At 39.8% G+C, this 57,671-nt stretch carries 56 protein-coding genes (1 of these 56 only partly in view); 35 read left to right on the top strand and 21 right to left on the bottom strand.

The window, feature by feature from the left end:
- The 4 genes from AB657_RS16165 to AB657_RS16150 form a co-directional block, all read left to right on the top strand.
- Positions 1–859: the 3' portion of a hypothetical protein gene (locus AB657_RS16165; RefSeq protein WP_047247448.1), read on the top strand. 62 nt of this gene lie to the left of the window's left edge; the window shows 859 of its 921 coding nt (coding positions 63–921); its start codon lies beyond the left edge, outside the window; it ends in the stop codon at positions 857–859.
- A gap of 154 nt (positions 860–1,013) precedes the next feature.
- The gene (locus AB657_RS16160; RefSeq protein ID WP_047247447.1) at positions 1,014–1,415 is read left to right on the top strand and encodes an ACT domain-containing protein; all 402 of its coding nucleotides are present in this window, start codon (positions 1,014–1,016) and stop codon (positions 1,413–1,415) included.
- 95 nt (positions 1,416–1,510) lie between these two features.
- Positions 1,511–1,837 carry a DMT family transporter gene (locus AB657_RS16155; protein WP_047247446.1) on the top strand — a complete coding sequence of 109 codons (327 nt, stop codon included), beginning with the start codon at positions 1,511–1,513 and terminating at the stop codon, positions 1,835–1,837.
- A gap of 332 nt (positions 1,838–2,169) precedes the next feature.
- On the top strand, positions 2,170–2,631 hold the full coding sequence (locus tag AB657_RS16150) for a PepSY-like domain-containing protein (RefSeq protein ID WP_052958730.1): 462 nt from the start codon (positions 2,170–2,172) through the stop codon (positions 2,629–2,631).
- A gap of 125 nt (positions 2,632–2,756) precedes the next feature.
- Here AB657_RS16150 and AB657_RS16145 read toward each other — a convergent pair whose 3' ends face one another.
- The gene (locus AB657_RS16145) at positions 2,757–4,265 is read right to left on the bottom strand and encodes a succinate CoA transferase (RefSeq protein WP_047247445.1); all 1,509 of its coding nucleotides are present in this window, start codon (positions 4,263–4,265) and stop codon (positions 2,757–2,759) included.
- 183 nt (positions 4,266–4,448) lie between these two features.
- Here AB657_RS16145 and AB657_RS16140 point away from each other — a divergent pair, with 183 nt between their 5' ends.
- On the top strand, positions 4,449–5,255 hold the full coding sequence (locus AB657_RS16140; RefSeq protein WP_047247444.1) for an AraC family transcriptional regulator: 807 nt from the start codon (positions 4,449–4,451) through the stop codon (positions 5,253–5,255).
- Positions 5,256–5,307: 52 nt separating this feature from the next.
- Here the strand turns inward: AB657_RS16140 and AB657_RS16135 are convergent, their stop codons facing one another.
- A complete protein-coding gene (locus AB657_RS16135; RefSeq protein ID WP_047247443.1) occupies positions 5,308–5,850 on the bottom strand; it encodes a sigma-70 family RNA polymerase sigma factor in 543 nt (180 codons plus the stop codon).
- A gap of 730 nt (positions 5,851–6,580) precedes the next feature.
- Here AB657_RS16135 and AB657_RS16125 point away from each other — a divergent pair.
- The 4 genes from AB657_RS16125 (at position 6,581) to AB657_RS16110 (ending at position 14,566) form a co-directional block, all read left to right on the top strand.
- Entirely contained in the window at positions 6,581–8,164 is a 1,584-nt protein-coding gene (locus tag AB657_RS16125) for an amidohydrolase family protein (protein WP_047247441.1), read from the top strand.
- Between the two features lie 106 nt (positions 8,165–8,270).
- Positions 8,271–9,410 carry a FecR family protein gene (locus tag AB657_RS16120; protein WP_052958729.1) on the top strand — a complete coding sequence of 380 codons (1,140 nt, stop codon included), beginning with the start codon at positions 8,271–8,273 and terminating at the stop codon, positions 9,408–9,410.
- A gap of 145 nt (positions 9,411–9,555) precedes the next feature.
- Positions 9,556–13,128 (top strand): SusC/RagA family TonB-linked outer membrane protein, encoded by a 3,573-nt coding sequence (locus AB657_RS16115; RefSeq protein ID WP_047247440.1) that lies wholly within the window; start codon positions 9,556–9,558, stop codon positions 13,126–13,128.
- 19 nt (positions 13,129–13,147) lie between these two features.
- On the top strand, positions 13,148–14,566 hold the full coding sequence (locus tag AB657_RS16110) for a SusD/RagB family nutrient-binding outer membrane lipoprotein (RefSeq protein ID WP_047247439.1): 1,419 nt from the start codon (positions 13,148–13,150) through the stop codon (positions 14,564–14,566).
- Between the two features lie 99 nt (positions 14,567–14,665).
- Here AB657_RS16110 and AB657_RS16105 read toward each other — a convergent pair whose 3' ends face one another.
- Positions 14,666–14,884, bottom strand: coding sequence for a hypothetical protein (locus AB657_RS16105; protein ID WP_157491781.1), 219 nt, complete (start codon positions 14,882–14,884; stop codon positions 14,666–14,668).
- A 62-nt stretch (positions 14,885–14,946) separates the two neighbouring features.
- Here AB657_RS16105 and AB657_RS16100 point away from each other — a divergent pair, with 62 nt between their 5' ends.
- The 4 genes from AB657_RS16100 (at position 14,947) to AB657_RS16085 (ending at position 21,027) form a co-directional block, all read left to right on the top strand.
- Positions 14,947–16,449: a S10 family peptidase gene (locus AB657_RS16100; RefSeq protein ID WP_047247437.1), complete on the top strand. Its 1,503-nt coding sequence runs from the start codon at positions 14,947–14,949 to the stop codon at positions 16,447–16,449.
- A 70-nt stretch (positions 16,450–16,519) separates the two neighbouring features.
- Complete coding sequence (locus AB657_RS16095; RefSeq protein WP_047248045.1) at positions 16,520–18,025, top strand: S10 family peptidase; 1,506 nt, start codon at positions 16,520–16,522, stop codon at positions 18,023–18,025.
- A 102-nt stretch (positions 18,026–18,127) separates the two neighbouring features.
- Positions 18,128–19,723 (top strand): amidohydrolase family protein, encoded by a 1,596-nt coding sequence (locus tag AB657_RS16090; protein ID WP_047247436.1) that lies wholly within the window; start codon positions 18,128–18,130, stop codon positions 19,721–19,723.
- A gap of 110 nt (positions 19,724–19,833) precedes the next feature.
- Positions 19,834–21,027 (top strand): proline dehydrogenase family protein, encoded by a 1,194-nt coding sequence (locus AB657_RS16085; protein WP_047247435.1) that lies wholly within the window; start codon positions 19,834–19,836, stop codon positions 21,025–21,027.
- 117 nt (positions 21,028–21,144) lie between these two features.
- Here AB657_RS16085 and AB657_RS16080 read toward each other — a convergent pair whose 3' ends face one another.
- The 6 genes from AB657_RS16080 to AB657_RS16050 form a co-directional block, all read right to left on the bottom strand.
- A complete protein-coding gene (locus AB657_RS16080) occupies positions 21,145–21,912 on the bottom strand; it encodes a sigma-70 RNA polymerase sigma factor region 4 domain-containing protein (RefSeq protein WP_047247434.1) in 768 nt (255 codons plus the stop codon).
- Between the two features lie 125 nt (positions 21,913–22,037).
- Complete coding sequence (upp, locus tag AB657_RS16075; protein ID WP_047247433.1) at positions 22,038–22,691, bottom strand: uracil phosphoribosyltransferase; 654 nt, start codon at positions 22,689–22,691, stop codon at positions 22,038–22,040.
- Between the two features lie 149 nt (positions 22,692–22,840).
- Complete coding sequence (locus AB657_RS16070; RefSeq protein ID WP_047247432.1) at positions 22,841–25,495, bottom strand: carboxypeptidase-like regulatory domain-containing protein; 2,655 nt, start codon at positions 25,493–25,495, stop codon at positions 22,841–22,843.
- Positions 25,496–25,515: 20 nt separating this feature from the next.
- Positions 25,516–26,220, bottom strand: a complete 705-nt coding sequence (locus AB657_RS17755; protein WP_084696446.1) for a GLPGLI family protein — start codon at positions 26,218–26,220, stop codon at positions 25,516–25,518.
- A gap of 547 nt (positions 26,221–26,767) precedes the next feature.
- Positions 26,768–27,409 (bottom strand): WG repeat-containing protein, encoded by a 642-nt coding sequence (locus tag AB657_RS16055; RefSeq protein WP_047247430.1) that lies wholly within the window; start codon positions 27,407–27,409, stop codon positions 26,768–26,770.
- Between the two features lie 87 nt (positions 27,410–27,496).
- Positions 27,497–27,898: a hypothetical protein gene (locus AB657_RS16050; protein ID WP_047247429.1), complete on the bottom strand. Its 402-nt coding sequence runs from the start codon at positions 27,896–27,898 to the stop codon at positions 27,497–27,499.
- Positions 27,899–27,989: 91 nt separating this feature from the next.
- Between AB657_RS16050 and AB657_RS16045 the strand changes: the two genes are divergently transcribed.
- The 5 genes from AB657_RS16045 (at position 27,990) to AB657_RS16025 (ending at position 32,881) form a co-directional block, all read left to right on the top strand.
- Entirely contained in the window at positions 27,990–29,177 is a 1,188-nt protein-coding gene (locus AB657_RS16045; RefSeq protein ID WP_047247428.1) for a PAS domain-containing sensor histidine kinase, read from the top strand.
- Entirely contained in the window at positions 29,149–30,195 is a 1,047-nt protein-coding gene (locus tag AB657_RS16040) for a response regulator (protein WP_047247427.1), read from the top strand. The genes AB657_RS16045 and AB657_RS16040 overlap by 29 nt, the downstream gene beginning before the upstream one ends.
- Before the next feature lie 104 nt (positions 30,196–30,299).
- A complete protein-coding gene (locus tag AB657_RS16035) occupies positions 30,300–31,145 on the top strand; it encodes a universal stress protein (RefSeq protein WP_047247426.1) in 846 nt (281 codons plus the stop codon).
- A gap of 19 nt (positions 31,146–31,164) precedes the next feature.
- Positions 31,165–32,013 carry a universal stress protein gene (locus tag AB657_RS16030; protein WP_047247425.1) on the top strand — a complete coding sequence of 283 codons (849 nt, stop codon included), beginning with the start codon at positions 31,165–31,167 and terminating at the stop codon, positions 32,011–32,013.
- Positions 32,014–32,041: 28 nt separating this feature from the next.
- Positions 32,042–32,881, top strand: coding sequence for a universal stress protein (locus tag AB657_RS16025; protein WP_047247424.1), 840 nt, complete (start codon positions 32,042–32,044; stop codon positions 32,879–32,881).
- A 32-nt stretch (positions 32,882–32,913) separates the two neighbouring features.
- Here AB657_RS16025 and trxA read toward each other — a convergent pair whose 3' ends face one another.
- Positions 32,914–33,213, bottom strand: a complete 300-nt coding sequence (gene trxA / locus AB657_RS16020) for a thioredoxin (RefSeq protein ID WP_047247423.1) — start codon at positions 33,211–33,213, stop codon at positions 32,914–32,916.
- Positions 33,214–33,326: 113 nt separating this feature from the next.
- Here trxA and AB657_RS16015 point away from each other — a divergent pair, with 113 nt between their 5' ends.
- The 8 genes from AB657_RS16015 to AB657_RS15980 all read left to right on the top strand — a co-directional run bounded on the left by AB657_RS16015 (position 33,327) and on the right by AB657_RS15980 (position 40,299).
- A complete protein-coding gene (locus AB657_RS16015) occupies positions 33,327–34,163 on the top strand; it encodes a universal stress protein (protein ID WP_047247422.1) in 837 nt (278 codons plus the stop codon).
- A 3-nt stretch (positions 34,164–34,166) separates the two neighbouring features.
- Positions 34,167–35,021, top strand: coding sequence for a universal stress protein (locus tag AB657_RS16010; protein WP_047247421.1), 855 nt, complete (start codon positions 34,167–34,169; stop codon positions 35,019–35,021).
- Between the two features lie 62 nt (positions 35,022–35,083).
- Positions 35,084–35,923, top strand: coding sequence for a universal stress protein (locus AB657_RS16005; RefSeq protein ID WP_047247420.1), 840 nt, complete (start codon positions 35,084–35,086; stop codon positions 35,921–35,923).
- Positions 35,924–35,948: 25 nt separating this feature from the next.
- A complete protein-coding gene (locus AB657_RS16000) occupies positions 35,949–36,359 on the top strand; it encodes a hypothetical protein (RefSeq protein WP_047247419.1) in 411 nt (136 codons plus the stop codon).
- Positions 36,360–36,432: 73 nt separating this feature from the next.
- Positions 36,433–37,338, top strand: a complete 906-nt coding sequence (locus tag AB657_RS15995; RefSeq protein WP_047247418.1) for a mechanosensitive ion channel family protein — start codon at positions 36,433–36,435, stop codon at positions 37,336–37,338.
- Positions 37,335–38,177 (top strand): ATP cone domain-containing protein, encoded by an 843-nt coding sequence (locus AB657_RS15990; RefSeq protein ID WP_047247417.1) that lies wholly within the window; start codon positions 37,335–37,337, stop codon positions 38,175–38,177. The genes AB657_RS15995 and AB657_RS15990 overlap by 4 nt, the downstream gene beginning before the upstream one ends.
- A gap of 4 nt (positions 38,178–38,181) precedes the next feature.
- Positions 38,182–39,552, top strand: coding sequence for an MBL fold metallo-hydrolase RNA specificity domain-containing protein (locus tag AB657_RS15985; RefSeq protein WP_047247416.1), 1,371 nt, complete (start codon positions 38,182–38,184; stop codon positions 39,550–39,552).
- A gap of 108 nt (positions 39,553–39,660) precedes the next feature.
- Complete coding sequence (locus AB657_RS15980; RefSeq protein ID WP_047247415.1) at positions 39,661–40,299, top strand: hypothetical protein; 639 nt, start codon at positions 39,661–39,663, stop codon at positions 40,297–40,299.
- Between the two features lie 18 nt (positions 40,300–40,317).
- Here AB657_RS15980 and cls (AB657_RS15975) read toward each other — a convergent pair whose 3' ends face one another.
- From cls (AB657_RS15975) to AB657_RS15970, 3 genes are all read right to left on the bottom strand, one after another.
- Positions 40,318–41,724 carry a cardiolipin synthase gene (cls, locus tag AB657_RS15975; RefSeq protein WP_047247414.1) on the bottom strand — a complete coding sequence of 469 codons (1,407 nt, stop codon included), beginning with the start codon at positions 41,722–41,724 and terminating at the stop codon, positions 40,318–40,320.
- Positions 41,725–41,926: 202 nt separating this feature from the next.
- Positions 41,927–42,064 carry a hypothetical protein gene (locus AB657_RS18105; RefSeq protein ID WP_198146912.1) on the bottom strand — a complete coding sequence of 46 codons (138 nt, stop codon included), beginning with the start codon at positions 42,062–42,064 and terminating at the stop codon, positions 41,927–41,929.
- A 44-nt stretch (positions 42,065–42,108) separates the two neighbouring features.
- Positions 42,109–43,470 (bottom strand): NAD-dependent succinate-semialdehyde dehydrogenase, encoded by a 1,362-nt coding sequence (locus AB657_RS15970; protein ID WP_047247413.1) that lies wholly within the window; start codon positions 43,468–43,470, stop codon positions 42,109–42,111.
- A gap of 204 nt (positions 43,471–43,674) precedes the next feature.
- Here AB657_RS15970 and AB657_RS15965 point away from each other — a divergent pair, with 204 nt between their 5' ends.
- The 3 genes from AB657_RS15965 to AB657_RS15955 are packed head-to-tail and all read left to right on the top strand — an operon-like array spanning position 43,675 to position 44,559.
- Positions 43,675–44,007 (top strand): YtxH domain-containing protein, encoded by a 333-nt coding sequence (locus tag AB657_RS15965; RefSeq protein WP_047247412.1) that lies wholly within the window; start codon positions 43,675–43,677, stop codon positions 44,005–44,007.
- Positions 44,008–44,355 carry a hypothetical protein gene (locus AB657_RS15960; RefSeq protein WP_047247411.1) on the top strand — a complete coding sequence of 116 codons (348 nt, stop codon included), beginning with the start codon at positions 44,008–44,010 and terminating at the stop codon, positions 44,353–44,355.
- A gap of 3 nt (positions 44,356–44,358) precedes the next feature.
- Positions 44,359–44,559, top strand: coding sequence for a hypothetical protein (locus tag AB657_RS15955; RefSeq protein ID WP_047247410.1), 201 nt, complete (start codon positions 44,359–44,361; stop codon positions 44,557–44,559).
- A 13-nt stretch (positions 44,560–44,572) separates the two neighbouring features.
- Here AB657_RS15955 and AB657_RS15950 read toward each other — a convergent pair whose 3' ends face one another.
- Entirely contained in the window at positions 44,573–45,619 is a 1,047-nt protein-coding gene (locus AB657_RS15950) for a helix-turn-helix transcriptional regulator (RefSeq protein WP_047247409.1), read from the bottom strand.
- A gap of 199 nt (positions 45,620–45,818) precedes the next feature.
- The gene (locus tag AB657_RS15945) at positions 45,819–46,295 is read right to left on the bottom strand and encodes a Dps family protein (protein WP_047247408.1); all 477 of its coding nucleotides are present in this window, start codon (positions 46,293–46,295) and stop codon (positions 45,819–45,821) included.
- 399 nt (positions 46,296–46,694) lie between these two features.
- On the opposite strand from AB657_RS15945, the gene AB657_RS15940 reads away from it, so the two are divergent.
- A complete protein-coding gene (locus AB657_RS15940) occupies positions 46,695–47,144 on the top strand; it encodes a ferritin-like domain-containing protein (protein WP_047247407.1) in 450 nt (149 codons plus the stop codon).
- 35 nt (positions 47,145–47,179) lie between these two features.
- Here AB657_RS15940 and AB657_RS15935 read toward each other — a convergent pair whose 3' ends face one another.
- Positions 47,180–48,211: a helix-turn-helix transcriptional regulator gene (locus tag AB657_RS15935; protein WP_157491778.1), complete on the bottom strand. Its 1,032-nt coding sequence runs from the start codon at positions 48,209–48,211 to the stop codon at positions 47,180–47,182.
- Positions 48,212–48,433: 222 nt separating this feature from the next.
- Here AB657_RS15935 and AB657_RS15930 point away from each other — a divergent pair, with 222 nt between their 5' ends.
- The 4 genes from AB657_RS15930 (at position 48,434) to cls (AB657_RS15915) (ending at position 51,204) form a co-directional block, all read left to right on the top strand.
- Entirely contained in the window at positions 48,434–49,126 is a 693-nt protein-coding gene (locus AB657_RS15930; RefSeq protein WP_157491776.1) for an SOS response-associated peptidase family protein, read from the top strand.
- 147 nt (positions 49,127–49,273) lie between these two features.
- Entirely contained in the window at positions 49,274–49,435 is a 162-nt protein-coding gene (locus tag AB657_RS17895; RefSeq protein WP_084696445.1) for a DUF1328 domain-containing protein, read from the top strand.
- Between the two features lie 48 nt (positions 49,436–49,483).
- Positions 49,484–49,669, top strand: coding sequence for a hypothetical protein (locus tag AB657_RS15920; RefSeq protein WP_047247404.1), 186 nt, complete (start codon positions 49,484–49,486; stop codon positions 49,667–49,669).
- A 110-nt stretch (positions 49,670–49,779) separates the two neighbouring features.
- A complete protein-coding gene (gene cls, locus AB657_RS15915) occupies positions 49,780–51,204 on the top strand; it encodes a cardiolipin synthase (protein ID WP_047247403.1) in 1,425 nt (474 codons plus the stop codon).
- Between the two features lie 57 nt (positions 51,205–51,261).
- On the opposite strand, the gene AB657_RS15910 is transcribed toward cls (AB657_RS15915), so the two are convergent.
- The 5 genes from AB657_RS15910 to hisC form a co-directional block, all read right to left on the bottom strand.
- Positions 51,262–52,140, bottom strand: a complete 879-nt coding sequence (locus tag AB657_RS15910; RefSeq protein WP_047247402.1) for a flavin reductase family protein — start codon at positions 52,138–52,140, stop codon at positions 51,262–51,264.
- A 6-nt stretch (positions 52,141–52,146) separates the two neighbouring features.
- Positions 52,147–53,373, bottom strand: coding sequence for a fumarylacetoacetase (fahA, locus tag AB657_RS15905; protein ID WP_047248042.1), 1,227 nt, complete (start codon positions 53,371–53,373; stop codon positions 52,147–52,149).
- Positions 53,374–53,401: 28 nt separating this feature from the next.
- On the bottom strand, positions 53,402–54,562 hold the full coding sequence (locus tag AB657_RS15900; RefSeq protein ID WP_047247401.1) for a homogentisate 1,2-dioxygenase: 1,161 nt from the start codon (positions 54,560–54,562) through the stop codon (positions 53,402–53,404).
- Positions 54,563–54,635: 73 nt separating this feature from the next.
- Positions 54,636–55,766 carry a 4-hydroxyphenylpyruvate dioxygenase gene (gene hppD / locus AB657_RS15895; protein WP_047247400.1) on the bottom strand — a complete coding sequence of 377 codons (1,131 nt, stop codon included), beginning with the start codon at positions 55,764–55,766 and terminating at the stop codon, positions 54,636–54,638.
- Positions 55,767–55,819: 53 nt separating this feature from the next.
- A complete protein-coding gene (hisC, locus tag AB657_RS15890) occupies positions 55,820–56,926 on the bottom strand; it encodes a histidinol-phosphate transaminase (protein WP_047247399.1) in 1,107 nt (368 codons plus the stop codon).
- 121 nt (positions 56,927–57,047) lie between these two features.
- Between hisC and AB657_RS15885 the strand changes: the two genes are divergently transcribed.
- Entirely contained in the window at positions 57,048–57,506 is a 459-nt protein-coding gene (locus AB657_RS15885; protein ID WP_047247398.1) for a MarR family winged helix-turn-helix transcriptional regulator, read from the top strand.
- The last annotated feature ends 165 nt before the right edge of the window (positions 57,507–57,671 follow it).

Genomic DNA, 57,671 nt, shown 5'->3' with positions numbered 1-57,671 from the left:
AAAAGAACAAACGGAGCACTCACCGATATCGGATTCCGTAGAGATAAGAAATACGGATTATGAATTGGTGAAACCGGACACGAACACCGAGGGGGTTTTGGTGCTTTTTGGTGGCTACCCAGAAGATGCGGAAGATATAAAACGAGAGTTCAATATACTAGAGGTGGCAAAGCAAAAAAATATTGGGGTCCTATTTATGAACTACAATCAAAAATTATGGCTTCAAGAAGATGAAAAACAACAACTTGCGGCACAGCTACAAAAAATTTTCAAGGACCATAAACTGCCTAGCGCCAATGTTTATTTTGGTGGTTTTTCCAGTGGTGGAAATGTAGCTTTATTAATTAGTGATTACCTGACCAAAAAACAGAGTTCCCTCATACCAAAAGGAGTGTTTATAGTAGACTCCCCTATTGACCTTATAGCCCTGTACAAAAGTTCGGAGAAGAATATTGCCCGTAATTTTTCTGAGGTATCGGTTCAAGAAAGTACTTGGTTGCTAAAGACCTTGGGCAATCAATTCGGAAATCCGGAGAACACCCTTTTAGAATACCAGAAATATGCGGTATATACTTCGCGAACAGAGACTATCAATAACATAAAAAATTTAAAAAACACCAAACTCAGATTGTACACAGAGCCCGATACCCTTTGGTGGAAAGAGAACAGAAGGGCCGATTACGACCAAATGAACGCCTATTACCTAAAACGGTTATCAACGACCCTTAAAAAATCGGGGTTTGATCATGTAACATACATACCCACAAAAAATAAAGGCTATAGAGCGGACGGCACAAGGCACCCACATAGTTGGGCCATTGTAGACACCAAGGAGCTGATACATTGGATCTTGGAATAAAAATTTAGCTATCTGCCAATGGTTCGGTACGTAAAAAAAATCCTTCTATGTTGATTGCAGCTTTTATTCGCCCACATTTTAAAACAATGGACAGATGCCATACATTTGATTACTGATATTTTTAGCTTGCATATTTTTTTAAAATGAAATTTTTATGGCCGGAGAAACAAACTTGTCCGAACTAATAAAAAAAATGACACCAAAACTCAATGATGGGGAATATGTATTCTCTACCGTAAAAGATATTAGTGTTATCGACAGAAAGGATACCGTTTGCGAATTCAAGGAAAAAGAAGGAACAACCGTGGTTATACAGAAAGAAAAAGCGGACCAACTAAATTTGAGGTATGACTATATTGCATCTTGGATCACCCTTACAATTCATTCATCTCTAGATGCAGTGGGTTTAACCGCCATATTTTCCAATGAATTGGCAAAATACAATATAAGCTGTAATGTAATCGCCGGATATTACCATGATCATATATTCCTTGATAAAAATGATGCCGAGAAAGCCATCAAAGCTTTGACAAAACTCTCTAAAAATTATAAATAGGATCAATTTACTATACATGTACCTAGGTATATGTGGTCGATTGCCAATGGCCATTGCCACACAATGTAATTTAACCTCCTCTAAAGAATAATTATATGAATTGGATACTACTGATCATCGCCGGACTTTTTGAAGTTGCCTTTGCCGCTTGTCTTGGAAAGGCCAAAGAAGCTACAGGTGCCGAAGCCACCTATTGGTACATAGGATTCTTAATCTGTTTAGCGGCCAGTATGTCTCTTTTAATCAAAGCAACGCAAGAACTTCCTATCGGAACCGCTTATGCCGTTTGGACAGGCATAGGTGCCATAGGAACCGTATTGGTCGGTATCTTTTTTTTCAAGGAGCCAGCCACCTTTTGGCGACTGTTCTTTATCACCACTTTAATTGCCTCTGTCATAGGATTAAAAATGGTCTCGCATTAAACCATCGGGTAAAAAAACACCCCCACCTTGCACTTGTACATATGCCCGGGTCCACTCATATACAACCCACTGACCAATAGTATTTAAAAAGAAATCTGGCGCCATTCTATTTATTAAAAATAAAGATCGGCACACTACTTTTAAAGTACAACACCTCTGGTTTCAAGAACAATTTCCTCCCCTTTGTAATTCCAAAATCTTTCCAGTTTTGGCTTCTATGTTTGTACTGTAATTAAAAAAAACAAGTTATGAAGACATAAACGATTCTATCTACATAATCGAACAAGCAAAAAAAATCTAAGAAAAATGAAAATTTAATTCTATAAACAACAATGAAAAAGACACTTAAAATCCCCGTAATCGCAATGGCATCGTTCTTAACCGTTTTTACCTCTTGTAACGACGATGACGACAACTCTAACGACATCTATTTAAGTGAAACTGAAATCCCTGAAACCATTCAGTCTTACATCACCGATCATTTTGGGGAAAATATGATCCTTAATGCCGAGAAAGAAACAGAAAACAACGAGGTAACCTATGAAATCTATTTAACGGACAATACCAATTTAGAGTTTAACAGCGATTTGGATATTGTGGATATAGACGGTACCTCAAAACTTCCAGATTCGGTTATACCGGAGGCGATACTCGACTATACCGCTACCAACTATCCGGACAATTATATTACCGATTGGGAGTTGGAACTAGACCACCAACAAGTGGAGCTGGACAATAATGTGGAACTGGAATTTGATATGAACGGAGATTTTATTCGTATCGACAACGATTAATTCATCGTTGTTATTTGAGTGCGGATCAGTGCAACCAAAAATAGCTAGGTGATTACCTAGCTATTTTTGGTTATATACATTTAAAAAAACATTTCTACCTATGATGAAGGTAGGGTCGCTAATGATCAAGCATGATCATTGGCATATTCCTGCATCTTCATAGTCCCTTGACTCTTGAACTGTGTATGCCAGCTAAAGGCTTTTTGAAGTATGTGCGGAGTATGCCCGCCCTGTTCGTAAGCTTCTTCGAAATATTTTGTTAGTCGCCCTTTATACTCTGGGTGTACGCAGTTTTCAATAATTACACGGGCCCTTTCTATAGGCGCCAATCCCCTAATATCGGCCAACCCTTGTTCGGTAACCAATATATCTACATCGTGCTCGGTATGATCGGTATGCGAAACCATGGGAACAATATGAGAGATCTTACCGCCTTTGGACATCGAAGGGCAGGCAAAAATGCTCAAGTAGCCGTTTCTTGCGAAATCGCCCGAACCACCAATACCGTTCATCATTTTGGTACCGGTGATATGGGTAGAGTTCACGTTTCCGTATATATCGAACTCAATAGCGGTATTTATGCCAATAACTCCCAAGCGGCTGATGACCTCGGCAGCGTTGCTAATATTTTGGGGTCGTAATACGAGCTTGTCCTTATACTTTTCAAAATTACCGAATACCCTACGGGAACATTCCTCGGTCACGGTGATGGAGGATGCCGAGGCGAACACCAATTTCCCCGAATCGAAAAGCTCAAAGGTACTGTCTTGAAGCACTTCGGAATACATGGTAAGGTTGTGGAACCTACTCTTTGTAAAACCCGATAAAATGGCATTGGCCGTTTTTCCGATACCTGCCTGTAAAGGTAGTAACGATTCCGTTAACCTACCCTCGTCCACCTCTTTTTCAAGAAACCGAAGAATATGGTTCGAAATGGCCGTGGTCTTCTCATCCGGTGCGGCAATGACGGCCGGACTATCGGGAACCTCGGTAAAAACAATGGCCGCTACCTTTTCTGGATCTATTTTTATATAGGGCACGCCAATTCTTGTACTAGGATCAAGTATGGGTATAACCTCTCTATGGGGTTGCTTTTTTAGAAATTTTACATCGTGCAACCCGGCAAGGGTTTCTGGAAAGGTGTTGTTGATCTCTATAATGATCTTATCGGCCTTCTCGGTAAAGATCGGGGAGTTACCGACAGAGGTGGTGGGTATAATATACCCTTCCTCTGTAACCGCCACCGCCTCTATAATGGCCACATCTATTTTAAAGGTATCTATACTCTGTAACATATCGGCGGTTTGCCCTAAATGTTGGTCTACATATAGCACTTCATGATTATTGATGCTCTTTCGTAAGGTGGGATCGGCCTGAAAAGGCATTCTTTTATATAGCGCCCCGTTTTTTGCCAAATCGGCATCGGTATCGTACCCCAAGGAAGCACCACTTAAAACCGTTACTTTCAAATCTTCGTAAAGTGCCCTTTCTGCTACTTGTGGCAAAACGGTCTTGCTATCACCCGCTTTTGTAAAACCACTGACTCCCAACACATCACGGTTTTTAATAAGTAAGGCCGCCTTTTCAGGTGTTTGAACCTTGTCTTTGTAAGGCGCATATTTAATTCTGTCCATCTTCTTAATGTATATTTTATAATTTTTGGTTAGAAAAATTCTCTATTTGATCATTATTTTTCCTCTGGTTGCCGTTTTATCAAAAACGAGCCTGTAATTTATAGAAGATATTTAATGTCTATTTATTTAAATAAGACAATGTTTTATTAATTTAGTGCATTACCGCCATCATCACGATCATTCATGGACAGTAAGTATTATTTAACCGAGGTAGACAAGAATCCAAACAGTATTTTTTGTTACCATAATTTAATGGGAGAAACGTTCATTGAACCCCACAGCCATGATAAAGGACAGTTTTTATATACCGAAGGGGGCGTGGTGCACGTAAAGACTTCCAGTAGAATGTACTATTTACCGGCAAGGCATTACATGTGGATTCCGCCCGGCGTAGAACATGCCATTTACCCCAGCTCGCCGCGTGTTATCATGAGAAACCTATATTTTCCCATGTCAGCTACGACCACCGGATTTTATAAAAAGGAGGGCATCTACCCGATCAACAACCTATTGATGGAGCTATTGCTATTTACCAAAACATGGAACGGCGATATTACCAAGGCAAAAAAAAGTAAATATGCCATTGTCTATGCCTTTAAGGAACTGCTAAAGCAAACGGTCTCAAAATCTTTACACATAGAGCTGCCCCATGCCACCGATAAGAGATTGATCAATATTATAAACTACATTACCGAACATCTGAACCAAGAACATCTTTTACCGAAATTGGCTTCTAATTTTAGCATGACGGACAAGTCGCTATACCGTCTTTTTAAAAAAGACCTGGGCATGTCTTTCATCAAATATTACACCCAATTGCGCATTTTTAAATCGTTGGAGTATTTGACCAATTCTGACCATACCATTTCTGAAATAGCGAATATGGTGGGCTATAGCAGCCTGCCCACCTTTAGCAATACCTTCACAAAAATTATGGGAAAACGCCCTTCGGAGTACAGAACATCGAACGAAATCTACTTAGACCCTTAACTTTTGGAGTCCATTACAACTATGCATTAACATAAAGAAGGGGCATTATGCCTTAGATCATGGAAGAGGACATTAAGAAAACATAGAATATATCTTTATCCTTCACATTAGACCTTAAAAAAGCATACGACCTTTTCATCTGGGTCTTTACCGTATTTATAGAAATACCGTTGGTTTCGGCTATTTCGGCATAGCTTTGCCCATGTACTACAGAAGAAATAAAAATCTCTTTTCTACTTGGGGGCAGCTGGTTCAACAGCTCCAACACCCTTTCATAACTATTGGGCCTGTCCAATGTTTTTTGCACTTCATATTCTTGTTTGCTCAGATTTTGAAGTAACGACTTCTCTTTTATTCTTCTTTTGACAGCAACTAAACTTAAGTTCTTTACCGCCTTAACGGCGTATGCCTGAAAAGAAACATTAACGGTAAGGGTTTTTCTTTTGGTCCAGTAAGAAATAAAGAATTCTTGCACTACATCCCTTGCCTCATCTTTATCCTTTAAAATAGAGAAAGCCACCAAACACAATAAGGCATAATGCTCTTTGAACAATTTCTCTATTTCGACATGCACTGGGGGGAAGTGGTCTTTCATAGCTTCACATAAACGTTTTATTAATAGATCGATGAGATATTAATACCCGGTAAGAAACATTTGAAACCATGAACAAACCCTTTTTGAAAAAAAATTTCAAATCGTGTTTAACGGAACCGGCAAATACATTGCTACCATAGCTTCTTATAGGAGTAAATGATTCTTTTACACCACAAAGAAAAGTTTGATTAGAACAGGTAGTATAATCGGTATCTACACGATCAAGGTTCTCTTTATTTACATAAATGAAACTTTTGTCAATGCTAGTATTACCAAGCCAAAACCTTTTCTGTTCTGTCTGTTCAGGTAATGTTACTCGTGCGTTTATAAAATTTCCCTGAACCGACATTGAATAATATATTATGTTTTGATGAATTAAATGTAATAAATGTTTATTTAATGTAAAAACTTTAAAAAATTGTCACCCTAATCTGCATTTTCCACAACTATTAATTGAGAACATCTCTTTTTTGATTCAAAAAATTAAGATTTTGACAAATTACAGTACACGTTGACATTCCGGTTTTTGATTTCCTAAGAAATGATATTGCCCAAAACCAGTGTCGACAAGTGTTAAAATGCCCTTTATTACAAATGGGCAAAAGAGTTCTCAAAAGAAATTTCATCTAAAAAAAACTATGATCTAAAAAACTATCGTAGTCCTGTTCAGTCAATTGTAAATGCCTATTGAAAACAATTTTTTAACCAACACATTTAAAACCAAAATTTTATGAAACGATTCTTATTCACCACTTTTCTGATTATTCCGATCCTGGTCACCGCACAAATGATCGGTGGTCCGGACAGAAAGCCCGGTGAGGGCGAAGGACCCTATGACCGACTTATTATACGAGGGGTTACTATGATCGATGGAACCGGAGGACCACCAAGGGGACCTGTAGATATTGTAGTGGAAAAAAACAAAATTGTCGATGTCATATCGGTCGGTGTACCAAAAGTAGCCATCGATGAATCAAAGCGACCCAAATTAGGTACAGGGAACACCAAAGAGATCGATGCCACCGGAAAATATATTATGCCGGGTATTGTAGACCTTCATGTACATACAGGTGGCGTACCAAAAGCACCGGAAGCAGAATACACCTACAAACTTTGGCTGGCCCATGGTATTACCACCGTACGGGGAGTACCTACGGGAGAGTTGGACTGGTCTTTGAACGAACGTGAAAGAAGTGCCAAAAATAAAATTGTGGCTCCCAGAATTGTTTCGTTTCACAGACCGGGCAAAGGCAAGGAGTGGGCAAACCGAAAAATACTAACGCCCGAAGATGCCAGGGAATGGGTAAGGTATGCCAAGAAAAAAGGTATAGACGGCCTAAAGTTAAATTCGCACCGACCAGAAATAATGAAAGCTTTGTTGGACGAGGCCAATAGTTTAGGTATGGGAAGCACGGCACACCTGTCTCAAAACGGTGTGGCACAGATGAACGCCTTGGATGCGGCCAGACTTGGTTTAACAAGTATGACCCATTTTTATGGACTGTTCGAATCTATGTATGAAAACAATGACGTACAGCCTTGGCCTATAGACATTAACTATGGCGACGAGCAGCACAGATTTGGACAAGTGGCCAGACAGTGGAACCTTGTAAAACCGGGTGGAGAAAAATGGAATGCACTTTTGGACGAGTTTATAGAAATGGATTTCTACATTAACCCTACCATGACCATCTACTCTGCCGGAAGAGATGTAATGGCCGCACGTAATGCCGACTGGCACAAGACCTACACATTGCCCACTCAAATGGATTTCTATACACCAAATAGATCTAGCCATGGTGCCTACTGGTTCGACTGGACCACGGAAGATGAAATAGCATGGAAAAAATATTACCAGGTTTGGATGCAATTCTTGAACGAATATAAAAATAGAGGCGGTAAGGTTACCGTAGGATCGGACTCCGGTTTTATATATCAACTATACGGTTTTGGAACCATCTTAGAACTAGAAATGTTACAAGAGGCCGGTTTTCACCCGTTGGAAGTAATACGCTCTGCAACCATGAACGGGGCCGAGGAAATTTTCAAACCCTTGAAAAAACCTATCGAATTTGGTGTTATTCGTCCCGGATTGTTGGCCGATATGGTCATCATTGATGAAAATCCGTTACAAAACTTAAAAGTACTTTACGGTACAGGTGCGGTAAGGGTCAATGACGAAACAGGAAAACCTGAGCGTGTAGGCGGTGTTAAATACACCATAAAAGATGGTATTATATATGACGCAAAGCAACTCTTAAAAGACGTTGAAGCCATGGTCATAAAACAAAAAAAGGAACGCGGAGAGCAATAAACAACACAACTGATTTTCCATAACGGAATTTTTTTCAAAAAAAGCCATCTTTTTTGTCACCCTAAATTTATGTTTTAACAACATATAAATAAGAACACTATCATTTATGTCTTCAAAATCACGATTAAAAGCTGCATTCGAAACTATTATGGCCTCCGGTACCCTTGATTCGGATACGCTCAGTAATTTAACCGAAGAAGAAAGACGAATTGTTCAAAAGCTATATGACGAGGGCTTGGCAAAGACATCCCATGAATATATCGACGGTATAAACGTGGATGACGAATGGGAAATGCTTTCCAAAGAATTGGCCAGACCCGAAAAAAAGGTGGTTCCGTTATGGAAATCAGTTTTAAAATATGCGGCCGTCTTCATTGCACTTTTGGGAATTGCCTTTATCTATAAGACCGTATACAACTCAGATACCGATCTTCAGATCACCGAGGATATGATCGTATTAAAATTGGGCGATGACAACGTACAGATCATTGATCTATCGAAAAAACAGCAGATCTTGAACAAATCGGGAGAACTTATAGCGGAACAGGACGGCGACAAAATCAAATATCTGGCAAGTGCCGATATTGATGGCTTAAGTTTCAATGAGCTGAATATACCCAACGGAAAAATGTTCGAAATAGAACTATCCGACGGTACACAGGTGCATATAAATTCGGGGTCTAAAATAAAATACCCCGTAAAGTTTTTGGAAGGCCAAAAACGGGAGGTCTTTATAGAAGGCGAAGCCTATTTCAAAGTAACAAAGGATAAAAAACATCCTTTTGTGGTACGCACCGATTCTGTGAGTGTAGAAGTATTGGGTACCGAGTTCAATATTTCTTCTTATCCAGAAGATTCAGAGATCAAAACTGTTTTGATAGAAGGCTCCGTAAATATGGCAAATACCTTTGTGCCCAACGACAATATTATCCTTAAACCAGGAAATAAAGGATCTTGGCACAAGACCGAACACCTTACAACACTCGAAGAGGTAGATGTAAACATCTATACCGGTTGGATGAGGGGCGAATTATATTTTGACAATACCAGGTTTGAGGATATGACCAAGAAATTGGAGCGCAAATACAACGTGCGCATTACCAACAAAAACCCAATCTTGGCCCAAAAGATACTGACCGCAAAATTTAGTGCACAAATAGAAAGTATTGAAGATGTATTGACTTCTATTAGGGAAATATATCCGTTTGATTATAAAATAACCAATAACCAAATATTAATTTTTTAGAAAACCAAACCAAACGCCAATGAACTAGACTCTCCATGACTTTTATGGCTGAAAAACAAAAATCGGGAAATGTTGCCGCATTCCCCGATCAGTCAATTGTGAATTAAACATTGTACCAACAACTATTTAAATCCAACACAAAACTATGAAAAAATATAGAAGCGGTGTCTCACCGTTCCGGATATTGCCAAAAATTAATCTAAAAATGAAACTTACGATTCTTTTCTTGATTGTTTCATTATTAAAGATCCAGGCCAATAATTATACGCAAGGTGACAAATTCACCTTAGATTTAGAGAAAGCCAGTTTCGAAAAGGTTTTTGAAGAAATCGAAGCTATTTCAGAATATCGGTTCTTATTTGAAAGCAATGAAATTGAGCTCGATAGAAAAATTACGCTAAAGGTCAAAAATAAGAAAATAACGGAAGTACTGGATTTTCTTTTTAAGGACACTTACATTAAATACCGGATTAAAGGAAGGCAGGTAATTCTTATCAACGCCGAAATAAAGCCATTTCTACAAAACCCCAAAGCTTCTTTAGACACCGAAAAAGAATCGGGAACAACAGTGCAACAGCAAGTAAGCGGTGTTGTATACGATGGTCAAGGCCAACCCCTGCCCGGGGCCAACATATTGGAAAAAGGGACTACCAACGGATCCCAAACAGATTTTGACGGTAATTTTACCATCTTGGTGGCGGGTAACGCCACTTTGGTTGTGTCCTATATCGGTTTTAAGACCATAGAAGTACCTGTAAACAACCAAAGTACCGTAAACATTACACTTGAAGAGGACTCCGCACAATTGGACGAGGTAGTGGTTACCGCCTTAGGTATCTCTAGGGAAAAAAAATCATTGGGTTACGCTACCCAAGAAATTGACGGGGAAGATGTGAACAGAACGCCCACCGATAACGTGGCCAATGCACTCTCCGGTAAGATCGCCGGTGTTCAGATCAAGAACAATACCAACCTTGGGGGATCTACCAATGTGGTGATCAGGGGTAGCACATCGTTAACGGGAAACAACCAAGCATTGTTCGTAGTGGACGGGGTTCCGGTAAGTAACTCCAACTTTAACACCTCTGACCAGCAAAATGGTACCGGGGGTTTTGATTACGGAAATATGGCCTCTGACATTAACCCGAACGATATTAAATCCATTAACGTACTTAAAGGCGCCGCAGCCACGGCACTTTACGGGTCAAGGGCCACGAACGGTGCGGTTATTATTACGACCAAATCCGGTTCTGGGGCCCAAAAAAAACCCACCGTTACCATTAACTCCAATATTACTGTTGGATGGATAGATGAATCTACATGGCCAGAATTTCAATATGAGTACGGTACCGGTTACGGAGCTGTATATGGCTCTGGTGGCGATAGTTTTTTTGTAGATACCGATGTTGATGGCGACGGGGTTCTTGATCTTGTGACACCCGCTACTGCCTATGGCTCTTATGGTGCACAGTTCGACTCTAGTTTAATGGTATACCAATGGGATTCTTTTTACGAAGGTTCGCCTACTTATTTACAACCTACCCCTTGGGAAGCTCCCAAGGACAAACTGATTTCTTTCTTTGAAACACCCATAACAACAACCAATAGTGTTGCCGTTGCCGGTGGCGGGGAAAAGGCTACCTACAGGATCGCATATACCAGATTTAACCAAGATGGTATAATGCCAAACAGTAACCTTACCAGAGACAATATCTCTATCAATACCACTTTTGATATTACAGATAAATTATCGGTTTCCGGTAGTGCCAATTATGTTTTGACCGATGCACTTGGAAGAAACAGAACCGGTAACGAAACAGGTGCCAATGCACAGAACGTAATCTCGTCCATGAGAAAGTACTGGGCCATGAACGTAGGTGTTCAAGAATTAAAGGAAGCCTATTTTAGTACGGGCAATAACGTTGACCCTTTTATGGGTGGTACCATAGACAACCCTTATTGGGTAGTTTACGAGAACTATCAAAACGATTCTAGAAGTAGAATTTTCGGAAACGTTTCCGCAAAATATAAGTTCACCGATTGGTTGAATATTGAAGGAAGAGTATCATTGGACACTTATTCCTTTATACAGGAAGAAAGAAATAACAAAGGTACTGCCGGTGCGGTAGGTAGATATTCTAGAAGAAATATCAACTATAGCGAGGAGAATTATGATCTTATGTTGAATTTTAATAAGTACGTTACCGATAAATTAAATATTAGTGGTGTACTTGGTACCAATATTAGAAGAACAGATCTAAGCTCTATATATGCAGAAACCAATGGTGGTTTGGTATTGGAAGGATTATATTCACTTTCCAATTCGTATAGCCAACCAGCGGCACCTATTGAAAATGTCGAAAAAGTAGGTGTTGATGGTTTTTATGGACTGGCATCTTTCGGTTATGACAACCTAATTTATTTGGACGTAACGGGCAGATTCGACCATTCTTCTACATTACCTTCGGAAAACAGCACCTATTTCTACCCATCTATCTCATCAAGTTTTGTTTTTTCCAATATTATAGACAAAAGCTGGTTGAGCTTTGGTAAGTTTCGTTTAAACTATGCCGAAGTAGGAAGCTCTGCACCGGCCAATAGCTTGGTGGATGTTTTAGACAAACCAACACCTTTTGGATCTGTAGCCCTATATGGTACCAATGCGACCAAAAACAACCAAGACCTGGTTCCAGAAAAAACCGTGAGTATTGAGACAGGTTTGGAAATGAGATTTTTAAACAGTCGTGTGGGCATGGACCTATCGTTGTACAAGACCAACTCTAAAGACCAGATTATACCCGTAGCCGTTTCCACAGCGACAGGTTACAGTTCAAAATATGTAAATGCCGGGGAAATAGAGAACAAGGGTATAGAAATCGCACTTGACGGAAATATTATTCCGACAGGGGATTTTCAATGGAAAGCCAATGTTAACTGGGCCAAAAACCAAAGTACCGTTCTTTCTCTTTTCGAAGGTGGAAGCAACTTACAATTGGGTTCTGTCTCTGGGGTCAGTATCAATGCAACGGTGGGCGAACCATACGGAACCATTCAGGGAACCGATTTTTTATATGTGGACGGTAAACCGGTCGTTAACCAAACAACGGGCGCTTACGAACGTACTACTACCTCTAATAATGTAATCGGGAACATTACACCTGATTGGACCGCAGGTATTACCAACTCTTTAAAATACAAAAATCTGGACCTTAGCTTTTTAATAGACATTCAAAGTGGTGGTGATGTATATTCAAATGACATATCTACAGGTAACAGATCTGGTCTTTACAGTTGGTCTGTGGGAACTAACGATTTGGGCAACCCCATCCGTAATTCACTTGAGAATGGCGGTGGTATTATCTTGGACGGTGTTGCCCCCGACGGCTCAAAAAATACCGTCAGAACGGCAATGGATACCTATAGGAACGCAACGGGAAGCGTAATGGCGCCAAAAGCCTATTTCATTTACGATGCCTCTTATGTGAAACTTAGAGAAGTGGCATTGAACTACAATTTTCCTAAAATGAAATTTATGGAAAAACTGGACATTCAATCCTTTAGACTCGGTATTGTCGGCTCCAACCTATGGATCATTCATAAAAACCTACCATTTGCAGATCCTGAAGCCGGGTTAAGTTCCGGAAACCTTCAAGGTTCTCAGAACGGGGTATTGCCAACGGTAAAAAACATTGGGGTAAACCTTCAAGTTCAATTCTAAACCAATAAAAAATTAGAAAATGAAAAACTATTATATCATATTTTTGACAGCCCTGTTTTTCTCATGCTCTGGAGATTTGGAAGACATGAACGTGGACGTAAAAAATGCAACTTCAGCACCTGCGGAAGCATTTTTCAATACAGCTTTAAAAAACATGTCCGACCTAGAAAGCGGCATCACTTATGGAGCTGATGGCAACCCTTTTAATACAACAAGACTTTTGGTACAACAAATTTCGTCGGTCACCTATAATGAGGGTACTACCTATTATTCGAATTTTGATTGGAGCAATGTCTACATGGGGGTTCTTATAAACTTGGCCAAAAGTGCCGAAGTAGTCAATGAGGAAATAGCATCGGAATCTAGCAACGCCGCCGTTGGCCAAAACAAACTGGCGATCATTGAGCTGATGAACGTGTACGCCTATTCTAAACTGGTGGAATCTTTTGGGGATATTCCGTACACCCAAGCTTTGGATGTAGATAATATTTCACCAGCGTACGACGATGCAGAAACTATTTATATTGATTTATTGGCCCGACTAAGTACCGCTGTTGGCAATTTAGATGAATCGGCCGCCGGTTGGTCAGACGATATTATGTACGACGGCAACATTAGTGGATGGAAAATGTTCGGTAGGTCTTTGCAATTGCAAATGGGTATGCGCATAGCGGACAGCAATCCACAATTGGCCTCCGACACCATAGACGAAGCAGTTTCTGGCGTATTTACTTCAAATGCCGACAACGCAGAAATCGAACATCTAGGTTCACAGCCCAATACCAATGAATTATGGACAGACCTTGCCGTAGGTAACAGAAGGGATTTTGTTGGCGCCAAACCTTTTATAGATTACATGAACGATTTGGACGACCCAAGATTAAATGTATACTTTCAATCTGTAGATGGCGAATTTATCGGGGCTCCTTCAGGGCTCGTAGTTGCCTATGACGACTACTCCATTTTCGGAACTCTTTTCTACGAACCTACAACGCCGGTGCTGTTCTTAGATTATGCGACCGTAGAGTTTCTTTTGGCCGAGGCGGCCGAACGTGAATTGGGAGGCGTAACAGATGCCGAAACACATTACAACAATGCGATCAAAGCTTCTTTTGAATACTACAATGTTGAAGGTGCGGATGAGTACCTCTTACAACCGGACGTTGCGTACGATACGGCTCCTGGTGAATGGAAACAAAAAATAGGCATGCAAAAGTGGGTAGCTCTTTTTAACCAAGGATTAGAGGCATGGACAGAATACAGACGTTTAGACTACCCTAGTCTTTCTGCCCCACCAGATTCATATGTAGATACAGTTCCTGTTCGTTTGATATACCCTATCTCAGAACAAACCCTGAACCGTGCAAATTATGAGGCCGCGGCCGCGGCTATAGGTGGCGACCTACTCACCACCAAACTGTTCTGGGACATATATTGATCAATGAAGGCAAAATTGAATTTTTAAATAAGGTTAACCGTAACAATACCCATAATAAAAGTTTTTAGTGTTCATAATTAAATTTAAGTATTGTTTAAGTTAGCCTGTGAGCGAGTGAGGCAAAAGATCGATTGTAGAAATAACCACCCTATGATCGTCTTTTGCTCCTCCTTCACGATCAAAAAGAATTAAGTTCCCATTTACCGAATAATACATAGTACTATGCACAATCAATGAAACCTCTTTAAACTTCCAAACCGACCAACCAAAAATTATGTCCCTAAAATCCAAGCATATGGATACCATTAAATCTTTCAACAACCAACATTGAGATGTCTTGGCAACAAGTAGTTCTCTGAGTAACTAAAAAGAACAACGAAATGAAAAAAATTTACCGACTACTGTTCATCTTAAGCGTAGTTTCCACGCCTATTGCAGCACAACAGCTCAACACGAACATGGATTCTGTAGTAACTACCTATGGCCAAGTGACCATTAAGGGCGCCCCTATAAAATATAAGGCAATGGCAGGCAAACAACCTGTCTGGGACGAGAAGGGCAATATTATTGCGGGCCTTTACTTTACATATTACGAAAGAACCAATATCAAGGATAGATCCAGACGCCCTTTATTTATATCGTTCAACGGTGGCCCCGGAGCCGCATCGGTCTGGATGCATCTTGGCTATACCGGACCATATAGGGTCAAGGTAGACGACGAAGGTTATCCGGTACAGCCTTATGGTGTGGAAGAAAACCCGCACTCTATACTGGACGTGGCCGATATTGTTTATGTAGAACCTGTAAATACCGGTTTTTCAAGACCTGTAGATACTATGGATCAAAAAGAGGTCGCCAAAAGATTTTTTGGTGTCAATGCCGATATAAAATACCTCGCTAGCTGGATCAATACTTTTGTGACCAGACAAAACAGATGGGAATCGCCTAAATACCTTATTGGCGAGAGTTATGGAACCCCTCGGGTCTCCGGGTTGTCCTTAGAACTTCAAAATGCCCATTGGATGTACCTTAACGGGGTAGTATTGGTATCGCCAACCGGATTGGGAATAGAGCGTGGCACCGCCGTAGAGGCAGCCAATCTGTTACCCTACTATGCCGCAACGGCATGGCATCATAAAAAATTATCGCCAGGCCTACAATCAAAAGACCTACCAGAACTGTTGTCGGAAGTGGAGGATTATACCGTTAACGAACTTATTGCCATTATGGCCAAAGGAGGTTTTCTACCTGCGGCAGAAAAAGAAAAAGCGGCTACTCAAATCTCTAAATACACTGGACTATCAAAAAAAGTGGTCTTGGAACATAACTTAAGAATCCCAAAGAATTTTTTCTGGAAAGAACTTTTACGTGATGAAAGTTTTACCATAGGCAGGCTAGATTCCAGGTATCTGGGAATAGACAAAATGGATGCCGGTGACCGTCCGGATTATGCCGCCGAATACAAATCATGGCAACATAGCTTTACACCTGCCGGCAACTATTATTTTAAAAATCACCTAAATTACAATACGGACCTTGAGTACTATATAGCTGGGCATACACGACCTTGGGACCGCAGCAACAATACTACCGGTGAGGATCTTCGCCAGGCCATGGCACAAAATCCCTATTTGCACGTTTTTGTACAATCTGGCTACTACGATGGGGCTACCGATTATTTTAACGCCCAGTACAACCTATGGCAAATGGATCCTAGTGGAAAACTAAAGGATCGCATGAGCTGGAAAGGTTACCGTAGCGGCCATATGATGTACCTAAGAACAGAAGACTTGGAATCTTCCAATGAGCACATTCGTGAATTCATAAAGCAATCGACCCCAAAAGAGGGACAACCTGCACTATACCCAAGAAAAACAAATTAACGAATGTTTAGTAGACCTATAAATGGCCAAAAGAAAGTCCGCAGTTAAAAAGAACATTAAAACCAGTGAGATGAATAAATTATTGACAATTACGATAGTATGCCTGCTATTTGCTTTGCCCTTACAGGCACAGCAACTGAACACCAATATGGATTCTACGGTAACTACCAATGGGCAGGTCACCATAAAGGGGAATTTGATAAAATACACTGCAACGACCGGAAAACAACCCGTTTGGGACGAAAAAGGGAAAATTATAGCAGGTCTCTATTTTACATACTATCAAAGATCGGGTATTAGTGACAAAGCTAAAAGACCCCTTATTATATCCTTTAACGGGGGGCCGGGGTCGGCATCGGTCTGGATGCACATCGCTTACACGGGTCCAAAAATCTTAAAGATAGACGATGAAGGTTACCCCATACAACCGTATGGTATTAAAGACAACCCCTATTCTATTCTGGATGTGGCCGATATTGTATACGTAAATCCTGTTAACACAGGCTATTCAAGAGCCGTCAGTACCATGGACCCCAAAGAGGTTTCTAAAAGGTTCTTCGGGGTAAACCCGGATATAAAATACCTTGCGAGTTGGGTAAACACCTTTGTAACAAGGCAAAACCGTTGGGAATCGCCAAAATACCTCATCGGAGAAAGTTATGGTACACCCCGTGTTTCAGGACTATCGTTAGAATTACAGAACAGACACTGGATGTACCTTAACGGGGTAATCTTGGTATCGCCGACCGGATTGGGAATAGAGCGTGGTACGGCTGTGGAAGCTGCCAACTACCTACCCTATTATGCGGCGGCCGCATGGCACCACAAGAAACTGCCCGCCGATCTGCAGGCCAAAGACCTAACCGATATTTTACCCGAAATAGAAGCCTATACCGTAAACGAATTGATTCCGATCATGGCCAAGGGAGGTTTTTTACCCGAAGCCGAAAAAAATAAAGCGGCTGCCCGTATAGCAAAATATACCGGCTTGTCAGAGAAGGTTATTCTAGAGCACAACCTAAGAATACCTAAAAGATTTTTTTGGAAAGAGCTGTTACGCGACGAAGGTTTTCATATCGGAAGGCTAGATTCCAGATATTTGGGAATAGATAGAATGGATGCCGGTGAACGCCCCGATTACTCTGCAGAACTTACCTCATGGTTACACTCGTTTACCCCAGCCATCAACTACTACATTAAAAAGCATTTAAATTATGATACCGACTTAAAATATAACATGTTCGGACCAGTACACCCATGGGACCGCAGTGGCAACACTACCGGCGAAGACCTACGCCAGGCCATGGCACAAAACCCTTATCTTCATGTAATGGTGCAAGCAGGGTATTTTGATGGGGGAACCGATTATTTTAACTCCAAATACAATCTGTGGCAAATGGATCCCAGCGGAAAATTACGTGAACGTATGAGCTGGCATGGTTACCGCAGCGGACATATGATGTATTTACGAAACGAGGATCTAGAAACCTCTAATGAACACATCAGGGAATTTATAAAGTTATCGACCCCAAAGGAGGGACAACCTGCTCAATATCATCGAAATTCGAAAAAATAATTTCTAAATAAACGATCGACCATTATTTAATAATGAACTTCTATGTTTATTTTCATTGGACAGAAGTCGAATAAAACAACATAACCAAAATCTAAATTTAGTATGAAAAACCTAAAAAATCGATTCGCATTAGTTATCTGCTTTTTATTAGTAGTGAGCGCTCATGCCCAAATTGCAAAAGCTCCTGACCGCCAAGAGGGCGAAGGACCGTGGTCTCAATTGATCATTAGGGGCGCTACTTTGATCAACGGTACCTTGGCCCCTCCTATTGGCCCTGTGGACATTGTGGTGGAAAAAAACAAGATCGTAGAGGTAAAGACCGTGGGTTACCCCGGGGTTCCGATCAAAGAATCTAGGCGGCCAAAACTAAAACCGGGCGGTAAAGAGCTGAATGCAGAGGGGCTCTATATACTACCGGGGTTTGTAGACTCGCACGCACATATAGGAGGTAAATCGCAAGGTACACCTGCAGAATACGTGTTTAAATTATGGATGGGACATGGTATTACTACCATCGTAGATCCAAGTAGCGGTAATGGCATTGATTGGGTTCTTGATGCCAAAAAGAAAAGTGCCCAAAACAAAATAACGGCACCCAGAATAAAGGCCTACACCGCTTTTGGACAAAATAGCAAAGAACCTATTGCTACGGAAGAACAGGCTAGGGAATGGGTGCGCAACAATGCCAAAATAGGTGCCGACGGAATCAAGTTTTTTGGTGCCTCCCCTACGGTAATGGCAGCTGCATTGGACGAAAACAAAAAACTGGGCCTCCGTTCCAAAATGCACCACGCACAACTTTATGTAGGCAGCTGGAATGTATTGAACAGTGCCAGGGCCGGACTTACTTCTATGGAGCATTGGTATGGTTTGCCAGAAGCGCTTTTTGATGACAAAACGGTACAGAACTATTCTTTGGATTACAACTACCAAAATGAACAAGATCGTTTTGGCGAGGCAGGTCAGTTATGGAAACAGGCAGCAGCACCTTACAGCGAGAAATGGAACAGTGTAATGAACGAGCTTCTGGAGCTAGATTTTACCCTATCGCCCACCTTTGTGATCTATGAGGCAAATCGTGATCTGCAACGGGCCCGTAGAGCGGAGTTCCACGAAGAATACACCTTACCTTCCCTATGGGAATTTTATGCACCCAGCAGAGAATCGCATGGTTCTTATTGGCACGATTGGGGAACCGAAAAAGAAATTGAATGGAAAGAAAATTATAAGCTTTGGATGACCTTCGTAAACGAATATAAGAATCGCGGAGGAAGGGTCACCGTAGGTACCGATGCCGGTTTTATCTATGAACTATATGGTTTTGCCTATCCCCGTGAAATGGAACTGTTAAGAGAGGCTGGTTTCCATCCGTTAGAGGTAATCAAGGCCGCTACCCTGAACGGAGCTGAAGCTTTGGGTATGGACGATAAAATAGGTTCTGTGGAAGTAGGCAAACTGGCCGATTTCGTAATCGTAGAGGAAAATCCTTTAGAGAACTTTCAGACCTTGTATGGAACAGGCGCCGTAAGACTAACTGAAGACAACAAAGTAGTGCGTGCAGGTGGTGTTAAATACACTGTAAAAGACGGTATTATCTATGACGCAAAAAAACTCTTGGAAGATGTTAAGGAAATGGTCCGAAAAGAAAAGGCTAAAACCAACTATAAAATAACCCAACCGGGAACGGACAAATACTAAAGCCCTACGATAGTGGGCCTGCACTTGGCCCACTATTTTAAAGGAGCATACCTCCATTCTGAATGGAATAAAAAAACCATGAAAAAGAAAACAAAGAAAGATTTATTGCCATGCATAATGTGATAAATTTTGAAAACACGGAAAATGCCTTTCACTATAAATCGGACCGAAAATTAAGAAAGGCAGCATTTATTTACACTATTATTAGTAAGGCTTGGCTGGTTAAATTGGCCAAGCCTACTACTAATTTTCTGTTACGTATCGGTTTTCCGATAGATCCCTTCTTAAAACATACCGTTTTTGAGCAGTTTTGTGGAGGTGAAACCATATCGAGTTGCCAGACAACCGTAAACGATTTATACAAAACAGGCAAGGTTCATTCCATACTGGATTACTCGGTAGAGGGCAAAACGGACGAAGCTTTTTTTGACCATACATTGCAAACCATGTTAGAAGTCTGTAAGCATGCCATGGATTCAAAGGCTATCCCTTTTTTGGTTTTTAAGCCCACTGGATTGGGCCGATCGGAAATTTTCGAAAAAATATCGGCCAACGAAACCATGACTACAGAAGAAATAGAAGAATGGCATAGAATTACACAAAGATTCGACACACTTTGTAGTAGGGTAGCTACCACCGACCACCTTAAGATCATGATAGACGCCGAAGAGTCGTGGTTACAGAATGCCGTTGACCTTCTGGTTGAAAAAATGATGCTTAAACACAACGTTGAAAGAACGGTGATATACACTACCGTTCAAATGTACCGTTGGGACCGGTTGAAATACCTACAGCATTTACACGCCTTTGGAAATGACAACAATATTAGAATAGGCATTAAATTGGTAAGGGGCGCCTATATGGAAAAGGAGAGGGAACGCGCCAGAATAAAAGGTTATAAAAGCCCGATCTGTTCCGATAAACGGGTTACCGATCTTAACTTTGACGATGGAATTTCTTTTGCTATGGACCACTTGGAAGTATTTGATATTTTTATAGGAACCCATAACGAGATCAGTTGTAGGATACTTATCAAAAAGTTAATGGAACGGGGCTTAAAGAATGATGACCCACGCATATGGTTCGGACAACTATATGGTATGAGCGACCATATTAGCTATAACCTATCTGCCAACGGATATAATACTTCTAAATACGTACCTTTTGGCACTTTAAAAGAGGTTATACCCTACCTGTTCAGAAGAGCGGAGGAAAACACCTCGGTAGGTACCCAAACCTCAAGGGAGCTGTCTTTGATCAAAAAAGAAATCAAGAGAAGAAAAAAAGTAGCTGTCGCCCAATAAGTGACAGTAATGGAAATTTTATTGGTGCAATGCAATGTTACCATAAATGATAAAAGGCACTACCCTTCTGGGGTAACTGCCTTTTATCTCCATCTAAAAACAATCTTTTGTAAGACCTTAGTTACTATCTATCAGAAATCTTTTATTAAAACTATCCTTTAATATTTTTCTGGCCCTTTTTAAAAGTTCCGATACCTCATCACTGGACACCTTTTTAATATGGGCTATTTCTTCGGTGGTAAAACCTTGATCGTTGTACAACTGAAAAACAGTTCTCATGGGCAATGCCATTTTATGCAACACAAAGTTGATATGACGGTCTATACGTTCTTTGTTCAGCGTTTTATCCAGTTTTTCTGCCAGTTCTTTTTCCTCATGGGTTACGAACACATGATCTAAGGTGTAATTATTCTTAGAATAAGATATGTCGTCCAACTCATCGATCATCATAAGATCACCATCGCCATCGGTACTAAAATCCTCTTCCATAGCGTCCCATTCAGGTTTGGAATACTTGTCTATATTATCAAAAAAGACACTATCGAACTGTTCTTCGGTCAAACTATCGTCCAACAATTCATCCACCTTTTTATATAAAAACGGAACCAGTTCTTTTTCGTTCTCTATTTCGTCTATATGATCGTACAATTCTATGAATAGCTGGTCCGTAAAATCTCCGGGAGAAAACATATCGCTATTCAATTCTCCCCTTACTACGGCCGCTTTTAACCTAGAGGCAACATATTTCTTTACTTCGGGCAGTATTTCCAACAACGCCTTATTAAAATCCTCACGGTTATCCTGCTTCTTATAGGTCACCAATTTCCCATAGGCCTGTGCCACCAAGACCCGAAAACCTCCTTTATCTAATACCTCTTCTTTCATGATGCGTATTATTTAGTATTGTGTTCATAAAAGTGCGAACTTCTTTAAAGAAAGAAAATGATATATGTCAGTCAAAGAATTAAAACCCTTGACTTCCGTATTCAGGAAATACAAAAAGCACCAAACTACATCTTGATTCCGAAAGCCAAATCACCGGCGTCTCCCAACCCTGGTAATATATAGCCCCTTGCATTTATATCTGGATCAACCGCCGCGATCCATAAATGCGTATTTTCGGGAAACACTTTTTTAATATAATCGACTCCTATTACCGAACCTATTACCGCAACTATGTGTATCTGAGCCGGGGTGCCATAAGGCTCTAAAGCCTTTAGCACATTTTCCATGGTTTTGCCCGTGGCCAACATTGGATCAGAGAGCACCAAAACCTTACCTTCTAACGAGGGGGTCGCAAAGTACTTGACGATCACCTCAAAATCGTCCTCATTGTTTTTATGCTCGCGATAGGCGGAGACAAACCCGTTCTCTACCTTGTCAAAATAATTAAGAAGGCCCTGATGTAAGGGTAGGCCCGCCCTTAAAATGGAACACAGCACCAAGTTTTCTTGCGGTAAGGCCATTACCTTTTCTCCCAAGGGCGTCTGCACCGTTGTATCCGAATATTGCAAGGTCTTGCTCATTTCATACCCTAATACTTCACCTATTCTTTCGATATTTCGGCGAAACCTCATGGCATCTTTCTGGACATGTACATCTCGCATTTCTGAAACAAACCTGTTTAAAAGCGAATTGTCTTTTCCTATATTATGAATGGTCATTACTTAAAAATTTTGCTTTTAAGTTACGGTTTTCATGAAAATAACCTTGTTGCAACGGCGAGAATAAAACTACAAAATAGTTCTCCCCAAAAACACCTTTGTATTGGCCCCTCTGTTATTTTACCAAGAAGCCATCACAATAGATCCGCTTACAGCTTATAATTTAAATTTACCATTACGATTCTGGGAAAAACACGTCTTCTGTGTTCCATAAAATAGAGGGAGTTATACTGATTTGAAGTTTGACTAATATTGTTGCCCAAGTTATAAGCCTCTACACCTATTTCGAAAGGGGAATCTTCTTTATGATAAAACACCTTGGCCCCTATCAAATTAAAATATGAACTGTTGGATTGGCTCTTATTGCTATAAAAATTTTGAAAAAATGACATCTCAAATTTCCAATCTACATAATCATAAGATGCCGAAAAATCCACATCGGTCGTAAAAGTCCTATTCTCAAAATATGGATTCGAATATTTATAAAAAGAGTTGTTCATTGTAAGTTCTATGTTTGGAGATTCTTCAAATTCTGTCCGAAACCTAAGATCAGTATTCACGTTTACAGAATTATTGAACGTTTGTTCCCCGTTAAAAATAGAAATGCCATTCTTATAAAAATAGGTATTGTACAAAGACACCCCCCAGTACTTTCTTTTGTAGCTGCCATTTACGGACACATCGTAAGAATCTGTACTATTATCCAGTTGGTAAGAAGACACTCCAACAGCAATACCGTCCGATGTTATATTTTGGATAATAGGTTCTTTATGTTTTCTATATCCGAGCTTTGTATACAAACTAAAGCCATAGGCCTTTGTCGCGGAAAATGACAACAAGGCCCTTTCTGTTGTTGTCTGCATCAAATAAGGATTTCCTTCTGTAATTAAATTGAAATCGGTAATCGTATTTCCGGAAAGTCTGGAGTTAAGGCGTGGATTTGAAACGGACATGTTATAGGAGAGTTCCAAACTTTTTTTCTCATCAAAATTCCATTCGATCTTTCCCACGGGAAGTATATTGTTCTCATAGTACGTATTCTCATAAAGTGCGTGGCGATCTTTCCAAAACACATTCTGAAAAACCACGCCAAAATCGACAATAACGGGTTTGCCTATATACCATTTATGGGTCACCGAAGTATTCAATTCATTCAGAAGACTACCAAAATCGTTTGAAAACCTACTAATGAAGGTATATTGTGGTTGCCCCGTATCTTGAACGGCAAAATTATCGAGGCTGCTCTTTTGTAATTTGGCATTAAAGCCAAAAGTAATAATGTTAGTTCTAAAAGGTCTATAATGATGTTTTAAATCCAAGTCAAGGTTAGTATATTTTCTTTCTCCTTCATCTATCACTTTATAGGTATCCACCTCCGATAATGGTATGGATTCCGAAAAAATATCATAGGCACTGTTCCACCTATTTGTATAAAATTCCCTATTGTCATAAAAGCTCAACTTGGCAGAGGATACGTTTTTTCCCGAAAACCATTTATCAACATTGGCATTCATTAAAAACCGTTCTCCTTGTTGGGTATTTTGTACGGTATAGTGCCTTGTATCTTCCGCATTGTCAGATATATTTATCCCATCCGATTCAAGATCACTTTTATCAAAGGCAACATCCAATTTTACAACGGTATACAAATCCGGGGTGTATTTGTATTTCATCTTTCCATAATAGATCTTATTGTTGCCCGTAAGATTTTTTATCCTGTTCTCTATATCTTGTGAGGGTTGGTACGTATAATTGTACATATCCTCGTTTAACGTCCTATCGGACATACCTAGCGCAAATGCCCTAAACTCGTGTATATCATTGGGGTTGTACTGAAAGTTATACCCACCAAAATAATGGTTGTTATCATAATAATCGGTGTTCTGCAAAAACTTCCCTATCGGCGAATCATACACATCTATAATACCCTGTATATCTTTCTCGCCATCTATAGCCAGGTAATCGGATAAAGTAAAAGACCTAGTTGGCGTATTGTTCATATCACCAATAAGATTGTGCACCACGGTAGGGGAGTATTTAAAGATACTTGGATGAAACCGATATCTATCCTTATATCCGACACCGGCTTCTATATCCCCAAAAAGAAAGTTTTCTTTCCCTTCTTTTAGCTTTATGTTCATGACAAGTTCGTCCGAATTTTCAAACTCTTTCAAAAAAGGGGTTTCGTTGTAGTCCTCTATCATTTGAACTTCGCTCACGACATCTGCCGGAATGTTTTTGGTGGCCATTTTAGGCTGTCCCGTAAAAAATGTCCTGTCCTCTACCATCACCGCTCCTACTTTTTTGTTCTTAAAGAAAACGTCCCCTTCCTTATTTACATAGATTCCGGGAAGTTTTTTTAAGACCGCTCCAAGTTTTCTTTCTTTTCCGTTAACAAAGGCATCTACTTGATAAGAAGTCGTATCTTTTTTAACCTTTATAGGGGGTGTATAATTGACTACCACTTCTTGCAACTCGTTCAAAGCTTCTTTCAGCACATAGTCCCGGGTTGTGTTGTTCTGTATAAATACGATGGTTTCTTTCAAAGGTTCAAAACCCATAAAGGTTATATTCAATGTATATTCGATATTTTTTTGAACATTTATTCTGAACCCGCCATCTTTACCCGACACCGCAAAAGAGAGGGGAATGGTCCGATCTTGCGGGTATAGTACTATATTGGCTCCTTCCAGCACATTACCTTCTATATCTTTTACCGTTCCAGAAAAAGTAGTTTTTTCTTGGGCCAAACAGCTTACAACGACCAATAGTGCCGAAATATGAATAAAAAAACGAGATAACATCTAATAACGATAGCGTATTATTAATCTTCGGTTACCTTTCTTGCTCTTCTCATTAAAATATGTTTTTCATCGGTGGTAATTACCCTACCCGGCTTTATCTTTTCTATTGGCTTAATGCCTTTTGCAGGATTTAGGGTTACCTTATCCGCAACAATGATAATATGACTACGCTCTAATTGCAGAATAAGCCCGGGAAGACCTCCAAACCCCGACGGCCCATAAGGCACAGGTATTTCTGGAGTGTACCAAGCCTCTATAGTAAACTCGTTTTCGGTATAATATTGCACGTGGTGTTGCGTGGCTTTGTAACAGGTATAACCACCTATGCTCTTGGTCTCGTTATGTAGTGTCCACCCGTTCATTCTATCGTTAAAGGAGACTATATACATAGAGTCCTTTATTTTTTTGTTTCTGTAAGCTGTGTTCTTTTTCGCATCTTGGTACCATGATCTGTCCGAAAAGGCAATTCCAGATGCTATTTTGGCCATAAACTCATCATGGGGGGCATGGGGCAGTTCCTCAAAAAAAGATTCTTTCGTATTATACCGCAATACATATTTCATGTCATTTATTTCAAGTGCCAATTTTCTGGCAAAATCCTTGTCCTTTTTTATAGTGGCTACATCATAATATATAGAATGGTACTCTACCACCCCTTCTTGAGAATATGCAAACCATGTTATTACAAGAAAAATAAATAAAGTAGTGTTTTTTATCATTATCATTTACGCTTTACTTAGAAAAAGAAGACCGTCGTTCCTTTTTGACGGTCTTCTAATTTTATTAAACAATAAAACTGTTCCGGCGAAACACAATGCTTATATGCCATTTCATTATTATCAACCAATCCTACATTAATAGTTTCTTGAGTATTTGCAATGAATGGAACCAGAAAAAGAAAAATGATTATTTTATATCCGAGTTCATTGACTTTCAAATGTACCTTACCTTGTTTTGTTTTGTAAATACAGCTAGAAATAAAAGACTTGTTCCACATAGTCAAAACGTTTATTGTTCCACAATGTGTCTTAAAACCTCTTTAAAAGTAAGAAAAAACATAATAAAAAAACTCAGTACAGGACCCAAAACATACACTGTACGTTCCCCCTGTTAAAATATATGCTTCCCTTTATATTTTATAGCGAAAAAAATAGTTGACACCTGTCTTTTTAAAACAAAAAAAGCAGGCCTACATACTACAGCAGACCTGCTCTTAAAAAAGAACATAATACCAGATTATCTTGGGGCCACGCCCAACACCCTCTTACTTTTTTAATTTTTGGTATCCAACTTACGTATCTCCCAACCTTTATCTTGTTTGTGTATGGCCACTAACCCCTTATTCAATATTTTTGCCCCTATATCTGGCATTTTATACCTTTTTACGGTCATTTGAATATGGTCTCTTTTTTCGAAATAATCGGTTATTTCACCTTGGGTGTTTACCATGACATCAAAGAATTTATAGTCATAGATCTTTAACTTAAACTCATTTTCGCCCCTAAAGGTCTTATCGAACAACACCCCGGTTGTAACCCCGTTCTCAAACGGATAAATATTTAAAAATTGGGGTTCTATGACGGTCTCTCCCTTGTTGTTTATAAAGCCGAATACGGGCACCCCATCCTCTACCTTTTTCACTATCATGCAAAGTCCTTCGTTAAAGACAGGATATTTGACCGCAGCGACATCTTCTTTTGATAGGTCTGCATTTTTGTTCCAATAAATATCGTCCCTAAAATCGATGACCAATGTACCTTGATCATTTATAAACCCCCATTGCTCCCCTTGCCGCACAGCGGCCAAGCCCTCGCTAAAAGGAGCGATCTCGTCAATATTACCAATTGTTTGAGCGGATAAGGCAGTAGTGAACATAAGCACTATCAGCCCCCATAATTTTCTGCTATTTTTCATGATTCATTTTTTTTTAAAGTGTCCACTAATGTAATTTGTTGCTATTGAGAATACTATGACCTTTATCAGCCTTCATTATTTTTTGATCTACCTGAACAGTATTTCGATCTTTGCCAATAATATCAGTTCCGATTTGTTCTTGCCCGCAAAGGCATTTGCCATGGCATTGCCCGTATCCATCACTAAACGCTTTATTTCGGGTGTAAATTTATCTTTGTGTTCTTCATAAAACTCCACAAACTCGTCATAGCACTCATCTGCATCTATCTCATTGGCGAACAACCAATCAAAGGCGGTCTCTATCAAAAAGGCGGCATCGGTGCCAAATTCATCTTCTATCTCATCTATATCCAACCAATAACTACGTATAAAAGACCTCAAATGCTCTATTTCTTTGGTATGCACGTTGCCATCTATACTTGCGACGGCATAAAAAAGTTTGCCCAGGTTTTCATACAAGGCTATACCCGTATTTTCCGAATTCATCATAACATTAAATTTATGGGTTACTTGATGGGAAAAATAACATGATAATTCTTACTTTACTATGATAAGTATCAGTTTAATATTATCTTGTAGAATGCCAATGTTTCAAAAAAACAGTGATATATTCAATATTTTGGCCGAAGGTATTTCGGAGGGTATTATTGTGGTGAATACCAAACAAATAATCGTGGCCACCAATACTTCTGCAGAGCAGCTTTTTGGATACGAAAAAGATGAGCTTATAGGCAAATCATTGAACGTGATCATCCCTACCCGGTATCATAGTCAACATACGAGCCATGTTTCAAATTTTATAGATAAAGGCAAAAAAAGACGAATGGGCCAGGGTATGGATCTGAACGGTCTTCGTAAAAACGGGGAAGAATTTCCGGTAGAAGCCGGTCTTAACCCTTTTAAAATTTATGGTGACACTTATGTGCTGGCCTTGGTAACCGACATTACCGAAAGAAAAAATTACACCCTAAAACTGGAACAGACCGTACAGGAACGTACCAAACAATTAACAGAGGCCCTCATTAAAGAAAAAGAACTCAATGAACTTAAAACAAGGTTTTTATCATTGGTGTCGCACGAATTTAAAACGCCCCTTAGCGGTATTCTTACTTCTATAACCCTTTTGTCCAAATACACAAAAACCGAACAGCAAGAAAAACGGGACAAGCACATTGCTACCATAAAGTCTAAAGTTCGCCAACTAAATACCATATTAAGCGATTTTCTTTCTGTAGAACGATTAGATTCGGGTAAAGTAAATTACAACATAGAAAAGTTTGCGTTGAGCAAATTGATCAACGAGGTCATATACGATGCCAATATGTTGCTAAAGACAGAGCAACATATTCAATACCCCGATAATATTGATGAAGTACAAATTACGTTCGACGAAAAAATATTGGGCCTGGCGCTATCCAACTTAATAAACAACGCCATAAAATATTCCCCTGAACAGACAACGATCAAAATTATCTTTAGAAGAGAAGCGGAGTATATTTACCTAGAGGTTATAGATCAAGGTATAGGTATTCCTAAATCTCAACAAAAGCATATTTTTGACCGTTATTTCCGGGCCGAGAATGCCTTATTGAGCCAAGGTACTGGTATAGGCCTAAATATTGCAAAACAACATTTGGAAAATCTGGGGGCAAGTCTTTATTTTGAAAGCGAAGAAAATGTAGGTTCTACCTTTACGATCCGTATTCCCAAAAACCAAGAAACCAAGAAACCAAAAGATGATGAAGAAACTTTTACTGATCGAAGATGACAGGGTTCTCAGAGAAAACACGGCAGAACTTTTAGAACTTTCAGATTATACCGTACTTACCGCCCCCAATGGCAAAGCCGGTATTACCGCTGCCAAAGAGCATTTGCCAGACCTTATTATTTGCGATATTATGATGCCGGAAGTGGACGGGTACGGTGTTTTAGAAGATTTATCTTCGGATAGTAGTACACAGCATATACCTTTTATTTTTCTTTCTGCCATTACAGAACACAAAAGCATCCGAAAAGGAATGGATCTTGGTGCGGACGACTACCTTACCAAACCTTTTGAAGAAGAGGACCTGATCAGCGCAGTAGAAAGTAGGTTGGCAAAAGCGGCACTGCTTCAAAAGAATGGAGCCAAGGAAACAAAAGACGAAGACACCTATGAATTACGAGACCTAAACCAGCTCAAAAATTATTTTGACGATAATGGCGAGATTTTGGAATTTGAACAGGGCGATACCATATATGAAGAAGGGTCTAGATCACATACGGTTTACCTGATTACCCGCGGCACCGTAAAATGTCATACCGTAGACCCCGAAGGCAAAGAGCTAATTACATCGCTACACCGGGCAGATGATTTTTTAGGTTTTACTTCATTTATGCACAATACCCCTTATAAAGAATCTGCCAGTGCCCTAGAAAATGTGGAACTTGCCGCTATCTCTAAAGACGAACTAATGGGGATCTTAGAAAAAAACAGTTCGATCTCTTTAGAACTAATGGAACTTCTTTCGGGCAATATCACCGAGATAAAACAACAGCTTCTACAAATGGCCTATAGTTCTGTACGGAAAAAAACGGCCCAGACATTATTACAATTTGCCCAAATAATGAACAAGAGCGCAGATGACGCCATTAAAATATCTAGAAGCGACCTTGCCAGTGTGGCCGGTATTGCCCCAGAAAGCCTTATTAGAACCCTGTCCGGTTTTAAAAAGGAAGGGCTCATCGCCATCGAAGGTAGAAACATTCGCATACTTAAACTGAAAGAACTTCAAAACATAACATAACTTATTACTTCTTAATCATTTAACCAGATTTGTCCACCATGACAAATATCATAGGTTTTCTTTAGGCCCTCCTATATTTTTAGGGCATCATTAAAAGAAAATCAATGAAAAATTTACTGATCCCTACCGACTTTTCCAGTAATGCGGCCCATGCGATTTCGTATGCGCTCGACCTCTTTAAATGTGAGCGTGCGAACTTTTACTTTTTGCACACCTATGCGGATGAAGTTTATGAAGTAACCCATAATGTTGAAGATTCTTTTTTTGACAAACAGAAGAAAGCCATTGCCCTTAATTCTAAAAAACTTTTGGACGAGATCATCACCGAACAAAAAGAGAAAAGGCACAACCCTAGGCACCACTACGAATCCGTAGCCACTTTTGATTCTTTGGTAGATGGGGTCAATGCTTTTGTTAACCTCAAAAACATAGATCTTACCATAATGGGCACCAAAGGAAAAACGGCAGATAAAACGGTAACTTTCGGTAGCCATACGATACAGGTATTTAAGTATGTAAACTGCCCAGTACTGGCGGTACCCGACCAGTACGCTTACAACCCGCCAAAAAAAATATTGTTTCCAACAGATTATATGGTCCCCTACAAACGTAGAGAGCTAAAACTTCTTGATACCCTGGCCGCCCGTTACAAATCTGAAATACACACTTTATATATTTCAGACTTCGAGGATTTGAGCCACAGGCAATCGGACAACAAAAAATTTTTAGAAGCTTCACTGCCCAATGCCATGATACACTCTAAAAGAACCTCGGTAAAGAACAGGGCCGAGGCGATCATGGACTATATGGACCAAAACAATATGGACCTTTTAACCATGGTAAATTCTCGACATTCTTTTCTAGAGGATATGTTATACCGTTCTACGGTAGATCAAATTGCATTGTATACCCCTATTCCATTTTTGGTTTTGCAAAACTTGCCCCGCTAACTTAAAAAAGGTACGTACTATGAAAAAAATATTATTGACAACAGACTTTTCAGACAACGCGTGGAATGCCATTTTTACGGCGTTAAAACTTTTCGCTAACGAAAAATGTGAATTCACCATATTGCATGCCTACGAACCGTCTATGCTAAATCTTCTTGACAATAAAAGTCAAAAAAGATTGGGCGTTATCTACGACTCGCTTTCGCAGTACTCAGAACAAGAAATGCAAGAGGTTTTAAACTACTTGGAAACCAACCACCATAACCCAAACCATAGCGTTAATAGTGTTTCTAAGGCGGCCACGTTAACAGAAGCCATTGAAGAAGAGACCCAAGAAAAAGACATGGACCTGTTGATCATGGGCACGCAAGGGGCTACAGGGGCCAAAGAGGTCTTTATGGGCAGCAATACGGTAAAAGCCATAAAAACGGTAAAGAACATTCCTATTTTAACGGTACCGTCTGCCTATAATTTTCAACGGTTAAAAGATATCGTCTTTGCTACAGATTTTATGCAGCAGTATGAAAAACATGGCCTACAACCTTTAACAGACCTCGCGAAACTTTGGGATGCCAATGTCAAAATTGCCCATGTTGCCGTATCCTTTGCACTGAACGATATACAAAAGAAAAACAAAAGCGTGTTAGAACAACGCTTGAAAGGACTGAAACATGAATTTGTAGAAGTGCCGTTTACCACAAGCATATCTAACGCCTTGGATACCTATGTAGATACTATAGACGATGGTATCTTAAGTATTATAAGGCATCATCATACCTTCTGGCAAAAAGTTATTGGAGAACCGGTTATTAAAAAAATAGCCTTTCACTCCAACATACCCGTGTTGTTTTTACCAGAACATATTTAAACACCCACAAACTAACAATAGATAAGTCATGAAAAATATTATGATCCCCACAGATTTCTCGGAAAATGCCTGGAATGCATTGCTCTACGGAATCTCATTTTTTGAAAAAACACATTGTGTTTTTCATATTGTCCATGTAAGTTCAATGAATACCAATGCCAGTGGGGAAACACCTATGTATATTTCACCCGAAATATTGGAAGATTCATTATTAAAAGAGAGTATCGGTAAACTAAAAGAGCTCTTAGAAAGAATTCAACAACTACCCCTAAACCCCAAACATAAATTTGAGACAGTTGCCCTTTATGGTTTTTTAACCGACCATTTAAAGAAAGAGGCCAAAGAAAGAAAGATAGACCTCATTATTATGGGTACCAAGGGTGCTTCTGGCCTTAAATCGGTTTCCATAGGCAGCAACACCGGTAATGTTATCACCAAAGTGCCCTGCACCGTTTTGGCGGTACCCGAGAATAGCACCTATCACAGACCCGTAGAGGTGGGTTTCCCAAGCGACTTTCAACTAAGGTACAATGTTAAGATACTAGATACCATCCGTGATCTTATAACCCTTAAAAAATCTAGTCTAAGGTTCTTATATATTTCTATAAAGGGAGAAGAGCTTAGCGAACAGCAACAAAAGAACAAACAAATATTGGCCGATTATTTTAAAGATACCGAGCAATCCTTTCATATGATCACCGGTAAAAAAATAGATGCCGCGGTACAGTGTTTCGCAGAAAGCAGAAACTTGGATATGCTGGTCATGGTAGCCAAAAACCTAAACTTTTTAGAACGAATTCTTTTTAGGCCGACCGTAGAAAAGATAAGCTACCACACCAAAATTCCTTTCTTGGTGGTACATGAGTAAAAACTGCTACGTTAGATAAAAACCGGCAGTTGTTAAGCAAATTGCCTAACAACTGCCAAGATATCATTTTTTTGTAACACTCCAGATTGCCTCCAAAGCTGTTTTCCGTTCTTAAACAACATCATGGTGGGCACTCCCCTTACATTATATTTATTGGCCAATGGCTGATTTTTGTCCACATCTATCTTCACGATCTTTAAACCATCGCCCATATCGTCCTTTACTTGTTTAAGAATAGGAGCCAACATTTTACAGGGACCACACCAATCTGCAAAAAAATCTACCAGAACGGGTACATCCGAGTCGATAATCTCTTTGAATGAACTTTTCATTTTTCTACTATTAACAACACTAAGTTACTAAAATTAGAAAGAGGCTCAACTGACCAATATCATGGTTTTTGCAAAGTTAGACCCTTACATTTATGAAGTAAAATATTTTGATTATGAAACGAATTCTTTTACCTACCGATTTCTCTGACAACGCCTTGGAGTCCATAAAATATGGCTTACGGGCCTTTAAAGATGTAGAATGCACCTTTTTTCTATTAAACACCTACATGCCACCAGTTTACCACACAGAATATTTATTGGGAAGCCCGGGACAAATTGGTTTGGGAGATTTACTTCAAGAACAGTCCAGGACCGATCTTAAAAAATTAAAATCAAGATTGGAAGAAGAATTTGAAAATCCACTGCATACGTTCATCACCCGCTCTGCCTTTAATATACTCTCTAGTGAAATAAGATATGTGGTAGAGAAGGAAAATATAGATATGGTCATTATGGGTACCAAGGGAGCCACTGGTGCCAAAGAAATTTTTATGGGCAGTAATACGGTCGACGTAATCAAGAACACAAAATGCCCCGTACTTGCCATACCGGACGGGTTTGAGTACGAAGACCCCAAGATTATACTTTTTCCAACGGATTATGAAGTGGAATATGACGAACAAAAAATGTCTTCGCTTTTAGATATTGCCGATAAACATTTGTCTGAAATAAACGTAATGCACGTTTCTACCGGGCACGAACTTACCCCGATCCAGCAAAAAAATAAGACCGATCTAGAAAAACTATTGGGCTATAAAGCGTTGTTCCACGATGTTGGCAACGACGAAATAATATCTGCGATCAACAAATTTCAGATCAAGCAAAAAATTAACCTATTGGTCATGATCCAGAACAAACACACTTTTATAGAGCGTCTCTTTATAGAGCCCGTAATTAAAAAAATAGGATTTCATGTAACCATTCCCTTTATGGTAATACCTCAATTGTAAGCTATGGAAATTAGAAAAATACTGGTAGCCACCGATTTTTCGGACGAGGCCTATAACGCACTCTTTAATGCCACCCAAATTTGGGCCATGCAAGAGTGTACTTTTTATATTCTTAATGTTTATGACGAGGCCACGCCTTTGACAGGCACGCACAAGGTCCCCTTAATGGGCAAAAAAAAGTTGGAGAAACTACAAAAGGAGTCCGTTGAGGGCCTAACAAAAATATCGCACAGAATTACCTTGGACACGGGTAACGAAAACCATACGTACCATACTATATCCAAACGGGGTACATTGGCCACGGTAATACCAAAGACGGTTCAAAATCTTGCGATCGATTTGGTAGTAATGGGCAATAAGGGAAAAACAGGTGCCAAAGAAATTTTTATGGGCAGCAATACCCTAAAAGTGGCCGGCAGCATACATCAATGTCCCCTGTTGGCGATTCCGAAGGGTATAGATTATAAACCACAAAACAATATTGCATTCGTAACCGATTATAAAAAAGGGTGCAACGCCAAAACCTTGGCCCCGCTTTTGTCGGTGGCCACTACTACCAAAGCCCCCATTAACGTCATGCATATTGCAAGTGAGGAAAAACTGGATGCAGTGCAGATATCCAACCAAAAATTACTGGAGATCTGTTTAAAAGATGTGGAGCACTCGTTTCATCAAGTTCTGGAATTTGACGATAAGGCAAAGGTTATTGATAGTTTTATAGAGACCCACAGTATTACCATGCTGGCCATGGTGTACATGAAAAGAAGTTTTATGGAACGTTTGTTACGCGAACCGGTCATAAAAGATATTAGTCTGTATGCGAAATCTCCTTTTCTGATACTGCCTATGAGAGAGTGACAATTGTCATAGTAATTCTGGTGACCGACAGTTATTTTTAAGAAACATATAAAAATAATGTCATGAACAAACAGATTCTTATACCTACCGATTTCTCTAAGAATGCCTTGAATGCCGTGAGGTATACCATAGATCTGTATTCAAAGCTAAACTGTGATTTTTACTTACTGAACGTTCTTGACTTTGAACGCTACACTACAGAGAATTTAATAATTCCAGAATCTGGTAGCGCCGCGTTTGAGTTGGCAAAAGAAGATACGGAAAAGAAATTTCAAAAGTTACTGCATACACTGGCATTACATAACGATAACCCCAAACATCGTTATCATACCATTACAACCCTAGATTTCTTGTTAGAGGCCATGAAAAAGATAATTACCGAAAAGGATGTTGATCTGGTTGCCATGGGCACCAAGGGCGCTACAGGATCAAAAAAGGTTTTCTTTGGAAGCAATACGGTAAATGCCATGGAAAAAATAAGGGAATGCCCCGTATTGGCCATACCGGACGAAATCTCTTACACCACTCCCAAAGAAATTGTTTTCCCTACCGATTACAAAGCCAAGTTTAAACGCAAAGAGCTTAGCTATCTTATAGAAATAGGTAAAATGCACCATAGCAATATAGCCGTTTTACATCTCGACAAAAACAACGAACTAAGCGGTGACCAAGAGGCCAACAAGCAACTATTGAATACTATTTTAGAAGAGACGCCCCATAGCTTTCATGACCTTACAGAAAGTAATTTGGCTAAGGGGATACAAACTTTTATAGAAAGTAGAGATAGTAACATGATGGCCTTCATTAACCGCAAACATGTCTTTTTTGGTAGTGTGTTCTCTAAACCATTGCTAAAAGAAATAGGTTATGAAGCCACGGTACCCATATTGGCATTGCATTGATCCATTAACCATCTAAATATAGATTATGAAAAAAATAGGAATTTGGCTAGACAGTAAACAGGCATATATCGTACAGGTGTCCGACAACGAAGACTCCTTAAAGACCATTAGCTCGGGCATTGAGTTCTTTAACAGGACCAGCACTGGGGGATCTAGGGTTAAATGGGGAGGAACCCAAGATATTAACCATGAACGAAAATATCTTGAAAAAGAAAAAAAACAGTTTAAAGAATATTTTAAAACCATCGCGAACGCTGTGAAAGATGTAGATGAACTAGCTCTTTTTGGCCCAGCGGATATCAATGAAAAATTTAAAAAGGAACTATCGGAAAACTACAAGTCCATAGCTGATAAAGTAACTGCCGTAGAAAAGGCGGACAGTATGACAGAAAACGAGACCCGGGCCTTGATACGGGACTTTTTTAGACATAGATAGTTGGTTTGGAAATGTCTAAAACTTAAGGCCGCCATTGGTAGCAATACCTTGGCGGTCTTATAAATAAAATTATATGGATGCGTTTTTTAAGTTATTGGAAAATCCGTTGGTTCTAAAGGTCGCCAAATTGGTCCTATGGATCCTAATCATTATCATTACCATAGGCATTATCCGAAGAACGCTTAAAAAGCGAATAGACAACATTGCCATTAGGTATAAGGCCCAAAAGGGAATAGAGATTATTGGGTATGTACTTATAGTTGTGTTGATACTTATGGCCGTAACGGTAGATAGCTTTAAAGACTACACCATAATCATAGGTCTCTTTACCGCAGGTATTACCTTTACCCTACAAGAACTGATATTAAGTATAGCCGGATCTTTCTACATCTTTTTTGTAAAAGTCTACAAACCTGGAGATAGAATAGAGATCAATAATATAAAAGGCGATGTGATTGATATTGACAGTATCTATACCACCTTAATGGAGTTGGGCGAGTGGGTTAGCAGTGACAATTACTCGGGTAGGATCGTAAAGATCAGCAACGCATTTGTGTTTAAAGGGCCCATTAAAAACTACTCTATGGATTTTCCCTTTGTTTGGGACGAGTTAGAAGTACTTATCACCTATGAATCGGATGTAGAACTGGCAAAAAAAATAGTACTGGAAACAGCGGGCGAATTACTGAGCGATTACACCGAACGATCCCTGGCCAAATGGAAAGAAATGGTAGAACATTATTATATAGAAGATGCGACCATTGCCCCTACCGTGGCCATGTCACTTACCGACAATTGGATCAATTTGAACCTTAGGTATATTACAGATTACAAACTTAGACGAGACACTAAGAACAAGTTGTTCCAAGGCATAGAAAAATCATTTTTGGCAACCAACGGAAAAGTAACCTTGGCATCTACCACCCTGCAATTATTGAAAATACCAACTGTAGAAGTGCAACTAAAAAAAGAAAAATGACTACACCGGATATTGAAATCATAAAATCATCGGGGGAAAAAGCGATATTTTCTTTGGACAAGCTCAGAAACTCGCTAAAACATAGTGGCGCCAACCATGAATTGGTAGAGCAGATCGTAGATACCGTTCGTTCAGAGGTGTACCCGGGTATTTCTACCAAAGAAATATACAATCGTGCCTATGCTCTGCTAAAAAGAAAAAAATCGGTCTTTGCCTCTAAATACAAACTAAAAAAAGCCATCTATGAACTGGGTCCGACAGGGTTTCCTTTTGAACGCTTTGTGGCCGCCATTCTACAATATTCGGGTTTTTCTGTTCAGGTAGATATAATAATGACGGGCACCTGTGTAAAGCACGAAGTTGATGTATTGGCCGAAAAGAATGAAACCATAACCATTGTCGAATGCAAATTTCATAATGAAGAAGGCCTTAACTGCAATGTAAAAATACCCCTTTACATCAATTCTAGATATAACGACATAAAGAGTCATTGGTTGAGTAAAAAGAGTAACACCAAGAAACTGGATCGGGGGTGGGTGGTTACCAATACCCGATTTACCGAAGATGCACTAAAATATGGCGAATGTAGCGACCTTTATCTATTAAGCTGGGATTACCCTAAAAACAACGGCCTTAAAGATAGGATAGATAGGTTAAGCCTCTACCCCATAACCGTACTATCGCTACTTACCAATCGAGAAAAACAATTTTTACTTAGCAGGGATGTAGTGCTTTGCAGACAATTGGTAAAAGACAAGTTTTTTCTGGACCATTTGGGAATCTCCAGCACCAGAAAAGAAAAAATATTAAAAGAAGTAGGTCAACTTTGCAATCAATAAAACTATGAACAACGTTAGAATTCATTTTCTGGGAGCTTGCGGCACCGTTACGGGGTCTAAATTTTATTTAGAGACCCCAGAGCTTAACATTATGGTAGACTGCGGAATGTTTCAAGGCTTAAAGGAATTACGGGAAAACAATTGGAAACCATTGCCCATAAACGCCGCCAATGTTGATGTGGTTTTATTGACCCATGGTCATTTAGACCATACGGGTTACCTGCCAAGACTGGTAAAAGAAGGGTTCAGCGGTAAAATACTCGGCACCGCACCTACCCTGAACATTACTGAAATTATTCTTTTGGACAGTGCTAAAATTCAAGAGGAGCAAGCCAAGAAAGCCAACGAAGAAGGGTTTTCGAAACATAGCCCCGCCCTGCCCTTCTATTCTGTAGAAGAAGCTAAAAATACCCTTAGACTATTTGAATCTTGCCCAAAAAGTGAATGGATATCCCTATCGGACCACATACGCTTTAAATTTAGGTTCAACGGCCATATCATAGGGGCCACTTTTATTGAACTGGAGATATTTGAAAAAACCTTTGTCTTCTCTGGAGATGTTGGCAGGGTACATGATCTGTTATTGGACACGCCCGAGCGTCCAGAATGGGCCGATTATTTATTCTTGGAAAGTACTTATGGCAATAAACTGCATCCCCAAGAGGATGTTACAGAAATCCTCAGCACCTTGGTACAGAAGACCATTCATGAAAGAGGTACTCTTATTATCCCCTCTTTTGCCGTAGAGCGTTTACAATCGCTTATGTACACCCTTTGGCTATTGTTCAAGAAAAACAAAATACCCAACATCCCTATTTTTATAGACAGCCCCATGGGCAATAATGTACTTTCTGTTTTTGAGCGTTTTCCAGATTGGCATAAGTTGTCTTTAGACGAATACCATGCCATGCTACAGCATTTCACCATCATAACCTCATATGCCGATACCTGGAAAACCATAGACGACCCAAGACCCAAGATAGTTATTGCCGGAAGCGGCATGGTTACGGGCGGTAGGGTATTAACGTACCTAAAGCAATTAATAGACGTACCTACGACCAATGTATTATTAGTAGGTTACCAAGCAGAAGGCACTAGGGGCCGTCAACTATTGGAAGGTTGCCACGAGGTAAAACTGTTTGGTAAATATTACCCGGTAAAGGCCAAAATTCACCTTATCGAGAGTCTTTCTGCCCATGCCGACCAAAATGGTCTCTTGCATTGGGTAGATACTATTAAAAATGTACCCGAGGCCGTTTTTCTGATACATGGTGAACCGACAGCCTTAGATGCCTTTAGGGTAAAGATCAAGGATGTTAAGGGATGGAACTGCCAAATTCCAAAATTGAACCAAACACTGGAGATAGTGGTTTAGGCAAGTATCTCATTTTAAAACCGATAAGTACCTAAATGATGGATATCATATACGTTGTTTGATATTTCCCTTATTTTAGGCCCATATACCTGCAAAACCAACTTTCAAATGAAAAGATCAATCCTTTTGGCCATTATTCTTGTAACCAGTTGTTCCCCGATAAGTTTAGTTGAAAACTGGAAAAACCCCGATATAGTATTGTTTCATGCGGACAAGGTTTTATTGGTAGGCATGACACAAAACCAGGATGCCCGAGAGCATTTTGAGAACCAACTGAAAAAAGAATTCGAAAAAAGAGAGGTGGAAGCTTGGCGAAGTATCGATGTTTTTGATGTCTCTTTCACCGACTCCCAAAAAACCGAAAAAGAATTGGACGATGTAGAGCAAAGCCTTCTAGACAAAGATTTTGATGCCATTTTGTTTACTAAAATAACCGGATCTGAAAACCGGCAAAGCTTTATAAAATCCATATCCCGGTTAGAGGATCACCAAAGACGCTTTAACGATGACTACCTAGAGCACCAAGGTATTTACTACGACGAAAGTTACTACGAGAACTTTAAGGTGTACCACGCCGAAACCACTTTATATTGCATTTGCGAGGGCAAGGAAAGGTCTATGATCTGGAGGGGCATTATAGATATAACAGACCCCAGGAATATAGAAAAGGCCATAGACGATTATATAAAAATGATCGTAGTGGCCATGGAGGAGCAAGATCTGATTTTTATAAAAGAATCTGAATAGGCTCCTACTTGCAACGGACTATAACAGGGGACTAAAAATTTTACCGACACCCTCTTTCAATTTCTTCCCCCATGGTCTGTTCACAAATTCCTCATAGTTGAGCATTTTACTGGTAGCGCTATCCCTAAGAAAGTCTTCTTTTAACAATTGAGCAAAGGCCTTGTCATAAATAACGGCATTTACCTCATAATTCTGTTCAAAACTACGATCGTCCAAATTGGCGGTTCCGATGGTACTGATAGCGTCATCGCTTACAATGATCTTACTGTGTAAAAAACCGTCGGGAAAGAGATAGATCTTAACTCCTGCTTTTAAAAACGATTCAAAGTACGAGTGTACGGACCAACTTACGATAGTATTGTCGGCATTTTCAGAAACCAATAGGCGCACATCTACCCCGCTTAATGCCGCCGTCTGCAAAGCCTGTATAATGGCCTGACTCGGAATTATATACGGATTTGTAACGTACAAGTATTTTTTAGCCTTGTTGATAATGGAGAAGTAGGTTTGTTCCAACACCGGAAAATCATCGTCCGGACCACCGGAAACTATCTGCACCAAAGAATCGGAAATAACCTCCACCTCGTTCTTTGCATGTACCAACGGTTTCAACAATTCCTCGCTTACCAAATACCAGTCCATCATAAAAACTTGGTCTAGGTGATTGGCGGCAGGCCCTTTGACCTCTAAATGCATATCGTGCCATTTACCTAGCCCTATTTGACCTTTCAAATATTTATCCGAGATATTTATCCCCCCGGTAAAGGCCGTAACACCGTCGACCACAATAATTTTTCTATGGTTTCTATAATTCAAGGAAGAAAAAAACCGACCAAACTTAAACGGAAGAAAAGAATAGACCTGTACCCCTAAGGCATTGAGCTTTTTTAAATAGCTCTTACTTAATGAGAAACTGCCAATACCGTCATAGATCATTCTAACGGTAACACCTTCGGCAATTTTTTGTTCGAACAATGCCAATAATCGGTCGGCAAGTTCCCCTTCCTCAAAAATGTAATACTGGATATGAATTTGGGTCTTTGCCTTCTCCAATGCCTCAAAAATTGCGTTAAAGGTTGTTTTTCCATCTTTCAACAATTGTAGTTCATTGTTCGATGTAGGAGGAAAATGTGAGTTTTTATACAACAGCTTTATCAGTTTTTTGAATCTACCCCCAAAAGCATTTATTTGCTGCTCATTGGGTTTTGGCAATTTTGTAAACAGGTCTTGTTTAAGGCGCAATAGCTTAAGCTTTCTTCTATTTCTACCAAATAACAGGTACAACACTATGCCACCGATAGGTATTGCGAATATGGCCAACAACCAAGCTAAGCTCTTTACAGGTTTCGCACCATGCAAAAGAATCGTAAGTACTATAGATATGGTAATTAGGACATAAATACCAATAAATAGGATAGTCCCCATAGACTTTTAACTTGTATAGTTAGGTACTGCTCAACGAGCATAAAGATGAATAATGTGCACAATATAACATTTACACCGTAATACAATCGTGACAACCGTCATATTTGGGTTCGTTACGACCAGCCTATAATAAAAACGATGGTGGCCCACATATATTTACATTAATGACCGTGAACCATATGTGCATATTAAAAGCCTTTTTTTAAAAATATTCCAATACGTGACCAAAGATCCAATATAAAATAAGAAAGACGAAAAAGGTTCCAATGCAACCGCATTTACCGCCCCCAATTTTTCTGGCTCCGTACCAAGCACCAATAATCTGAATTAGTTTCTTCATATCTTAAAGTTAAACACTCTCTACGAATATCATAGGATCCATTTCTACTTTTTAATATAGACGGTTTTCTTGTTCACAAACTCCAAGATCCCCTCTCTGGAAAGTTCCCTACCATATCCAGAAGCCTTGGTACCCCCAAAAGGCAGTCTAGGGTCCGATTTGACCATATCATTAACAAAAAAAGCGCCATCCGGTATCTCCGAGATTAAACTATAGGCGGCATCGGTATCTTCGGTAAAAAGCATTGTACCCAGACCATAATTGGAATCGGAAGCTAAAGCTAATGCATGTTGCCTATCTTTTGCCTTTACGATGGCGGCCACGGGACCAAAGGTTTCTTCATCAAAAACAGGCATTCCGGGTACTACATCGGTGATAATGGTGGGTTCAAAATAAGCTCCGTTCATTGTATTTCCCATTACAAGTTTACCACCTATTTTTAAAGACCTGTCCACTTGATCCTTCAAGGTTTGCGCCAAATCTTCCCTGGCCAAGGTTCCTATATATGTTTCGGCAGCAGAAGGATCGCCCGTCTTTAATTTCTGTACGCGCTTTGTAAACCTGTCCACAAACTCATCATAGATATCGGCACATACGATAAAGCGCTTCGCCGCAATACAGCTTTGCCCTGTATTTTGCATTCTCGCCATGACCATCGTTTCTAGGTACTTATCTAAATCGGCATCCTCAAAAACGATACAGGCATTGTTACCCCCTAGTTCCAGTACCGTTTTTTTCAGGTGACCGCCGGCAACCTCAGCTATTCTCCTGCCCGCCTTTTCACTTCCTGTCAAGGTAACGGCCTTGATCTGGTCGTTGCCTATTAATTCCTCTATTTCGGTATGCCCCGCCAACACCGATTGAAAGCAGCCTTTTGGATAACCGGCATCCTCAAATAACGTTTGCAATGCCTTTGCGCAACCGGGAACATTCATGGCATGTTTCAAAATTCCCGTATTACCCGCTGTTAGTGTAGGTGCAGCAAACCTGATCACCTGCCAAAAAGGAAAGTTCCATGGCATCACCGCCAATATGCAGCCCAGGGGATCGTAACTTATAAAACTCTCATCTGCCTCGGTATCTATAAGTTCATCTGCCAACAAATCCTCTGCATTGAACGCATAAAAATCGCACACCCATGCACATTTTTCTATTTCTGCGATGCCTTGCGATATGGGTTTGCCCATTTCAGATGTCATTAGTTTGGCATACTCCTCTTTACGGTCCATTAACAAACCTGCCACTTTTTTTAATAATTTACAGCGCTCCTCAATGGGTAAACGGCTCCAATCACCTGCAATTTTTTTGTTCAATTTCAACTTTTCAGAAATAGAATTGGGGGTATCCAATTCATATTCTTTACCTGTTTCACCAGTAAAAGGATTCTTAGAAAAAATACTTGCCATAACCTTCGTTTTTATACATAGCTAAGTTACGGCTAACCTTCTATTTTACGAATGTATCCCCCAAAAAATCGTTGTCTTTTTGTCCTATTATCATTGCCGTCAACAATTAAATTATTTGAGCTAATAAGTACCCGAAAATCGTCTGACATTTGTAGTGTAAATGATGAGAGACATCATATTTTAAATCTAAAATTTGATACTATTATGAGTAATAACGGAAATACACTTTTAGCAATTATTGCCGGTTCTGCCATTGGTGCGGCCCTAGGAATACTATATGCCCCCGACAAGGGAGAAGTAACACGAAAAAGAATCGCGGACAAGGCGAACGAGACCAAAGAAAGTTTAACTGAAAACGCGATTCAACTTAAGCATAGGGTTGCGGATACCATCGCCTCTGAAAAAGAAACGTTGGACACAAGGGTAGAATCGTTGGTATCGGACGTAAGTTACAAGACCGAGGATATCATTAGCACTCTTGAAAAGAAACTGTCAGAACTGAAAGCCAAAAACAAAAAATTGCAAAAAAGTTCATAGATGGGTGTTTTTAATTCTCTAAACGAAACTTCTAACAAAGCTGTAGATTTAAGCGAACAGTATTACCAGAAGACACAGGAGTATTATAAACTGAAAGTTTTTCACCAATTGTCATTAACTACCGGAATGTTCTGTAAAATGGCCATTCTTGGTAGTTTGGGCTTTTTGGGTCTTCTGTTCTTTGCCGTAGCAGGTACTATTTATCTTGGAGAAATTCTAGATAGTTTGGTTCTTTCCTGTTTGGCCATTGGCGCTCTTTTCTTTGTTATAGTCACTATTTTATACAAGACAAGAAAAAGAATAGACAACTTTATCGTAAAGAAGTTGTCGGCAAAATTTTTTACCTAAACCATGAAAATATACGAGAATTTTGATCAAATAGAATTTGATCTGCATAAACTGGATTTGGAGCGTAAAATTGCGCTCGAAGAGCTAAAGGGGCTAAAACAGGAAGTTAAGGAAGACCTGGCCCCCTACAACTGGCTTTCTACCTCGGTATCATTGGTAAAAAAATATGGCTTTTTATATTTGATCAAGAGATTTTTGAAATAAAAAAGCTTCTTAACTATACGGTTTTTAACGATATAGACTGTTTTACGTTATTGTTAAAATCACTAGGGCTTATACCATACTTGTTCTTGAAAATTTTAGAAAAGTAACTTCTACTACTAAAGCCAATGGAATATACTACCTGAGATATATTCATATCCGTTTGGCTAATATAGTCCCTTGCGGCCTCTAACCTAACGTGGCGTATATATTCTGTCACCGTTCTGGCATACAACAATTTAAAGCCTTCCTGTAATTTGGCCTGCGACAGGCCCGTATCCATAGACAATTTTTCTAAAGTATAATCTACAGATACGTTTTTTGCAATCTTATTGGCTAGATCCCTAATGATCTTTAGCTCTCTACGTACCAAGGTTGTTTCCGGCAAGGAATTCTTGCTATCTTTTTCGTGCTGTGCAATGTGCATAGCTAAAATTTCGTACACCAACCCTTCAATTTGCATAACGCGCACCATACCGTTCTTGTTACGCACTTTTCTTAACGCCCCTATTTTGTTGGCCAATTTTAGGTTGTAAGACCCAAAATATGCGAATCTTTTTTCATGGTCCGTATCCATAAACACATGGTAGAGCTTTTTATTCAAGGACTCTACCCCGTTCAATCTTTTTCGTAAAAACTTCTTACGTGTAATCTGTACCACATTAATGGCCAATTTTACGCCTTTTGAAAAATACCCATAACTGGGGTCATTGCTATTGTTGGCTATGATTACCGATTGAAACTGCTCTAAGGTTTTTGTCTCTGAAATAGGTTGTGCCTCAGAACGATGGCCACAATAACCCTCTAAACAATAGTAAAAACGAATGGGGTTAAAATCTTCAGAATCCATGACAAGAGTAACATCATCATGAAATGTGATATTGTACTCCAACAAAGTAACGCCCCAATCAAAAGTAATGAACCTAATGTCGCCTGTGGCCTTTTCATTGTTTACCCTCAAGGTATATTCTCCCCATCTTTCCGTTATTTCACCCCCTATCTGTTCTTGGATCTGTTTAACATTACTAGCTGTAGAGCTTCCTGTAGTCTTAATTCTTATCATCGTGTATCTTCCCTCTTTTTAGACCTGCCCATGCAGTATTAAAAATACATGTTCGCCATGCCCATCTTTGGCTCACATGACGTATCGATTAATATACAAAAATTGTAATGTTGCCCTATTGCATCAATCTATAGAGCAAAAAAAAGTCCTGATAAAGGACTTTTTCTTACTACTATATTTTTTTTCAAACCTACTGCTGTTATTTCTTGGTTTCTTTTAACCACGCATCTAACATCCAGCTCACTTTTTCCAGACTTCCAATATAGCCTCCGATCATATCAACGGTTCCTTCATCACCGGCTTCCTCTGCCTTTTGTACTACTTTGGTCATTTGTTTTAAGAGTTGCTGATGATCGGCCAGAATCTGTGCTACCATTTTTTTATCACTGATCAACGAGGCGGCCTCTTTTACTTTAGACAGTTTGTGATATTCCGAAAACCTACTTTCGGGGTGATGCCTTAGTGTAAGTATGCGCTCCGCTATCTCATCTACCTTAATTCTTGCATCGGTATACAATTCCTCGAACTTTTCATGCAGTACAAAAAAGTTTTCCCCTACAACGTTCCAATGAAAACCTCTAAGGTTTTGATAATACACGTTGTATTCCGCTAAAAGAATATTCAATTCATCAACTACCGGTTCTATCTTTTTTACTTCTATGTTTAGATAACTCATAATTATATATTTACTATTAATAATTGCCTTTTAACAATTCAAAATTACATCGCAAAAACAATTGTAGTTGTCTCAATCGAGACAACACTTGACCCTAATAATATATTAGTAAAACTTTAACTCTTACAAAACCAAAGCGCTATACTTTATAAGGGTTGGGCGCCATTATAACGCTTGTAGAGACACCGCTTTAGAGGACCTAAGGATCAACACAATAGGTTTTTATATTAACGCTATCCATATGAGTTAAAGCATACGGTATTTAAGCAAAGAAAACAGGTGAGACCCCTGTAATTTTGAGATGTAGGCAGCATTGAACAAGAAATAATGCCGACCTAAACGGATGTAAAATAACCGGCATCCAAAAAACAATCGGTTTATAATTTAATACGATATATTATGAATACATACTCAGAAACTGTAGGAAACAAATTAAACGACATTCTTGAAAAAACATACGATGCGGAGAAAGGATTTAAAAAGGCTGCAGAACATACCAATAATACTGCACTAAAGTCCTATTTTAAAGATAAGGCAGCCCAACGTTACAATTTTGGACATGTACTTAAGACCGAAATAAAGTCTTTTGGCCATGAAGTAGAAGAAGGAGACAGTTTTACCGGCAAGGCCCATAGGGCCTGGATGGATGTTAAGGCCCTTTTTGCCAACGATAACGAAGAGGCCATGCTAGAAGAGGCCATAAGAGGGGAAAAAGCTTCTGTTGAAGAATACGACGAGGTAATCAAAGACGGCTCGTTACCCACTAGTACGCTGCAAATCTTAAAAAACCAAAAGACGGCCATTGAAAACGGTCTGGCCAATATTAGAACGTTGGAAGATCTTGCTTAAAAAATATCGTTGAAATTATATTTGTAAAAGAAGGGCTATACGTCCTTCTTTTCTTTTTTTATGGGTCGGCCATTTACCTGTTTTTTATAGGCCTTTGGACTACAGTTGTATTTGTTCTTAAATATTTTACAGAAATAACTTCTGCTGGTAAAGCCAATGGAATACACTACCTCAGAGATATTCATATCGGTGGTACGGATCAGTTCTTCCGCCTTTTTAAGTCGTACGTTACGAATGTATTCCCCTAAGGTGGCATCGTGCATAAATTTAAACCCAAGTTGCAATTTAGAAGGTGAAATTCCCGATTTGGCAGAAATGGCATCAATACTATGCGGTGCTTCCGGATAGTTATTGATATAATCCGTTAGCTCGGTGATCATTTCCAATTCCTTTTTTAAAAGAGTGGTCGCAGGTTGTATTCCCTTTTCCATATCTTCTTGAAATTGCTCTATCTGCTTTGCCAATATCATAAGGCAGACCCCATTAAAATAACTTAAGGAAGCGATGGAATCGGCAAATTTGGCATTCTCTAACTTCTTGATCAATTCACCGATCTCTAGATTAAATTTACCTACATGTAGATATCCTTCGGTTTTATCATATGAATCCAATAATGCGGTCAGCGTATCGCGCTGCTCCTCTAACTGATTTTTGTATTCGTTTATATTGATACGTATGCAGTTAAAAACCAAATGTTCGTCTTTTTTAAAGATCAATTTGGTCTTATGGTCTTTGTCGTTAAAAACAACCGCCGTCTGCAGTTCCTCTAATTTTGTCACTACCTGATGACCATAAAATTTATGGAAGCAATTTCCCTTTAAACAATAAAATAGGCATACTTGATCGCTTTCTACCCAATCCATTACCAATTCGTGATCCGTATTCAGGGTCAGGTCAAACTCAAAGGCCATAAGCCCTTCTTCTAAATTAACGCAGTTAACCTGTCCAGAACCTATAGTTGTATCTACCATTAAGACAGGCACGCCGCTTTCATTGGCCACCTTACCCTTCAATTTCTCGTTTAAAAGAAGTAGCTCGTGCAATGCATTTCTCCTTTTTGTCTTCATAGAAATATCTATTTTACTGATATTGAGTTTTTTCCCCAAGTAAAAGTAAGTCAAGTTTTATTTTTTGTTTATGTAAAAAGAATAAGTTTTTAACAAAACCCATATAATAACTCTTAATTGGTCTTTTTACCTACATTTATTTCTAATGAATCACCTTTTTAATTGTTTGCAACAATCCCTTTTTTGTTATTTCTCTTACTTGTGGAATATAAAGAAAGGGAAATGTATTTTAAATTATCAAATACTGCGACGAAAGAAATTCTGGAAAAATTTACCAAGGCAACGTTTAAATATCCAAACCTGTATACACCCCAGCAAGTAATAAATGGTTTACACGAAGTTTCTGTTCCAATTGTTACCATGCAAGAAAAAGATAAGATCTCTTTGTCCATATGGGGGCTACTGCCTACCAAGTACAGTGAAGACTGGAGTGTTTTTCAGTGTATTTGCAATACGCTCAACCTTCATGAAAATACCTTGGACTCTAACCTATGGTTTGCCCAACCCCTAAAAGAACGACGAGGTTTATTACCCGTTACAGGCTTTTTTACTTCGTTCTTAAAAAACGGAAAATCTTTTCCATACCATATAAGCCTTAAAAGCGGAAAACCATTTTACCTTGCCAGTATATACAATACTTTAGAAGATGGTTTTATTACTTGCGCTTTGTTGGTCGGCAAATCCACCGGTTATATAAGGCAATACCAAAACACCGTAGATAGTATGCCAATAATTATAGGAGAAGAGGACGTAGAAAGCTGGTTGGCGTACCAAACCCCTTTTGAACAGGTAAAGAGTATTTTGAAAAGAACACCTATATGCGACTTTAAGGCCACACCCATTGCCAAAGAACTCTTTAACAACGATATCTCTTACGATAGTATGTTGCTCTCCTATGAATACCCTTATTTTTAAAGTTCTTTACTGTAGCCGAACGGTAACCTCATATGAGTTAACCATTATGTGGATACCACTAAGACCAACGAACAAATATCCCGAAATTTATTCTGTAAGAAAAAGGGAGTGTCCCTTAAGTATTAGAACCTTAAAAACAATCACATTATGTTACGTTGGACAATAATTTTTATAGTACTGGCCATTATAGCCGGTATATTAGGTTTTGGAGGAATCGCGGCAGGAGCTGCTGGTATAGCCAAAATTCTATTCTTTGTATTTATAGTGCTTTTCCTTATCTCTTTAATCAGAGGCAAGAAAGTAGTATAACGCATATTATTTATAACTAAAATCATTAATAAACTTAAAACAAGAAAAATGAAAAAGTCAGTATACATGTTCCTATTTTGTCTAATGACAATAGGTGTAGCGATCAGTTGTAGAGAAGAAAAAACGGCAGGTGAGAAAATTGAGGACGGAGTTGAAGAAATCGGGGACGGCATTGAAGAAGGTGCCGAAGAGATCGAAGATGAAATCGATGATGCCACCGATGACCACCAATAGTATAGAAAAAACACTGACTGCTAAGAGGGCTTATAGCCCTCTTTTTTTATTTAAATACGTGTACCCAGTTTAAAATATGGTATCTTAATAACTTACAAACGATTCTTTTAATGAGTAGTCTCTTTTGGATAGCATATGCGGTAGTAACCCTATGGAGCATTATAAACATCATTTTTTATGGCACGCGGGCCACTAAAATGATAAGCTGGTCGCTAACGGTGATCATTATGCCCTTTTTGGGCCCTATGCTGTACTATCTTTTTGGTATCAACAGAAGAAAATTCAAGCTTTTTAAACTAAAACAGAACGAAAAAAGAAAACTATACTCGGAAACCTATAAAGAACTAAAGGGAGGTGAGCAAAGTGTTCATGAGTTTGCCGACTACAAACACAACAAAATTGCTTCGCTGATCAGAAGCAACAGCTACTTTGCCCCCTACGAAGGCAACAAGATTACCCTTCTTAATAATGGCGATGATGCGTTTGGTGCTATTTTTAAGGCTATTGAAGCGGCCCAAGATTTTATACACCTTCAATATTTTATCTTAGAAGAAGGAGACCTGCTAGACCGTTTATACGAGCTGTTCGCCAAGAAATTAAAAGAAGGGGTAGAGGTCAGAATGCTGTACGATTCTTTGGGAAGCCATGCCCTGCGGGGAAAGGTCGTTAAGCGTTTTAAAGAAATCGGGGTACAGGCCTATCCTTCGCTCCCCATACGATTTGGAAACTTATTGTTTACATTAAATTACAGAAACCACAGAAAGATTATTGTTATTGATGGAAAAATTGGGTTTACGGGAGGTTTCAACGTTTCCGACAAGTATATAAAACCTATTTCTGACCTAGGCCTTTGGCAAGATATGCATATAAAGATAGAAGGGCCTGCGGTTAATAGTCTGCAGCGGATTTTTGTAAAGGACTACCATTTTGCGAGTAACGAAGACCTGTTGTTACAGAACCGGTATTTTCCTAAAGTAAGCCCTGTTGGCACCAGTATTGCCCAAACCGTATCTAGCGGGCCCGATTCTAAGTACCCCGCAATCATGCAACAATATTTGACCATGATCAATGTAGCCGAAAAGAGCATCTGCATTGCCAATCCTTATTTTATACCAGGTGAACCCATATTAGAGGCATTAAGAATAGCGGCCTTAAGCGGCATTGAGGTGAATTTGCTCACACCAAAAAAATCAGATTCGCTTTTGGCAAAATACAGTATGTTCTCTTCTTTTGAATCGCTTTTGGACGTTGGTGTCAATATTTACCTAAGACCCGATTTTTCGCATAGCAAGGTCATTGTAATCGATGGAGAAATAGCGTCGGTCGGTTCCGGCAACTTCGATTATCGCAGTTTTGAGCATAACTTTGAAACCAATATGCTTATCTATGACAAACAAATTGTTCGAACGATCGACCAACTGTTTGGTGACCATTGCAAGAAAAACATACGTCTAGACTTCAGCAAGTTTAAAAACCGCTCTATATTGATAAAGTTTATGGAGGGGCTCGCCAAGTTTTTTAGTCCCTTGCTCTAAAACATACCATTGTAGATTACCTGCCGTAGGTTGGTATTATATACCAAAAGCATGCACCTATACGCTTATACACAAGAGTGCCAAGGCATCTTCTGTCTTGCCCTCTTGTAACCATTTTTGGGCGAGCCGATGCACTTTTATCGCACTATTTTCGGCCATTACTTCCTTTACTTCTGGCAGGGCCGCAATAGCCTCCTTGGCCTCTTGGCTCGGTAGGCTTTCCAAATTACCTAGACGCCCCAAATTATTGCCCGTAAGCACATTACTTTCACGAACCGCTATCGGCAATTGATCTACGCCAATACCTTTGTTGCGAATAGGTTTTGGAATTTCGAACAGTGAGTCTCCACTGGATCGTGTGTACCAGTTTCCGCCCATACGGCCTACCAAGTCCAATTTTTGGGTATCTAAATTACCATCGGTATCCAAATAGTCGGTATTCATATGTACCAGTTCTACCTTGGCCAAAATCAGGTTTCCGGCCCCTGGTGTATCCGCCAGTTCAATCACCTCGGTTACGCTACACTCAATGGCCACCGGAGCTTCTGCCACTCTGGGCGGTTTCACTTTGGTACTTTCTATTTCTGTAAATCCGGCTTTCTTAAACTCGTTCACCCCTTTGTCGTACGAAGTACTGGCCAATGACATCTGCTCTACCATAGGGTAGTTTACAATGTTTATAACCACTTCGGGCACTTCCAATACATTTTCATGGGTATGTTTCATAGACCCGTCCCTACCACTTCTATTGGGCGAGAATATCATTATTGGCGGGTTGATACTAAAAATATTAAAGTAACTAAAAGGACTCAGATTTACATTTCCTTCCTTATCAACAGTACTGGCAAAACAAATAGGCCTAGGTGCCACAGCGGAAAGCAGATAGGCATGTAACTGTTGTTGTGGAACATTATTGGGATCGATCGTTTTTATCATTTCTTGTTATTTAGCAGGTAGTATTTTTCCGGACACTTCACCAAAACCAATTCTAATATCATCTTTCTTGGCAGAACCCCGCATGGTTATCGTGTCGTTATCTTCAATAAAAGTGCGGGTAGCGCCATTCTTTAGGTTGATCGTTTTTTGTCCTCCCCAAGAAAGCTCTAACATAGAACCATAGGATGTTTCATCTTTGCCAGAAATGGTACCCGATGCCATTACGTCCCCCACTTGTATGTTGCATCCATTTACCGTGTGATGCGCCAATTGCTGGGCCATATTCCAGTACATATACTTAAAGTTTGACCTACACAACACCTCTTCTTCCGCATTTTGAGGCCTAATACCGACCGACAGGTCTATATCGTAATTCTTAGCACCCTCCGTTTTTAAATAAGGTAGCACCTCGGGATCTTGATCAGGACCTTTAACCTTAAAGGGTTCCAAAGCTTCCATAGTAACGATCCAGGGCGAAACGGACGATGCAAAACTTTTTCCTAAAAATGGCCCCAAGGGCACGTATTCCCATTTTTGAATATCGCGAGCGGACCAATCATTAAATAGCACCATGCCAAAAATATAATCTTCGGCACGCGATACCGGCACACTTTCTCCCAGATCGGTACTCTTTCCAACAATAAAAGCCATCTCGAGTTCAAAATCCAATCGGCCCGTAGGTTTAAAAACAGGCGCTGTGGCTCCCTTTGGCATCACCTGACCTTTGGGCCGGTGTATGGGGGTACCGCTCACCACCACAGATGAGGCCCTGCCGTGATACCCTACCGGTATGTGTTTCCAATTAGGCAACAAGGCATTTTCTGGATCTCGGAACATTTTGCCCACATTGGTGGCATGTTCCAAACTGCTATAAAAATCGGTATAGTCACCGACCTTTATGGGAAGGTGCATGGTAGCTTCACTTTGGGGCACCAAAAAACGCGGATTCTTTTTTAGTTCCGAATCCTCATCCACCAATAATTGTTGTACACGTAACCGCACCTCATTGGTCACCTTTTTTCCCAACCCTATAAAACGGTTCAGGGTAGGTTGTGTAAAATAGTCCTTTTCCGGTGCTATTAACCCGGCATCGGCCAATGCGGCCAGATCCACAATTTGGTTACCAATGGCGATCCCGGCCCTGGGAGCATCCCCGGCGACCGAAAAAACACCAAAAGGCAGGTTGTATATAGTAAAATCGGAATTTTCAGGTACCGGCACCCAAGTCTGCAATGGTTTCATCTAAAAAGCACATTAATTGTTAAGCGTTCAACCATGATCGGTAGTAATCGCCATCATCGATTTTTAGGGCATTTTCCGTTACCTTCAAGGGTTTAAAAGTGTCTATCATCACGGCCAATTCCTCTGAGCCCTTTTGACCAATACTACGCTCTACCGCCCCCGGATGCGGGCCATGTGGTATGCCCGCCGGATGCAACGAAATATTGCCCGGAGCCACCCCGTTGCGACTCATAAAGTCACCATCCACATAATACAACACCTCATCGGAATCTATATTGGAATGGTTGTAGGGCGCCGGAATGGATTTAGGATGATAATCGTACAACCTTGGCACAAAAGAACAGATAACAAAGGCCGAAGTCTCAAAGGTCTGGTGTACTGGTGGCGGTTGGTGTACCCTACCCGTAATAGGCTCAAAATTATGGATCGAGAATCCGTACGGATAGTTATAACCGTCCCACCCCACCACATCAAAAGGATGGCCTACATATACCATTTCATGGACTACGCCCTGTTTTTTCACCTTCATCAGATGTTCATCGGTATCTATAAAGGTTTCTAGGTTTTCGGGCAACTTATAATCGCGTTCGCAAAAAGGAGAATGCTCCAATAACTGTCCAAACCAGTTTCTATATCGTTTTGGCGTATATATGGGCGTAAAGGATTCCGCATAAAAAATACGGTTGTCCTCTCCATCAAAATTAATCTGATAGATCACTCCCCTCGGAATAATTAAATAGTCACCATACTCAAATGGAATCTGCCCAAAAAGGGTACGGAGCACCCCAGAACCTTTATGAATAAACAGCATTTCATCGGCATCTGCATTCTTATAAAAATAGGTGGTCATCGATTTTTTTGGGGCGGCCACCCCAATATGCACATCGCTGTTTACCAAGAGTGGTTCTCTCGCCTCTAAAAAATCATCTTTGGGCGCCACATTGAAACTTACCAGTTTTAACGACCTAATGTGTTTCTCCAATGCAATTTTCGGAGAAACATCGGTACTTTTCAATAGTTCCTTTACCATTGTCGGCCTGTTGTGATGGTACAGCAATGACGACATGCCATCAAAACCAATGGTACCGAACAGCTGTTCTGAATACAGCTCCCCGTCGGGCCTTCTAAACTGTGTATGGCGTTTTGGGGGTATATTACCTTGTTTGTGATAAATGGGCATAAACCAATGTTTTAGTTAATCTGTTCTTTCCCTTAAAGTTAGCTATTACTACACTAAAAATTATTTAAAGAACCTATAAAGTTCCCCTTAGCTCTTGCTCGCGTTCTATAGCTTCGAACAACGCCTTAAAATTACCTTTACCAAAAGAGGTCGCCCCTTTTCTCTGTATTATCTCAAAAAACATGGTTGGCCTTGCCTGTACTGTTTTGGTAAATATTTGAAGTAGGTAACCTTCATCATCGCGGTCTACCAAAATTCCCAGTTTTCGAAGCGAGTCTATGTCCTCATCTATCTTACCTACCCTGTCCGTCAGCAGATCGTAATACGTAGTGGGCACCGACAAGAATTCTACCCCCCTGTTTTTTAGGTCGGTTACCGTTTTAACGATATCATTGGTAGCGACCGCAATGTGCTGTACCCCTTCGCCTTCATAAAATTCCAGGTACTCGTCTACTTGCGATTTCTTTAAACCCGGTGCAGGTTCGTTTATAGGAAACTTTATACGACCGTTACCATTGCTCATTACCTTGCTCATCAAGGCGGTAAACTCTGTAGAAATATCTTTATCGTCGAACGATAGAATTTGGGTAAAGCCCATGACCTTTTCATAGAAATCTACCCAATAGTTCATTTTACCCAAGTTAACGTTGCCCACCATATGATCCACATATTTTAGGCCCGTATCGGTAGGTTGGTAATCGCTCTCCCATTTTTTGTAGCCGGGCAAGAAAACACCGTTATAGTCTTTTCTTTCTACGAAAATATGTACCACTTCACCATAGGTATGAATACCCGAACGTACTACCCTACCGTCTTCATCCTCTTCTACTTGAGGCTCCATAAAACTTTTAGCCCCTCTTTTTACCGCTTCTTCATAGGCATAGGTAGCATCATCTACCCAGAGGGCGGTAACCTTTACACCATCGCCATGCTTGTCTATATGTCTACCTACTTCGGTACCACTTTTTAGCGGTGAGGTAAGCACCAACCTAATTTTATCCTGTTCTACCACATACGACTCATATTCTCTACTACCTGTCTCTAACCCCCTATAGGCCAATGATTGAAACCCGAAGGCCGTTTTATAGTAATGTGCCGCCTGCTTAGAGTTGCTCACATAAAGTTCCATGTAATCTGTGCCGTTTATTGGCATAAAATCGGTTGCTTTCCCTTGTTTTTTTTCTGTTACTACTGAAGTTGACATATTTTATGTTTTTAGATTGTTGTTAATGCAACATTGTTGCTAAAAAAATATTTTTACGCTATTAATGGTTTCTCTTCAACTATTGTTGAAAGTGCTTCTAGCACTGCTTTGTTGGCCTCTCTTTTACCGAAGGAAATACGTACCATCCCAGGGGCCCCAAAGTTACCTACCGGCCGTACCATGATTCCTTTTTTCTCTAATAATGCCACTAGTTCGGTATCTGGAACAGGGGGGCGTATCATCACAAAATTACCTTGTGTGGGCCAAAACTCGATACCTATTTTCTTTAATCCGTCCAACACATATGCGCGCTCCTCTTTTACCAATTGCACCGTTCTGTCTACAAAATCGACATCCTTTAGTGCAGCTATGGCACCCTCTAGCGCCAAAGATGATAGTAAAAAGGGCTTGCATATTTTTCTGATATAGTTGCTTATGTGCAAGGGCGCGTAGCAGTAGCCCACCCTTAGCCCTGCCAGACCATATGTTTTTGAAAAACTATTGATGGCGATAATATTTTTATTCTCCAGCACATAAGGCAGTGCCGAGGTATAATCCCCGGCCTCGGCAAAATGCCTGTACACCTCATCGAGTACCACGATCACATTTTCGGGTACTTGCTCCATAAATACCGTCAATTTTTCTTTGGGAATATAATTTCCGGACGGATTATTGGGCGAAGCCAAAAATATTAATCTTGTATGCGCTGTAACGGCCTTTAATATTGCCTCTAGGTCATAATCATAGTTGGCCGTCATGGGCACATTTACCGCCTTGGCGCCCATCCATCTGGTAAAAGCGGTATAGGGCAAAAAGCAAGGCTGACTAACGATTACCTCATCACCTTCTCCCAAAAAAGCCTTGGAGATTATATCTATGATCTCTGACCCACTATTGGCGGTGATAAAATGGTCGGCGGTCAATTGGTTATCAAAATCGGACACCAAGGCTTCTCGCAATCGATGATCGGTATTGTCGGGGTACAGACTTAAATTGTTCAATGCACCTACCAACGCTTCCTTTACTTTGGGGGAATACCCCAAAGGGTTTTCGTTCGAAGACAGTTTATGAACCGTAATACCATCGGGCATTACGATCTTCTTGCCCCCTCCTTTATAGGTGCTGTCCTCTAGAATATATGGTTTATACCTTATAGACATAAGTTATCTTCGTTTTTATGTGACCTAATTAAGGTAAAACTACAAAATATTTTCAATATTGTTGCATTAACAACAATTTTAACAATTATCTCCCCTATTTTTGATACAAGAAACAGATATTATGGATAGGACCGAAGGTTTTGGCGTGTATATAGATCGAACTTTAAAAAAGGTACAACATACCTTTTTACAAGTTTTCGCCGATAACGATATTGACCTGACCATTGAGCAATGGGTAATTTTACAACGGGTGCATTTAGAGGGCAAAGAAGCCTCACAGGCAGATATTGCCAAGTCTAACTTTAGAAACAGGGCCACCACTTCGCGGGTGATCAGTGGTCTCTGCAAAAAAGGGCTGTTGAAAAAATCCAGGTTCAGGGACGACCAAAAACGCTACAAATTGGAAATGACGGAAGAGGGCCAACTTTTGATGAAAAAGGTAATGCCATTGATAAAAGATCTACGCCGGGTAAGCACCATTGATATTTCTGATGATGAATTTGAAACCTTCTACAAAGTTTTGGACCAATTGTACCAAAATTTTGATGAGTACGAAGGCTACAAAAAACCCGTAAAATAGGTCCTTTTTAAATAAGTGAATCTTTTCGTTGATTTTGGTTTTACGGCTATATATTTTTTACTAAATTTGCAGCCACATTTAAAAAAGCGATTTTTTTAATGTTGGACGGTCGCGTAGCTCAGCTGGATAGAGCATCTGCCTTCTAAGCAGACGGTCAAAGGTTCG

The sequence above is a fragment of the Maribacter thermophilus genome, from assembly GCF_001020565.1.
Taxonomy (GTDB): Bacteria; Bacteroidota; Bacteroidia; order Flavobacteriales; family Flavobacteriaceae; genus Maribacter; species Maribacter thermophilus.
The sequence above is the reverse complement of the archived record's forward strand: the minus strand, read 5'-3'. Positions and strand labels throughout refer to the sequence as shown.

Excerpts from the sequence above, each read along its gene's own strand:
- AB657_RS16120 (WP_052958729.1), top strand. The coding sequence starts at position 8,271 with ATGTCTTCAAAATCACGATTAAAAGCTGCATTCGAAACTATTATGGCC.
- AB657_RS16010 (WP_047247421.1), top strand. The coding sequence starts at position 34,167 with ATGGAAATTAGAAAAATACTGGTAGCCACCGATTTTTCGGACGAGGCC.
- AB657_RS16070 (WP_047247432.1), bottom strand. The coding sequence starts at position 25,495 with ATGTTATCTCGTTTTTTTATTCATATTTCGGCACTATTGGTCGTTGTA.
- AB657_RS15940 (WP_047247407.1), top strand. The coding sequence starts at position 46,695 with ATGAATACATACTCAGAAACTGTAGGAAACAAATTAAACGACATTCTT.
- AB657_RS15960 (WP_047247411.1), top strand. The coding sequence starts at position 44,008 with ATGGGTGTTTTTAATTCTCTAAACGAAACTTCTAACAAAGCTGTAGAT.
- cls (WP_047247403.1), top strand. The coding sequence starts at position 49,780 with ATGAGTAGTCTCTTTTGGATAGCATATGCGGTAGTAACCCTATGGAGC.
- AB657_RS17895 (WP_084696445.1), top strand. The coding sequence starts at position 49,274 with ATGTTACGTTGGACAATAATTTTTATAGTACTGGCCATTATAGCCGGT.
- hisC (WP_047247399.1), bottom strand. The coding sequence starts at position 56,926 with ATGTCTATAAGGTATAAACCATATATTCTAGAGGACAGCACCTATAAA.
- AB657_RS16140 (WP_047247444.1), top strand. The coding sequence starts at position 4,449 with ATGGACAGTAAGTATTATTTAACCGAGGTAGACAAGAATCCAAACAGT.
- AB657_RS15900 (WP_047247401.1), bottom strand. The coding sequence starts at position 54,562 with ATGCCCATTTATCACAAACAAGGTAATATACCCCCAAAACGCCATACA.
- AB657_RS16015 (WP_047247422.1), top strand. The coding sequence starts at position 33,327 with ATGAAACGAATTCTTTTACCTACCGATTTCTCTGACAACGCCTTGGAG.
- trxA (WP_047247423.1), bottom strand. The coding sequence starts at position 33,213 with ATGAAAAGTTCATTCAAAGAGATTATCGACTCGGATGTACCCGTTCTG.
- AB657_RS16030 (WP_047247425.1), top strand. The coding sequence starts at position 31,165 with ATGAAAAAAATATTATTGACAACAGACTTTTCAGACAACGCGTGGAAT.
- AB657_RS16125 (WP_047247441.1), top strand. The coding sequence starts at position 6,581 with ATGAAACGATTCTTATTCACCACTTTTCTGATTATTCCGATCCTGGTC.
- AB657_RS16050 (WP_047247429.1), bottom strand. The coding sequence starts at position 27,898 with ATGATGAATTCGGAAAATACGGGTATAGCCTTGTATGAAAACCTGGGC.
- AB657_RS15995 (WP_047247418.1), top strand. The coding sequence starts at position 36,433 with ATGGATGCGTTTTTTAAGTTATTGGAAAATCCGTTGGTTCTAAAGGTC.
- AB657_RS16135 (WP_047247443.1), bottom strand. The coding sequence starts at position 5,850 with ATGAAAGACCACTTCCCCCCAGTGCATGTCGAAATAGAGAAATTGTTC.
- AB657_RS16085 (WP_047247435.1), top strand. The coding sequence starts at position 19,834 with ATGCATAATGTGATAAATTTTGAAAACACGGAAAATGCCTTTCACTAT.
- AB657_RS16095 (WP_047248045.1), top strand. The coding sequence starts at position 16,520 with ATGAATAAATTATTGACAATTACGATAGTATGCCTGCTATTTGCTTTG.
- AB657_RS17755 (WP_084696446.1), bottom strand. The coding sequence starts at position 26,220 with ATGATAATGATAAAAAACACTACTTTATTTATTTTTCTTGTAATAACA.
- AB657_RS16115 (WP_047247440.1), top strand. The coding sequence starts at position 9,556 with ATGAAAAAATATAGAAGCGGTGTCTCACCGTTCCGGATATTGCCAAAA.
- AB657_RS15970 (WP_047247413.1), bottom strand. The coding sequence starts at position 43,470 with ATGGCAAGTATTTTTTCTAAGAATCCTTTTACTGGTGAAACAGGTAAA.
- AB657_RS16145 (WP_047247445.1), bottom strand. The coding sequence starts at position 4,265 with ATGGACAGAATTAAATATGCGCCTTACAAAGACAAGGTTCAAACACCT.
- AB657_RS15930 (WP_157491776.1), top strand. The coding sequence starts at position 48,434 with ATGTATTTTAAATTATCAAATACTGCGACGAAAGAAATTCTGGAAAAA.
- AB657_RS15920 (WP_047247404.1), top strand. The coding sequence starts at position 49,484 with ATGAAAAAGTCAGTATACATGTTCCTATTTTGTCTAATGACAATAGGT.
- AB657_RS18105 (WP_198146912.1), bottom strand. The coding sequence starts at position 42,064 with ATGAAGAAACTAATTCAGATTATTGGTGCTTGGTACGGAGCCAGAAAA.
- AB657_RS15935 (WP_157491778.1), bottom strand. The coding sequence starts at position 48,211 with ATGAAGACAAAAAGGAGAAATGCATTGCACGAGCTACTTCTTTTAAAC.
- AB657_RS16090 (WP_047247436.1), top strand. The coding sequence starts at position 18,128 with ATGAAAAACCTAAAAAATCGATTCGCATTAGTTATCTGCTTTTTATTA.
- AB657_RS15885 (WP_047247398.1), top strand. The coding sequence starts at position 57,048 with ATGGATAGGACCGAAGGTTTTGGCGTGTATATAGATCGAACTTTAAAA.
- AB657_RS16055 (WP_047247430.1), bottom strand. The coding sequence starts at position 27,409 with ATGAAAAATAGCAGAAAATTATGGGGGCTGATAGTGCTTATGTTCACT.
- AB657_RS16080 (WP_047247434.1), bottom strand. The coding sequence starts at position 21,912 with ATGAAAGAAGAGGTATTAGATAAAGGAGGTTTTCGGGTCTTGGTGGCA.
- AB657_RS15950 (WP_047247409.1), bottom strand. The coding sequence starts at position 45,619 with ATGATAAGAATTAAGACTACAGGAAGCTCTACAGCTAGTAATGTTAAA.
- AB657_RS15910 (WP_047247402.1), bottom strand. The coding sequence starts at position 52,140 with ATGATAAAAACGATCGATCCCAATAATGTTCCACAACAACAGTTACAT.
- AB657_RS16040 (WP_047247427.1), top strand. The coding sequence starts at position 29,149 with ATGAAGAAACTTTTACTGATCGAAGATGACAGGGTTCTCAGAGAAAAC.
- AB657_RS16150 (WP_052958730.1), top strand. The coding sequence starts at position 2,170 with ATGAAAAAGACACTTAAAATCCCCGTAATCGCAATGGCATCGTTCTTA.
- hppD (WP_047247400.1), bottom strand. The coding sequence starts at position 55,766 with ATGTCAACTTCAGTAGTAACAGAAAAAAAACAAGGGAAAGCAACCGAT.
- AB657_RS16110 (WP_047247439.1), top strand. The coding sequence starts at position 13,148 with ATGAAAAACTATTATATCATATTTTTGACAGCCCTGTTTTTCTCATGC.
- AB657_RS15985 (WP_047247416.1), top strand. The coding sequence starts at position 38,182 with ATGAACAACGTTAGAATTCATTTTCTGGGAGCTTGCGGCACCGTTACG.
- upp (WP_047247433.1), bottom strand. The coding sequence starts at position 22,691 with ATGACCATTCATAATATAGGAAAAGACAATTCGCTTTTAAACAGGTTT.
- AB657_RS16005 (WP_047247420.1), top strand. The coding sequence starts at position 35,084 with ATGAACAAACAGATTCTTATACCTACCGATTTCTCTAAGAATGCCTTG.
- AB657_RS16045 (WP_047247428.1), top strand. The coding sequence starts at position 27,990 with ATGCCAATGTTTCAAAAAAACAGTGATATATTCAATATTTTGGCCGAA.
- AB657_RS16035 (WP_047247426.1), top strand. The coding sequence starts at position 30,300 with ATGAAAAATTTACTGATCCCTACCGACTTTTCCAGTAATGCGGCCCAT.
- AB657_RS16100 (WP_047247437.1), top strand. The coding sequence starts at position 14,947 with ATGAAAAAAATTTACCGACTACTGTTCATCTTAAGCGTAGTTTCCACG.
- AB657_RS16000 (WP_047247419.1), top strand. The coding sequence starts at position 35,949 with ATGAAAAAAATAGGAATTTGGCTAGACAGTAAACAGGCATATATCGTA.
- AB657_RS15980 (WP_047247415.1), top strand. The coding sequence starts at position 39,661 with ATGAAAAGATCAATCCTTTTGGCCATTATTCTTGTAACCAGTTGTTCC.
- AB657_RS15965 (WP_047247412.1), top strand. The coding sequence starts at position 43,675 with ATGAGTAATAACGGAAATACACTTTTAGCAATTATTGCCGGTTCTGCC.
- AB657_RS16025 (WP_047247424.1), top strand. The coding sequence starts at position 32,042 with ATGAAAAATATTATGATCCCCACAGATTTCTCGGAAAATGCCTGGAAT.
- cls (WP_047247414.1), bottom strand. The coding sequence starts at position 41,724 with ATGGGGACTATCCTATTTATTGGTATTTATGTCCTAATTACCATATCT.
- AB657_RS16160 (WP_047247447.1), top strand. The coding sequence starts at position 1,014 with ATGGCCGGAGAAACAAACTTGTCCGAACTAATAAAAAAAATGACACCA.
- AB657_RS15990 (WP_047247417.1), top strand. The coding sequence starts at position 37,335 with ATGACTACACCGGATATTGAAATCATAAAATCATCGGGGGAAAAAGCG.
- AB657_RS15955 (WP_047247410.1), top strand. The coding sequence starts at position 44,359 with ATGAAAATATACGAGAATTTTGATCAAATAGAATTTGATCTGCATAAA.
- AB657_RS16155 (WP_047247446.1), top strand. The coding sequence starts at position 1,511 with ATGAATTGGATACTACTGATCATCGCCGGACTTTTTGAAGTTGCCTTT.
- AB657_RS15945 (WP_047247408.1), bottom strand. The coding sequence starts at position 46,295 with ATGAGTTATCTAAACATAGAAGTAAAAAAGATAGAACCGGTAGTTGAT.